The organism is Bhargavaea sp. GQ12 (assembly GCF_059758705.1).
This window is the reverse complement of sequence record NZ_JCAXEU010000002.1, coordinates 230,686-285,646: the sequence shown is the minus strand read 5'-3', so window position 1 is coordinate 285,646 and position 54,961 is coordinate 230,686. Positions and strand designations below refer to the sequence as shown.

Annotated in this window: 58 protein-coding genes and 2 riboswitches (2 of these 60 running past the window's edge); of the genes, 35 read left to right on the top strand and 23 right to left on the bottom strand. The window is 55.5% G+C overall.

Features of this window, described 5'->3' with window-relative positions; genetic code table 11:
• The 4 genes from AC6CHQ_RS03170 to AC6CHQ_RS03155 all read left to right on the top strand — a co-directional run.
• Positions 1 to 675 carry the 3' portion of a sulfite exporter TauE/SafE family protein gene (locus tag AC6CHQ_RS03170; protein WP_251239838.1) on the top strand. 129 nt of this gene lie to the left of the window's left edge, so the window shows 675 of its 804 coding nt (coding positions 130–804); the start codon falls outside the window, past its left edge; it ends in the stop codon at positions 673 to 675.
• A 65-nt stretch (positions 676 to 740) separates the two neighbouring features.
• A complete protein-coding gene (locus AC6CHQ_RS03165; RefSeq protein WP_251239839.1) occupies positions 741 to 1,130 on the top strand; it encodes a DsrE/DsrF/DrsH-like family protein in 390 nt (129 codons plus the stop codon).
• A gap of 47 nt (positions 1,131 to 1,177) precedes the next feature.
• A complete protein-coding gene (locus AC6CHQ_RS03160) occupies positions 1,178 to 1,738 on the top strand; it encodes a sulfurtransferase TusA family protein (RefSeq protein WP_498080874.1) in 561 nt (186 codons plus the stop codon).
• Positions 1,739 to 1,916: 178 nt separating this feature from the next.
• A complete protein-coding gene (locus AC6CHQ_RS03155; RefSeq protein WP_498080873.1) occupies positions 1,917 to 2,651 on the top strand; it encodes a MerR family transcriptional regulator in 735 nt (244 codons plus the stop codon).
• A 62-nt stretch (positions 2,652 to 2,713) separates the two neighbouring features.
• Here AC6CHQ_RS03155 and AC6CHQ_RS03150 read toward each other — a convergent pair whose 3' ends face one another.
• Entirely contained in the window at positions 2,714 to 3,418 is a 705-nt protein-coding gene (locus AC6CHQ_RS03150) for a hypothetical protein (protein WP_498080872.1), read from the bottom strand.
• Positions 3,419 to 3,514: 96 nt separating this feature from the next.
• On the opposite strand from AC6CHQ_RS03150, the gene AC6CHQ_RS03145 reads away from it, so the two are divergent.
• The 7 genes from AC6CHQ_RS03145 (at position 3,515) to AC6CHQ_RS03115 (ending at position 9,027) form a co-directional block, all read left to right on the top strand.
• On the top strand, positions 3,515 to 4,072 hold the full coding sequence (locus tag AC6CHQ_RS03145) for an ATP-binding protein (protein WP_498080871.1): 558 nt from the start codon (positions 3,515 to 3,517) through the stop codon (positions 4,070 to 4,072).
• Entirely contained in the window at positions 4,069 to 4,542 is a 474-nt protein-coding gene (locus AC6CHQ_RS03140; RefSeq protein ID WP_498080899.1) for a YaiI/YqxD family protein, read from the top strand. The genes AC6CHQ_RS03145 and AC6CHQ_RS03140 overlap by 4 nt, the downstream gene beginning before the upstream one ends.
• Positions 4,543 to 5,541 (top strand): sodium:calcium antiporter, encoded by a 999-nt coding sequence (locus AC6CHQ_RS03135; RefSeq protein ID WP_498080870.1) that lies wholly within the window; start codon positions 4,543 to 4,545, stop codon positions 5,539 to 5,541.
• Between the two features lie 133 nt (positions 5,542 to 5,674).
• Entirely contained in the window at positions 5,675 to 6,091 is a 417-nt protein-coding gene (locus tag AC6CHQ_RS03130; protein ID WP_092050554.1) for a hypothetical protein, read from the top strand.
• 139 nt (positions 6,092 to 6,230) lie between these two features.
• A complete protein-coding gene (locus AC6CHQ_RS03125; RefSeq protein ID WP_498080869.1) occupies positions 6,231 to 7,037 on the top strand; it encodes an ABC transporter permease in 807 nt (268 codons plus the stop codon).
• A 4-nt stretch (positions 7,038 to 7,041) separates the two neighbouring features.
• A complete protein-coding gene (locus AC6CHQ_RS03120; protein ID WP_498080868.1) occupies positions 7,042 to 7,821 on the top strand; it encodes an ABC transporter ATP-binding protein in 780 nt (259 codons plus the stop codon).
• Positions 7,822 to 7,932: 111 nt separating this feature from the next.
• Positions 7,933 to 9,027, top strand: coding sequence for an ABC transporter substrate-binding protein (locus tag AC6CHQ_RS03115; RefSeq protein ID WP_498080867.1), 1,095 nt, complete (start codon positions 7,933 to 7,935; stop codon positions 9,025 to 9,027).
• Between the two features lie 178 nt (positions 9,028 to 9,205).
• Here AC6CHQ_RS03115 and AC6CHQ_RS03110 read toward each other — a convergent pair whose 3' ends face one another.
• On the bottom strand, positions 9,206 to 9,313 hold the full coding sequence (locus AC6CHQ_RS03110; protein ID WP_221761803.1) for a putative holin-like toxin: 108 nt from the start codon (positions 9,311 to 9,313) through the stop codon (positions 9,206 to 9,208).
• 231 nt (positions 9,314 to 9,544) lie between these two features.
• On the opposite strand from AC6CHQ_RS03110, the gene AC6CHQ_RS03105 reads away from it, so the two are divergent.
• The 3 genes from AC6CHQ_RS03105 (at position 9,545) to AC6CHQ_RS03095 (ending at position 11,982) form a co-directional block, all read left to right on the top strand.
• On the top strand, positions 9,545 to 10,102 hold the full coding sequence (locus AC6CHQ_RS03105; RefSeq protein ID WP_498080866.1) for a YusW family protein: 558 nt from the start codon (positions 9,545 to 9,547) through the stop codon (positions 10,100 to 10,102).
• 231 nt (positions 10,103 to 10,333) lie between these two features.
• Positions 10,334 to 11,578: a peptidase MA family metallohydrolase gene (locus AC6CHQ_RS03100; RefSeq protein ID WP_498080865.1), complete on the top strand. Its 1,245-nt coding sequence runs from the start codon at positions 10,334 to 10,336 to the stop codon at positions 11,576 to 11,578.
• Positions 11,578 to 11,982 (top strand): NUDIX hydrolase, encoded by a 405-nt coding sequence (locus tag AC6CHQ_RS03095; RefSeq protein ID WP_251239848.1) that lies wholly within the window; start codon positions 11,578 to 11,580, stop codon positions 11,980 to 11,982. Before AC6CHQ_RS03100 ends, AC6CHQ_RS03095 begins: the two co-directional genes overlap by 1 nt.
• Before the next feature lie 46 nt (positions 11,983 to 12,028).
• On the opposite strand, the gene AC6CHQ_RS03090 is transcribed toward AC6CHQ_RS03095, so the two are convergent.
• The 4 genes from AC6CHQ_RS03090 to AC6CHQ_RS03075 form a co-directional block, all read right to left on the bottom strand.
• Positions 12,029 to 12,994: a DMT family transporter gene (locus tag AC6CHQ_RS03090; protein WP_251239849.1), complete on the bottom strand. Its 966-nt coding sequence runs from the start codon at positions 12,992 to 12,994 to the stop codon at positions 12,029 to 12,031.
• A 13-nt stretch (positions 12,995 to 13,007) separates the two neighbouring features.
• On the bottom strand, positions 13,008 to 14,234 hold the full coding sequence (gene pepT, locus AC6CHQ_RS03085) for a peptidase T (protein WP_251239850.1): 1,227 nt from the start codon (positions 14,232 to 14,234) through the stop codon (positions 13,008 to 13,010).
• Positions 14,235 to 14,365: 131 nt separating this feature from the next.
• Positions 14,366 to 15,031 (bottom strand): lysoplasmalogenase, encoded by a 666-nt coding sequence (locus AC6CHQ_RS03080; protein WP_498080864.1) that lies wholly within the window; start codon positions 15,029 to 15,031, stop codon positions 14,366 to 14,368.
• Positions 15,032 to 15,074: 43 nt separating this feature from the next.
• A complete protein-coding gene (locus AC6CHQ_RS03075) occupies positions 15,075 to 15,956 on the bottom strand; it encodes a LysR substrate-binding domain-containing protein (protein WP_498080863.1) in 882 nt (293 codons plus the stop codon).
• 106 nt (positions 15,957 to 16,062) lie between these two features.
• Between AC6CHQ_RS03075 and AC6CHQ_RS03070 the strand changes: the two genes are divergently transcribed.
• The gene (locus tag AC6CHQ_RS03070; protein WP_498080862.1) at positions 16,063 to 17,061 is read left to right on the top strand and encodes a YeiH family protein; all 999 of its coding nucleotides are present in this window, start codon (positions 16,063 to 16,065) and stop codon (positions 17,059 to 17,061) included.
• Between the two features lie 59 nt (positions 17,062 to 17,120).
• Here the strand turns inward: AC6CHQ_RS03070 and AC6CHQ_RS03065 are convergent, their stop codons facing one another.
• The gene (locus AC6CHQ_RS03065; protein WP_092050531.1) at positions 17,121 to 17,345 is read right to left on the bottom strand and encodes a DUF2187 family protein; all 225 of its coding nucleotides are present in this window, start codon (positions 17,343 to 17,345) and stop codon (positions 17,121 to 17,123) included.
• A gap of 369 nt (positions 17,346 to 17,714) precedes the next feature.
• On the opposite strand from AC6CHQ_RS03065, the gene AC6CHQ_RS03060 reads away from it, so the two are divergent.
• The 3 genes from AC6CHQ_RS03060 to AC6CHQ_RS03050 are packed head-to-tail and all read left to right on the top strand — an operon-like array spanning position 17,715 to position 20,697.
• Entirely contained in the window at positions 17,715 to 17,993 is a 279-nt protein-coding gene (locus AC6CHQ_RS03060; protein WP_251239854.1) for a YhdT family protein, read from the top strand.
• Positions 17,990 to 19,465 (top strand): sodium/pantothenate symporter, encoded by a 1,476-nt coding sequence (gene panF, locus AC6CHQ_RS03055; RefSeq protein WP_251239855.1) that lies wholly within the window; start codon positions 17,990 to 17,992, stop codon positions 19,463 to 19,465. Before AC6CHQ_RS03060 ends, panF begins: the two co-directional genes overlap by 4 nt.
• A complete protein-coding gene (locus AC6CHQ_RS03050; RefSeq protein ID WP_251239856.1) occupies positions 19,462 to 20,697 on the top strand; it encodes a M20 family metallopeptidase in 1,236 nt (411 codons plus the stop codon). The genes panF and AC6CHQ_RS03050 overlap by 4 nt, the downstream gene beginning before the upstream one ends.
• A 239-nt stretch (positions 20,698 to 20,936) precedes the next feature.
• Here AC6CHQ_RS03050 and AC6CHQ_RS03045 read toward each other — a convergent pair whose 3' ends face one another.
• Positions 20,937 to 22,364 carry an amino acid permease gene (locus tag AC6CHQ_RS03045; protein ID WP_498080861.1) on the bottom strand — a complete coding sequence of 476 codons (1,428 nt, stop codon included), beginning with the start codon at positions 22,362 to 22,364 and terminating at the stop codon, positions 20,937 to 20,939.
• A 191-nt stretch (positions 22,365 to 22,555) separates the two neighbouring features.
• Positions 22,556 to 24,196, bottom strand: a complete 1,641-nt coding sequence (locus AC6CHQ_RS03040; RefSeq protein WP_498080860.1) for a PucR family transcriptional regulator — start codon at positions 24,194 to 24,196, stop codon at positions 22,556 to 22,558.
• Between the two features lie 146 nt (positions 24,197 to 24,342).
• On the opposite strand from AC6CHQ_RS03040, the gene AC6CHQ_RS03035 reads away from it, so the two are divergent.
• The 3 genes from AC6CHQ_RS03035 (at position 24,343) to ald (ending at position 28,912) form a co-directional block, all read left to right on the top strand.
• Positions 24,343 to 25,806, top strand: coding sequence for a CoA-acylating methylmalonate-semialdehyde dehydrogenase (locus AC6CHQ_RS03035; protein ID WP_251239864.1), 1,464 nt, complete (start codon positions 24,343 to 24,345; stop codon positions 25,804 to 25,806).
• Positions 25,807 to 26,351: 545 nt separating this feature from the next.
• Positions 26,352 to 27,710 (top strand): aspartate aminotransferase family protein, encoded by a 1,359-nt coding sequence (locus AC6CHQ_RS03030; RefSeq protein ID WP_424237063.1) that lies wholly within the window; start codon positions 26,352 to 26,354, stop codon positions 27,708 to 27,710.
• A 68-nt stretch (positions 27,711 to 27,778) separates the two neighbouring features.
• Entirely contained in the window at positions 27,779 to 28,912 is a 1,134-nt protein-coding gene (ald, locus tag AC6CHQ_RS03025; RefSeq protein ID WP_424237062.1) for an alanine dehydrogenase, read from the top strand.
• 284 nt (positions 28,913 to 29,196) lie between these two features.
• Here ald and AC6CHQ_RS03020 read toward each other — a convergent pair whose 3' ends face one another.
• Together AC6CHQ_RS03020 and AC6CHQ_RS03015 are read right to left on the bottom strand one after the other, a co-directional pair.
• Entirely contained in the window at positions 29,197 to 29,847 is a 651-nt protein-coding gene (locus tag AC6CHQ_RS03020; protein ID WP_498080859.1) for a glycerol-3-phosphate acyltransferase, read from the bottom strand.
• Positions 29,848 to 29,920: 73 nt separating this feature from the next.
• A complete protein-coding gene (locus AC6CHQ_RS03015; RefSeq protein ID WP_498080858.1) occupies positions 29,921 to 30,700 on the bottom strand; it encodes a YwqG family protein in 780 nt (259 codons plus the stop codon).
• Positions 30,701 to 30,842: 142 nt separating this feature from the next.
• Positions 30,843 to 30,955, top strand: a riboswitch (SAM riboswitch).
• A gap of 127 nt (positions 30,956 to 31,082) precedes the next feature.
• Between AC6CHQ_RS03015 and AC6CHQ_RS03010 the strand changes: the two genes are divergently transcribed.
• Together AC6CHQ_RS03010 and AC6CHQ_RS03005 are read left to right on the top strand one after the other, a co-directional pair.
• Entirely contained in the window at positions 31,083 to 32,372 is a 1,290-nt protein-coding gene (locus AC6CHQ_RS03010; RefSeq protein WP_251239869.1) for an O-acetylhomoserine aminocarboxypropyltransferase/cysteine synthase family protein, read from the top strand.
• 108 nt (positions 32,373 to 32,480) lie between these two features.
• Positions 32,481 to 33,476, top strand: coding sequence for a homoserine dehydrogenase (locus AC6CHQ_RS03005; protein WP_498080857.1), 996 nt, complete (start codon positions 32,481 to 32,483; stop codon positions 33,474 to 33,476).
• Between the two features lie 192 nt (positions 33,477 to 33,668).
• Here AC6CHQ_RS03005 and cysK read toward each other — a convergent pair whose 3' ends face one another.
• On the bottom strand, positions 33,669 to 34,592 hold the full coding sequence (gene cysK / locus AC6CHQ_RS03000; protein WP_498080856.1) for a cysteine synthase A: 924 nt from the start codon (positions 34,590 to 34,592) through the stop codon (positions 33,669 to 33,671).
• 193 nt (positions 34,593 to 34,785) lie between these two features.
• Between cysK and AC6CHQ_RS02995 the strand changes: the two genes are divergently transcribed.
• The 3 genes from AC6CHQ_RS02995 to AC6CHQ_RS02985 all read left to right on the top strand — a co-directional run bounded on the left by AC6CHQ_RS02995 (position 34,786) and on the right by AC6CHQ_RS02985 (position 37,379).
• Positions 34,786 to 35,568, top strand: a complete 783-nt coding sequence (locus tag AC6CHQ_RS02995) for an ABC transporter ATP-binding protein (RefSeq protein WP_251239872.1) — start codon at positions 34,786 to 34,788, stop codon at positions 35,566 to 35,568.
• Positions 35,552 to 36,313: an ABC transporter permease gene (locus AC6CHQ_RS02990; RefSeq protein ID WP_498080855.1), complete on the top strand. Its 762-nt coding sequence runs from the start codon at positions 35,552 to 35,554 to the stop codon at positions 36,311 to 36,313. The genes AC6CHQ_RS02995 and AC6CHQ_RS02990 overlap by 17 nt, the downstream gene beginning before the upstream one ends.
• A 64-nt stretch (positions 36,314 to 36,377) precedes the next feature.
• Complete coding sequence (locus AC6CHQ_RS02985) at positions 36,378 to 37,379, top strand: ABC transporter substrate-binding protein (protein WP_498080854.1); 1,002 nt, start codon at positions 36,378 to 36,380, stop codon at positions 37,377 to 37,379.
• 44 nt (positions 37,380 to 37,423) lie between these two features.
• Here AC6CHQ_RS02985 and AC6CHQ_RS02980 read toward each other — a convergent pair whose 3' ends face one another.
• Together AC6CHQ_RS02980 and AC6CHQ_RS02975 are read right to left on the bottom strand one after the other, a co-directional pair.
• The gene (locus tag AC6CHQ_RS02980; RefSeq protein ID WP_498080853.1) at positions 37,424 to 37,618 is read right to left on the bottom strand and encodes a PspC domain-containing protein; all 195 of its coding nucleotides are present in this window, start codon (positions 37,616 to 37,618) and stop codon (positions 37,424 to 37,426) included.
• Positions 37,619 to 37,715: 97 nt separating this feature from the next.
• Positions 37,716 to 38,207: a QueT transporter family protein gene (locus AC6CHQ_RS02975; protein ID WP_498080852.1), complete on the bottom strand. Its 492-nt coding sequence runs from the start codon at positions 38,205 to 38,207 to the stop codon at positions 37,716 to 37,718.
• 8 nt (positions 38,208 to 38,215) lie between these two features.
• Positions 38,216 to 38,261, bottom strand: a riboswitch (PreQ1 riboswitch).
• 173 nt (positions 38,262 to 38,434) lie between these two features.
• Here AC6CHQ_RS02975 and AC6CHQ_RS02970 point away from each other — a divergent pair.
• Both AC6CHQ_RS02970 and AC6CHQ_RS02965 read left to right on the top strand, forming a co-directional pair.
• Positions 38,435 to 39,022, top strand: coding sequence for a copper resistance CopC family protein (locus tag AC6CHQ_RS02970; protein WP_498080851.1), 588 nt, complete (start codon positions 38,435 to 38,437; stop codon positions 39,020 to 39,022).
• On the top strand, positions 39,019 to 40,080 hold the full coding sequence (locus tag AC6CHQ_RS02965) for a CopD family protein (protein WP_251239878.1): 1,062 nt from the start codon (positions 39,019 to 39,021) through the stop codon (positions 40,078 to 40,080). Before AC6CHQ_RS02970 ends, AC6CHQ_RS02965 begins: the two co-directional genes overlap by 4 nt.
• A 93-nt stretch (positions 40,081 to 40,173) precedes the next feature.
• Here AC6CHQ_RS02965 and AC6CHQ_RS02960 read toward each other — a convergent pair.
• The 3 genes from AC6CHQ_RS02960 to AC6CHQ_RS02950 form a co-directional block, all read right to left on the bottom strand.
• Positions 40,174 to 41,729, bottom strand: a protein-coding gene (locus AC6CHQ_RS02960) for an IS3 family transposase (RefSeq protein ID WP_498080850.1) whose coding sequence is annotated in 2 segments (ribosomal slippage) — positions 40,174 to 41,099 and positions 41,099 to 41,729 — 1,557 coding nt in all. Because the reading frame shifts where the segments join, the coding sequence is not laid out codon by codon here.
• A gap of 128 nt (positions 41,730 to 41,857) precedes the next feature.
• A complete protein-coding gene (locus AC6CHQ_RS02955; protein ID WP_092050466.1) occupies positions 41,858 to 43,357 on the bottom strand; it encodes a BCCT family transporter in 1,500 nt (499 codons plus the stop codon).
• Positions 43,358 to 43,515: 158 nt separating this feature from the next.
• Positions 43,516 to 45,030 (bottom strand): BCCT family transporter, encoded by a 1,515-nt coding sequence (locus tag AC6CHQ_RS02950; RefSeq protein WP_092050464.1) that lies wholly within the window; start codon positions 45,028 to 45,030, stop codon positions 43,516 to 43,518.
• 159 nt (positions 45,031 to 45,189) lie between these two features.
• Here AC6CHQ_RS02950 and AC6CHQ_RS02945 point away from each other — a divergent pair, with 159 nt between their 5' ends.
• Entirely contained in the window at positions 45,190 to 46,101 is a 912-nt protein-coding gene (locus AC6CHQ_RS02945) for a DMT family transporter (protein WP_251239879.1), read from the top strand.
• Positions 46,102 to 46,141: 40 nt separating this feature from the next.
• Here AC6CHQ_RS02945 and AC6CHQ_RS02940 read toward each other — a convergent pair whose 3' ends face one another.
• Entirely contained in the window at positions 46,142 to 46,303 is a 162-nt protein-coding gene (locus AC6CHQ_RS02940) for a hypothetical protein (RefSeq protein WP_251239880.1), read from the bottom strand.
• A gap of 169 nt (positions 46,304 to 46,472) precedes the next feature.
• On the opposite strand from AC6CHQ_RS02940, the gene AC6CHQ_RS02935 reads away from it, so the two are divergent.
• From AC6CHQ_RS02935 to AC6CHQ_RS02925, 3 genes are read left to right on the top strand one after another with little or no spacing between them, the layout of a single operon-like run.
• The gene (locus AC6CHQ_RS02935) at positions 46,473 to 47,165 is read left to right on the top strand and encodes a response regulator transcription factor (RefSeq protein ID WP_092050459.1); all 693 of its coding nucleotides are present in this window, start codon (positions 46,473 to 46,475) and stop codon (positions 47,163 to 47,165) included.
• On the top strand, positions 47,143 to 47,316 hold the full coding sequence (locus tag AC6CHQ_RS02930) for a hypothetical protein (protein ID WP_177168270.1): 174 nt from the start codon (positions 47,143 to 47,145) through the stop codon (positions 47,314 to 47,316). Before AC6CHQ_RS02935 ends, AC6CHQ_RS02930 begins: the two co-directional genes overlap by 23 nt.
• Positions 47,316 to 49,559: a sensor histidine kinase gene (locus AC6CHQ_RS02925; protein WP_251239881.1), complete on the top strand. Its 2,244-nt coding sequence runs from the start codon at positions 47,316 to 47,318 to the stop codon at positions 49,557 to 49,559. The genes AC6CHQ_RS02930 and AC6CHQ_RS02925 overlap by 1 nt, the downstream gene beginning before the upstream one ends.
• A gap of 179 nt (positions 49,560 to 49,738) precedes the next feature.
• Here AC6CHQ_RS02925 and AC6CHQ_RS02920 read toward each other — a convergent pair whose 3' ends face one another.
• From AC6CHQ_RS02920 to AC6CHQ_RS02910, 3 genes are all read right to left on the bottom strand, one after another.
• On the bottom strand, positions 49,739 to 50,533 hold the full coding sequence (locus AC6CHQ_RS02920) for an alpha/beta fold hydrolase (protein WP_498080849.1): 795 nt from the start codon (positions 50,531 to 50,533) through the stop codon (positions 49,739 to 49,741).
• A gap of 250 nt (positions 50,534 to 50,783) precedes the next feature.
• Positions 50,784 to 51,296: a hypothetical protein gene (locus AC6CHQ_RS02915; RefSeq protein WP_251239884.1), complete on the bottom strand. Its 513-nt coding sequence runs from the start codon at positions 51,294 to 51,296 to the stop codon at positions 50,784 to 50,786.
• Complete coding sequence (locus tag AC6CHQ_RS02910) at positions 51,293 to 51,694, bottom strand: hypothetical protein (protein ID WP_251239885.1); 402 nt, start codon at positions 51,692 to 51,694, stop codon at positions 51,293 to 51,295. The genes AC6CHQ_RS02915 and AC6CHQ_RS02910 overlap by 4 nt, the downstream gene beginning before the upstream one ends.
• A gap of 123 nt (positions 51,695 to 51,817) precedes the next feature.
• On the opposite strand from AC6CHQ_RS02910, the gene AC6CHQ_RS02905 reads away from it, so the two are divergent.
• The 3 genes from AC6CHQ_RS02905 to AC6CHQ_RS02895 all read left to right on the top strand — a co-directional run bounded on the left by AC6CHQ_RS02905 (position 51,818) and on the right by AC6CHQ_RS02895 (position 54,012).
• Positions 51,818 to 52,855, top strand: a complete 1,038-nt coding sequence (locus tag AC6CHQ_RS02905) for a potassium channel family protein (protein ID WP_498080848.1) — start codon at positions 51,818 to 51,820, stop codon at positions 52,853 to 52,855.
• A 354-nt stretch (positions 52,856 to 53,209) separates the two neighbouring features.
• Positions 53,210 to 53,446: a hypothetical protein gene (locus tag AC6CHQ_RS02900; protein ID WP_092050441.1), complete on the top strand. Its 237-nt coding sequence runs from the start codon at positions 53,210 to 53,212 to the stop codon at positions 53,444 to 53,446.
• A 104-nt stretch (positions 53,447 to 53,550) separates the two neighbouring features.
• Positions 53,551 to 54,012 (top strand): DinB family protein, encoded by a 462-nt coding sequence (locus AC6CHQ_RS02895; protein WP_498080847.1) that lies wholly within the window; start codon positions 53,551 to 53,553, stop codon positions 54,010 to 54,012.
• Positions 54,013 to 54,191: 179 nt separating this feature from the next.
• Here the strand turns inward: AC6CHQ_RS02895 and AC6CHQ_RS02890 are convergent, their stop codons facing one another.
• Both AC6CHQ_RS02890 and AC6CHQ_RS02885 read right to left on the bottom strand, forming a co-directional pair.
• Positions 54,192 to 54,386 (bottom strand): hypothetical protein, encoded by a 195-nt coding sequence (locus tag AC6CHQ_RS02890; RefSeq protein WP_498080846.1) that lies wholly within the window; start codon positions 54,384 to 54,386, stop codon positions 54,192 to 54,194.
• Positions 54,387 to 54,426: 40 nt separating this feature from the next.
• A protein-coding gene (locus AC6CHQ_RS02885; protein ID WP_251239887.1) for a response regulator crosses the window boundary here: on the bottom strand, positions 54,427 to 54,961 show its 3' portion. Its footprint extends 95 nt past the window's final position; the window shows 535 of its 630 coding nt (coding positions 96–630); the start codon falls outside the window, past its right edge; the stop codon is at positions 54,427 to 54,429.

Sequence of the window (54,961 nt, the reverse complement as noted above, 5' to 3'; positions counted from 1 at the left end):
CCGCCGATGCTCGGCTTTGCGGCTTTCACGGCCCATGAAGTCGCCGGCATCAGCGCGGTACAGGTCATCTTCGCGACCATCGGCGGGGTCTGGGCCTACCGAAGCAGCGGCTATCTGAACAAAAAGCTGATCATTGTCATGGGCGCGGCCATTCTGGCCGGCAGCTTCATCGGAGGATTCGGTTCTTCGGGCCTGAGCGAGACGACTGTAAATGTCGTCTACGGAATCTTGGCGGCCATTGCCGCCGTCATGATGTTCATCCCGAAAAAGGAAGTGCCGGACATGCCGGAGGAAGACGTGCCGTTTTCGGTCCCGCTTGCGGCAGTGCTCGCGTTTATTGTGGGCATCGGCGCCGGCATCGTCGGCGCGGCCGGTTCCTTCCTGCTTGTGCCGATCATGCTGACGGTGCTGAACATCCCGACACGGATGACCATCGCAACATCCCTGGCGATTACGTTCATCTCATCGATCGGCTCGACCGCCGGCAAGGTGTTCACCGGACAGGTCCTGCTTTGGCCAGCCGTCATCATGATTGTGGCCAGCCTGATTGCCGCACCGCTCGGTGCAAAGGCCGGCCAAAAAATGAACACGAAGGTCCTCAAATGGATCCTTGCGATTCTCATTGCAGCGACCGCCATCAATATCTGGCGCGACCTGTTCTTGCAACTGCTGTAAACCAATATTTTTTTTGCATATCAATATACCCATACGGGTAACTGTATATTAGGAGGAACTCACAAATGAAAGTAGCCATCATCGCAGCAAACGGCGGCATGTTCGACGCCTATAAAGTATTCAATATCGCAACCGCGGCAGCGGCAACGGACGGGGAAGTCGAGATCTTCTTCACGTTCGAAGGACTGAACCTGATCCACAAGGAAGGCATGAAGCAGCTGCCTATGCCGGAAGGCAAGGAGCACTTCGCGGACGGATTCGCGAATGCGAATGTCCCGTCGATCGAAGAACTCGTCGGCATGGCGCAGGAACTCGGCGTCAAATTCATTGCATGCCAGATGACGATGGACGTCATGGGCCTCAAGAAAGAGGATTTCACGGACGGCACGGAAGTCGGCGGTGCGGTGACGTTCCTCGGGTACGCGAAAGACGCGGATATTACACTGACGTTCTGATTTCGGGATAAAAAAGATTGAGTCAATGCTCAGGAGGGAATGCAAAAATGGAAAACGTGACGAAGACATTGGACGCAAAAGGGCTCGCGTGCCCGATGCCGGTCGTCCGGACGAAAAAAGCGATTGAAGAGCTGTCGGCCGGAGACGTACTGGAAGTGGTGGTGACCGACCGCGGATCGATTGCGGACATTCCCATGTGGGCAAAGAACACGGGTCACGAATACCTGGAACTCGTCGAAGAAGGCGACTTACTGAAGCACTATGTCCGCAAAGGCGGAGAACAAGCATGGGACAAGGAGGAATCCCCATTGAAAACCATTACGAATGAAGAGTACCTGGGCATCGCTGATAAAGGCCAGGTCACACTGATCGACGTCCGCGAACCGGATGAGTTCGCGGCAGGCCATGCGCCGGGTGCGAAAAACATCCCGCTCGGACAGGTTGAACAGCGCTCGGATGAAATCCCGGCAGAGGGGGATGTCTACATCATGTGCCGCTCCGGCGGCCGTGCGGGCATGGCGTGCGACACGCTCGAAACACTCGGAAGAAAGAACCTGATCCGTGTGGCACCGGGCATGGGCGACTGGGACGGTCCGGTCGAGTCATAACAGAATCATCAGGACGGCAACGGAATGGCTCCGTTGCCGTTTTTTTGATAGTGCGGCAGCCTTGCTGTTTTGTCAGGCTAACATTAGACTGATTTACCCCTAACATGAGCCGGATTCCATGATACAATGGGGAATAGAGAAAGCTAACATAAGCAATCGACCGGAAAGAGGAGGAGCAATGGTTAAATACATAGGGGACGTCACCAAGGAATTCGGCATCGAATCACATACGCTGCGCAACTGGGAAGACCGGGGCCTCATCGGAGATGTGGAGCAGGACTTTGTCCACGGCCGCATGTACACGGATGAACAGATCGAGCGCATCAGAACGATCCAGGAAGTCATCACGGCCCAGCGCGAAAAAGGCATGAAGCGGACGGATTACCGGGAAGTGGAGGATATCCTTCTCGACCGTTTCGGCGGCATGATCGTGGAGCGCCAGGAAAATATCCCGGCCACTCCGGAAACCTTCATCAATCTGCTGAAGAAGCTGGAAAAGCAGGAACAGGCCAATGAGCAGCTAAAGGAACTGCTCATGACGATGGCGAAAAGCCAAGTGGAAGGAAATGACCGGATCCACCAGGCGCTTGTCGAGAACACAACCAAGCAGGAAGAAGAGATGAAGGAGATCCGGGAAGTCCGGGAAATGATCATCGGGCTGAACAAGGATCTTCCTGCGCGCACAAGCGAAGCGCTGCGCAAGGGCCTCCCGGAAGCTCCGGCGATCTCCAAGGAACAGGCGGATACCGTCATCAAGGAGAACCAGTCTCTGAAGCAGGAAGTGCAGCTGATGAAGAAGGTGCTGGACGAAGTGCTTCTGCAGATCGAGGAAGACCGGGAAAAGCAGGCAAGCTTTCAGGCCGCTCCGGCAGAAGAACAGAAAAAGGGATTCTTCGCAAGAATATTCGGATAAAAAAATGGAGCCGCGGGGAGGGCATGAATCCCTTCGCGGCTCCTTTTATTTGGTCTGGAAAGCTACCGCTTCAGCGGGCAATACCCGCATTGCATGAGTCCAGGGACGTCCTTGGAGTGGCAGCACGTCGTGCGGACGGTCGTATTGAGAAGGAGTGAAGGACGCGAACCCCGGAGATACTTGGCGAAGAGGGAACCCTGTGCCAGCCCCTCCCATGTCCGGTCATCTTTCAAAATCTCCATGACGGCCTCCGCTTCTTCTGCAGTCCACGGATCTGACAGTAGCACATGCAGGTGATACAGCAGAAAGCCGAATAAATTCTCCCAGTGTGTGAGGGACGAAGCGGACGCAACCGTCCGGAGTGCATCCGACACTTCTTTGGTATAGGTCCTCAGGATTTTCCGGATGGTTTCTGTCCGATCTGCCTCGTTTGCCATGACATAGCCGCCGGCCGTAAGGAACGTGCTGACGGAGAGCTTGCCGTATTCTTCGATGGCACCGAACCGGATGGCGTCGTCCGGCCCTTCCCAGACCTCTTCGTAAACGATCAGTGTATACAGCTGCATCGCCGTAAACATGCCAAGCCGCCGGCTGAAGTAGGAGGCGGCGACCGCCGGATTGTCCGCTCCGCTTACCGCACGGACCAGGCGGAGTGCACTTTCCGGGTCGGATTTCTGTGATTTTAGGGTAAATAGAGGGTGCGCGGGTTCACCCGTATAAATGCTGTAACTATTCAGTTGGCGCTTTTGTTCATGGGTCAGATTCATCATATTGCCATTATACCGCACAGGGCCGGGGTTCCGGAATGCGCCCGGCATGTTGGTGTGCTATCTTGAAACTATTCGGAAAGGGGGTGGGCCGGCATGCGATTGGCCATCATGACCGTAGGGAAGACACATAGCGGAAAGACAACATTCGGCAACCGGCTTGCCGAAGCGCTTCCCGGATCCGCGGTGATCGATCAGGATCTGCAGGCGGAATTCCTCAACCGGCATTATCCCGAACTGCTTCCGGAAAAAGGGCCGAACACGATCAAGAATGCTCTCACACAGACGCTTGTTGATCATGCTGTTCGGCAAACCGGCCTGCACCTCATCATCTCCAACTCGAACCTGGGTCAGGACGCCCGGCTGAAGTGGCTAGACTATTACAGGCAACACGGCTTCACGACGGTTCTCGTCTTTTTCAATATTCCGGAAGACCATCTGAGGATCCGCATCAGGGAAAGCGGCCGGAGCACGAAAATCTTCCGGGTCAGCCTCACTTTCGATGAACTGCTCGACCGGCAGAAGGCCGCTTTTCCGGTTGCCGCCCCTTTGGAAGGGGAAGCAGACCATCTGTTTACGGTACGGTTGCCGGATGACACAGAGTCCGTCATCCGTGAAATTACCGGACTCGCCGACGAAACGGAGGAAAGCTGATGAAGATCCTTGTTGACGCGGACGGCTGCCCGGTTGTTGCCGAAACGATCGGTACGGCAAGAAGGCACGGAATACCGGTTACGCTGCTTTGCGATACCGCCCACGAGATGCACCGGGACGGCGCAGAGACGGTCATCGTTTCCAAGGGTGCCGATGCGGTCGATTTCCTTCTTGTAAACCGGGTGAGCCCGGGGGACATCGTCGTGACCCAGGACTATGGCCTGGCCGCAATGGTGCTCGCAAAGGGCGGCCGGCCGATTGACCAGAACGGCCGGCTCTACACGGAAGACAATATAGACGGCCTGCTTATGAGCCGCTACGTTTCCAAGAAAGTGCGCGATGCCGGCGGCCGCATGAAAGGACCGAAAAAACGCAGGCCGGAGGCGAATCTCCGATTTGAGCGTAATTTGGACGCACTGCTCTCCGGTTTCAGGGGAGAAGCAGTGCCGGAGGAAAGGAACGAGGAATAAATGGCTTTTGTCTGGTTTGCATTGGCCGCCGCTATCACGGTGTTCGCGGCCATTAAGCTATCCAATTATGCAGATGTGCTCAGCACGAAAACGTCAATGGGCGGTCTCCTTGTCGGGACGCTCCTCCTTGCCGGGGCTACATCGCTTCCGGAAGTGACGACGAGCGTGTCCGCGGTGCTGATCGGCAATCCCGATATAGCCATCGGGAACGTTGTCGGGTCAAACATGTTCAATCTGTTCATCTTTGCCTGTTTTGACCTGGCCTACCGCAGACATCGTCTTCTGGAACTGGCGGGCCGTAACCACCTCTATACGGCAGGCACCGGCTTTGTCCTGATGGCTGTGACTTATCTGTCACTCCTGTTCCGCCCGGAGTGGGGTGTTTTCGGTGTCGGACTGGACTCGATTGTACTGGTCGTACTGTATGCAATCGGCATGGTGATTGTCGGACGGGTATCCAAAAGCGGATCGCCGGCCCCGGCTGTCCCGGTTTCCGACACGGCTGTCACTTCCGATGAAGACGACGGCATCACCGTCCGCCGCGCTGTGATCGGCTTTTCCCTCGCGGCATTGCTGATCATGGGGGCCGGAACGGTCCTGTCGATCATGGGTGACAGGATCGCTGTAATTACCGGCCTCGGTTCCAGTTTCGTCGGCAGTTTCCTGATTGCCGCGACCACCTCGCTCCCCGAAGCGGTATCAGTCTATGTCGCGCTTCGTGCGAAAAACGTCAATCTGGCGCTGGGGTCGATCCTTGGGAGCAACATGTTCAATATGCTCATCATTTTCATATCCGACCTTTTCTACAGGGATGGGCAGGTACTCTTCATGGCGGATCCGTCCCACCAGATTACCGCGCTTGTCGTCATGGCACTTTCCGCCATTCTCCTTCTTGCCATCGCAAGAAAAAAGACCGCATCCCATGCCGCTTATATCGTCCCGTCCGTCCTTATTGTCATCGGCTATTTTGTTGCCTCTTATCTGATGTTCCAAGGATAAGTGGAAGAATAATCCGGGTATAGAGTCTTAAAGACCATCCCGGCGGCCATGATAGGGTTAGTGACGCGGATGTTGATCCGCGCCCACACATTCATCCGCAGGGAGATGCGAATCTTCTTGGAGAGAGACGGAGATGAGTGAAATGGCCGGTATATTCGACGAATACATGATCATGATCTATTGCCTGGTGGTTTTGTGGATCAATCTCGGCTATCTTCATGACCAGCCTGAAGAAGCGAGGGGAATCGCGGAGCTTTCGCCCGCCGAGGACCTTGCGATCAAACAGGACAGCCTGCCGATGCTGACCCTCTCGCTGGCATTTAATTTCAGCCGCAGATGGCTGTTTTATATGCTGGCATCGATCGTGACCGGAAATCTGCTTGTCAAGGCCCTGTCGGTGACCCTATTTGCCGTCAGCCTGCACAACAGCATGCCGCGGCAGAAGACGTCGGTATGGAAAAGGAAGCGGAAGCGGAACCTCGGCATGTTTTTGGCGATCGCCGACGCCTTTTTCATTACTGGATTCCTGATCTGGATGATCTGGACCTGACAGTCCGCTCCGGCAAAGCTGCACGCCGGCTCAACGGCCGGACAACCCATTGCCCGCCTCACCTACGAGGCGGGCTTTTTGGTGCCCAGACATCCGTCCGGGCGGGCTCATATCCTGTACGGGAAGGGGGTGAAGGCGTATGCCATCTGAACATAACCCGGTCGCGGTCGAACGGGCCGAATGGAAAAAACGGCAGATGAAGGAACGGATGAAGCAGCTTCTCACCGTCTCCTCCCCGATCTTCATGCTGCTTTTGTGGGAATTGCTGTCCCGGACAGCTGTCCTCGATCCCAGGTTCTTTCCGCCGCCGACAGCGATCCTTGAAACATTCTGGAACTTGGCGGTGAGCGGGGAACTGCTCACGCATATCGGGATTTCGCTCTACCGGATATTCGGCGGCTTCTTGCTCGGGGTCATTCCCGGCGTGGTCATCGGTCTTCTTATGGGGCTTTACTCGCCGATCCGGCATTTTGTCCAGCCGATCGTCATGGCACTTATGCCGATCCCGACGCTGGCGCTGTTGCCGATCATCATCATCCTGTTCGGCATCGGCGACCTGTCAAAAGTCGTGACCATCGCGGGGAGTGTGTTTTTCCCGGTTGTCATCAATACGGCTGCCGGTGTCATGAACATCGACCCGATCCACATGGACCTCGCGAAAAACTACGGAGCCGATTCTAAAGACTACTTTCTGAAGATCGCCTTTCCCGGCGCGCTCCCGGTCATGCTGGAAGGGATCCAGATGGGGCAGGCAATCGCGCTGCTGACGATTGTGGCGGCGGAAATGATGGGATCGGTATCAGGCATCGGTTTCCTGATCTGGACTTCCTACAAGGCGTTCCTCCTGCAGGAGATGTATGTCGGACTTATCCTGATCTCATTTTTCGGCTATCTGTTCTCGCTCCTGCTGCGCGGGCTCCAGCGGAGAATTCTGAGGTGGAGGTGACAGGATGAATGATGACGTCAAGATCCGGATCCGCAACCTGACGAAAGTGTTTTACCAGAAAGGTGAAAGCACCACAGCGCTGGACAATGTGACACTCGACATAATGGACGGGGAATTTGTTTGCCTGGTCGGACCGAGCGGCTGCGGCAAGACGACCCTTCTCCGGATTCTTGCGGACCTCGAACAGCCGAGCGCAGGCGAATATGAGATCGCTCGTGAAAAAGAGGACCGGCCGCTCCAGTCGATGGTATTCCAGGAGCGGGGGGTCATCCCGTGGCTCACTGTCCGGGACAATGTCGCGTTCGGGCTGGAGATGCGGAAGCTCCCGAAAAAGGTTGTGAAGGAACGGACCGACTATTACCTGGAGAAAACCGGACTTATGGCATTTGCGGACCGGTTCCCGAAGGAGCTGTCCGGCGGGATGAAGCAGCGGGTCGGCATCGCCCGCGCATTTGCGAACGACCCGGAGATTCTCCTCATGGATGAACCCTTTGCCGCGCTTGATGAGCAGAACAAGTTCATCCTGCAGGAAGAGCTGCTGCAGATCTGGGCGGAGACGAGAAAGACGGTACTGTTCATCACGCACAGCATTGACGAGGCGCTTCTATTATCCGACCGGATTCTTCTGATGAGCGCGCAGCCCGGAAGGATTTCCGAGGAGATCCGGGTCGCCGCGCCGAGGCCCCGGACGATGGAGGCCATCCGGGCGGATCCGGACGTCGCAGAACAGTTCGTCCGGGTGCTGAAGCATCTTCAGGACGAGGTGCAGCGGTCGAGGGGATGACAATGGAAAAGTTTATGCGGGTCATGAAGACGGCGGTATGCAGTCTCGTGCCATGCAGACCTCTGGCCGCCACAAGGCTTAAGGGAAAAGATTGGGAGATGGGGGATCAGTATGGGAAAGCATAAACTGAAGGCGGGCTTTGCCGCAGCAGCGGCGGCGATCCTGCTTTTGGCGGGCTGCACACAGAAGGAGTCAGCCCCGCCTGAGAAGCCTGCAGATCTTCCGGAAGGAGAGCATCCGTCCGGGGACCTGGCGCCGCTTGAAAAGCGCGTGACGGTCACGATCGCTGAAGACGGTGCCGCATCGGGCGCCGGGTTCTATATCGCGAAGGAAAAAGGTTATTTCGAGGACTACAACATCGACGTGGAATTTGCCCAGTTCGCCAACAGTGACGAGATGCTGCCTGCGGTCGCAGCAGGCGAGGTGGACATCGCGGGCGGCGTTTCGACCGCTTCGTTCTTCAACGCAATCGCACAGGGCATCGACGTCCGGATCATCGCCGACAAAGGCCATAACGTCCCGGGCAAGTCGTACTTCACATTCGTCAGGGGCGTGGACAGCGGCATCGAGGAATACGCCGACATCAAGGGCAAAAAGATCGCCGTCTCGTCGCGCAACTCGATCGACAGCTACTTCTTTGACAAGCTGATCGAGCATGCCGGCTTCACGGAGGAGGAAGTGGAGTTCGTCCTGATTGCGGACTTCGGCAGCATGCTCGGAGCGGTCGACAACGGAACGGTCGACATGGCGCTCAGCATCGAGCCGCTCATCGCCCAGGGCATTGTGCAGGGCATGCACGAGCGCTTCCGGGACGCGACCGAGTTCGCACCGGAAACCCAGGTGGCGATGGTGCTCGGCTCGCCGCAGTTCATGACACAGGAAAGGGACATCTCGCTCCGTTTCATGCTCGCCTACCTGAAGGGCCTGCGTGACTACAACGACGCGTTCCAGAAGGATGAAGGCAAAGATGAGATCATCGACATCATGGTGAAGCATACCGCGCTGAAGGATCCGGAAATGTGGGAGCAGGTGCAGGTGACCGGCCTTGACCCGGACGGCAAGATGTTTGTCGACAACATCCGCGAGCAATATGAACACTATAAGGCAGCCGGCGCCATCTCGGGCGAGATCGACTTTGACAAGGCGATCGATACCTCGATCACGGAAGAGGCGCTTGAGATCATCGGGCCGTATGACGGCGACTGAGCGCGCGTATCAGAAACCGGGGTTTTCTTGAGCCGGCCGGCGCGATAAGGTATAATGGCATGAGAAAGAGGAACTAGAAAAGGACCGGATGCGCAAACATCCGGCCCCTGTGCAGCCTGTGCCCGGACGGGTCAGGCGGATACAATATGGCCGTCCCGACCTTTGCCGAGGGGGACGGCTATTCTTTTTTGCTGATGGCGACGATCAGTGTCACGACAAGCGTCAGCAGACCGACGATGGCACCGGCCACCTGAATGATCAGTCCTGCCGCTTCGGCGACGGTCAAAGGCATCACCCCCTCCCCCGGGGAATGCCGTCCGGACAAGTCTGCTCACCCATTATACCACAAGTGCGAACGTGTGTTCTATCTACGTTCCGATTTTCTGCAGTAGGGACAATTTACCCTCGGAAACAGTGCGATTGATTTCCTGTTACTAACTATTTCATCCAATAACCTAAGTGTATCAGGTCCTTCCAAAGGGAATGCCATCAGCAAGAGACCGAAGGAGGGATCAGGATGAAGGCGAAATTCGCATTCCCGATCGTCATCGCGGGATCGCTGGCACTGGCGGCTTGCGGCTCGGAAGGACCGGAGGAAGCTGTAACGGAGGAAGAAGCGGCGGCAGCGGAAACCGTGACAGCAGAGAATGGTGACGCTGGGGAAGGGGCGGCGGCCGGCACGGACAGTGAGTCACCTGTTAAATCTCAGGCTTCGGACGGCAGCGGCCAGGCCGACATGAGGAAGAAGATGCAGGCAATGGACTATACGGAGTTTGAACTGGAAGTCGAATATGACAATGATGAAGAGTACGAGGCCCAGCTTGAGCTGAAATCGGATGACTCGGTTGTAGCCGGCTATGAAGACGATATGAACAGCATTAAAAAACAGGGCATCGAAGCTTTCAATGATCTTTATCCGCTTGTCGAACAGTTGGAGCTCAAGCCATCTTCCAACCAGGAGGAAGAGATCCAGAAGGTGCTCTCGACATTCAGCCTTCCGGATGACTTCACCGACTTTTCCTTGGAGCTTAGGTTTAGCGACGGAACGAAGCATGAATTTAAAGTGGAGCAATGAATAAGGAACGTTCGCCACAGTAATTAAGTGAGCGGACGTTTTTTGTGTTTGTAAGAGGTGGAATCTTCAATTTCTTATCGCGGAAAAGAGCAGGTGATGCTAATATTAGATTAAAGGTAAATTTTGGGGGTCCTATGATTTTACTTGCGGTGATCAGCAGTCTCGCTCTAATTGCGGCAGGGATAATCGTCCTTTATAAGATTAGGAAGGCATGGTTATCGGTGCCTCTGTTTGTTTTCACAGTACTGGCCGGTGCTGCAATATTGGGTTTTGGCAGCCATCGGATCGATCGAATGGCCGGAGCGGACCGGCCGGGTGCTGGAGTCGGGGCAGTACACGATTTTATATCGTGAGGATGAGGGACAATTGGCTGATGAGGTGCTCTCTGCACTGCATGAAATGGAGCCCGTGGTCTCCGAACTGTTGGGCGAAGCTCCGGAAGCACGGCTGACTGTCCGTTTCTCGAATTTACTGCATGGGGAAGTGGCTGATCAGTCAGTGGGTGTCTATAACTGGAAAACCTCCACGGCCACGCTGCTCTCCGGCATTTCCGACTGGAGACCCACTCTGCTCCATGAATATGTCCACTATCGTTCGCATCAGTATCAGGCCCTTAAAGGTACGCCACCCGGGACAATCCCGCAATGGTTTGAGGAAGGCCTGGCGATGTATGTTCAGCATCCTGTGCCGCCTGCCGACGCAAGTGATGTGGAGATTTCACATGACCTGAGGGAAATCGGCAGCTATCAGGACTTTCTGGGCGCTCTTGAGCACACCGATATTTATGCACAGAGTTATTTTGCAGTAGCTCATCTGATCGAGTGGTACGGCACAGAGTCCGTTTTGGTTCTTCTCAATTCTACTTCGCAGGACCAGTTTTATGCCCGTCTGGAAAAGCTAACCGGCAAAAGTAGTGCTGATTTCAGTGGTTCGCTGATGGACGCTTATATGAATGATGAGGAACGAAAGTACGAGATGGCTATGCGCTTCCAGGATCACCTGTTCAAGGATGACTTTGAAGGGGCCGAACAGATGCTGGCTGACTGGTCAGCTGCTGAAGGCAGCCGGGCAGCCAAAGAGGTGGAAGAGTATCAGCGCACTCTTTTACTGCATGCCGGGAAATGGGAGGAACTGATGTACAGCCTCGAGCAAAAAAAGGCTGCCCGTCCGTATGACATGAGTGCCTTCAATTATGCTCTGCTGGCCGAGCTAAATCTGTTGTTTCATCCGGAACGGGCGTCAGGTTTGGTTAAAGAAGCACTGGCCAACCTGCCAGAAGACGCCACGTCTTCTCACATGATTCGCCAATGGGAAGAACCGTATGAACAGATTGCCGATCATAACCCGCGTGAGGGCTATCGGATGCTCATCGAGAACGATCTTTTTTTCAATCAGGAGATAAAGGAAGCACTTTTCATGAAATGGCAGGATGAATACCCGGTTGAAACTTGGTGGGAGAGGAGCGGAGAGCAGTAATGTGGCAGGGAGCGGCGGCGGTTTGTCTTGATGAAGAAGGGCGGCTCCTGATGGTGCTTCAGGGAACACATGAAGAGGAGAAGAAGTGGGCTGTGCCATCAGGAGGGAAGGAAGCGGGGGAGACGTTTGAATCCTGTTGCCTCCGTGAGCTGAAAGAAGAAACCGGATACTTGGGAACTATTGTCCGGCCGCTATTTGTGAAGTCAGATGGGGCGGTTGAGGTACGGTATTTCGAAGTGGTGGTCATTGGCGGCTGCATGGAGATCTGTGATCCGGACGGTCTGATTCATGAAATCGCCTGGAAAGCGGCTGCTGAGATTGATGATCTGGTGCTTTCCTTTCCGGAAGACCGGCCGTTTCTGCTGTCTCTGTTCGGAGAAGCGGCATCTTCTCAAACTGTATGAAAAAGGACCGCTCCGAATTTATCGGAGCGGTCCTTTGGCGTTTGTACTATGAAGCTTGAGCGATATTTTTCCGCTTCGCAAGCAGGGTCTGAAAGCTGTGCAGCGACATGCCGGCGATGATGACGGCGATGCCGCCGAGGGCGACCGGGCCGGGGAGCGGAAGCGACAGCAGGATCATCTCTCCGGCAAGGGCAAAGACGATCTCGAGCGACTGGGTCGCTTCGACCGCTGCGAGCCTCCCCTGATCGTGCCGGGCAAGGTCGGTGGCCATGAAAAACAGTGTGGTCGCAATGACTCCGGACGAGACCGCAACGATGAACGACTGGACGACCTGTCCCCAGGACGGCCACCCGACTGACGCAACGGCAATTCCGGCAAGCAGAATCCAGAACGGAAGTGAGGCCAGCGTCATCGCCAGCACCCGCTGGAACGTGTCAAGCCGCCCGCCGAGCGTCTCCATCATCTTCCGGTTCCCGAGCGGATAAGCAAACGCCGCGATGACAATCGGCAGAATCCCGAGCAGGATCGTCCGGCCCCCGACCGTGCCGGCATGCGGCAGCTGGATGAGTACGACCCCAAGCAGGATGGTGCAGGAGATACCGAGTGAGATGAATGGAATCCGGTGGCGTGACGTTTTTTCTCCGTCAGCCGTTTTCACCGTGAATAAAAACAGCGGAGCCAGCAGCACACCCGCGACAATTGTCAGCTGCCAGGTACCCGCGACCAGCCAGCCCGGGCTGAACGCCGCCGCGAATGTGAGCGGCGCGTAGAACAGCACAAATGCAAAAAAGCTCCAGAGGATGAACGGACCGGGGATGCGTTTTATTTCGGTGAATGAGGTGCTCAAGCCTCTGCGCACCACAACGATCAGAAGCAAAAATGGAACCATGAAGAAGAACCGGAGAGAGGCACTCCACATCCAGCTGCCGCCGTCCAGCTCCATCGAGCGGTTCAGGACGAACGTCACTGCAAAAAATAACGAGGCGAGGATGCCAAGCGTGATCTCCTTCATGATGCGGCCCCCCTTATGCGCGCTCTTCGTACAGCTTCACCATCTCGATAATGACATACGACGCTTTTTCCATGTTGTCGGCGGAGATGAATTCATACTTGCCATGGAAGTTCTCGCCGCCTGTGAAGATGTTTGGCGTCGGCAGGCCCATGTAGGACAGCTGCGAGCCGTCCGTGCCGCCGCGGATCGGGATGATGTTCGGTTCGATATCGAGGTTTTTGAAAGCGTCGGATGCGATATCGACAATATGCATGACCGGCTCGATTTTTTCCGCCATGTTGTAGTACTGGTCGTTCAGCTCAAGTTCGACCGTGCCATCGCCGTACTGATTGTTCAGCTTGGCGGCTGTTTCTTCAAGCAGTTGCTTTTTCGCTTCGAACTTCTCGCGGCTATGGTCACGGATGATGTAGGAGAGTGTGGTCTTCTCGACCGATCCGTCCACGTACATGAGGTGGATGAAGCCTTCGTATTCATCGGTTTTCTGTGGGATTTCATCCGCCGGCATCGCTGCCTGGAACTCATGGGCGATGAGGATCGAGTTGACCATTTTGTCCTTCGCGGAGCCCGGGTGGATGTTCGTGCCGTTGAACGTCACTTTCGCTGCAGCCGCATTAAAGCTCTCGTACTGGAGCTCACCGAGCGGGCCGCCGTCCATCGTATAGGCGTAGTCGGCTCCGAACGCTTCCACGTCGAACTTGTGCGGGCCGCGTCCGATTTCCTCATCCGGCGAGAAGGCCACGCGGAGCTTGCCGTGTTTGATGTCCGGATTTTGCGCGAGGTATTCCATTGCGGTCATGATCTCCGCGATGCCGGCCTTGTTGTCGGCGCCGAGAAGCGTGGTGCCGTCTGTTGTGATGAGCGTGTGGCCTTTGTAGTTGTCCAGCTGCGGGAACACGGATTTGGCCATGACGGTAGTTTCGTTCAGTTTGATGTCGGATCCGTCGTAGTTGTCGAGGCGCTGCGGGTTGACGTTCTTGCCCGTGTAGTCCGTCGCCGTATCGACATGGGCGAGGAATCCGATCACCGGAAGGTCCTTGTCGGTGTTCGCCGGGAGCGTACCGAACAGGTAGCCGTTTTCGTCCAGCGTAATCTCGGTCAGGCCAATTTCCGACATTTCCTTCTCGAGCAGGCGAAGCAGGTCCCATTGGCCTTCTGTAGAAGGTGTCGTGGTGCTGGCCTCATTGGATTGTGTGTCGATCTTCGCATAGCGCACGAGTCGCTCGATCAGCTTTTCTTTCATTGCACGTTCCCCCTTGGTGTAGGATGAATTCCGAATAGTACCATTTTAGCACTTCTTACTTGGGAGAGGGAGCGTGCGGGAAAAGATCATGATGCCCCGGTGAGATTACACATTCGGCTTCCGGGATGACATTAGGCTAGCGCACGTTCATGATCCTGAGCGGCCAGTTTCTTGGCAGGACGCCGGGCGATGCTTGCGGCAATCAGGAATTGCGCGGCATAGTAGGGCACCATGACGAGCGCGTCACGGCCGGCGAGCGGGATGGTGAAGCGGTCGATTGCGAGCACCGAATCGGAGAAGATGAACAGCAGGGCGCCTGCGATGGCGTATGCGTTCCCGGTTCTGATCGCCGTCCAGCCCATCGTCAAAATGACAACGATATAGGCGATAACTGCCAGGCCGAGCAGGTCTCCGCCCAGAAGAAGCGGCCCCGCGACGATGCCGGCCATGACCAGGCCATAGAGGACCAGTGCGCTGCCCGCGGCCTTTGGCATCTGCCGCACGGCGGCACGCCGGAACGCGGCGATGTAAAACAGATGACCGATAAGGAACGTGACGAGCCCGGCGATAAACCAGTAGATGACACCGTCCGCAACCATGCAGACGGCCAGGCCGGTGGTGGCTACCCATTTGTAGCCGGCCGGCATCCGGTCGGGCTGCTTGACGGCGAAAAGGATTATGAGTGCCATCGGGATCAGCTTCATCAGGATTTTGAAACCGACAGGCTCCGGCGGGATAAAGAAGATATAGACGATACCGATTACGGCGATCAGCAGGGGAAGCAGGTAACGGTTCATGGATGGCCTCCTTTGATATCTGTCCGATTCGCCGGACACCCCTTTATTTCCTCCCGGCGACCGTCTTCAGAAACGCGGATACCGCTGCGTGGCCAGCCATCGCCGGAGCATGCAGAATGGAGAACGTCCGCTTTTGGGGCGGGAGGTGGGCGTCCAGCTGCACGAGCTGTCCGGTCTCGATGCCGTCCTTGGCGGCATGGACGGAAATCGCAGCGATGCCGAGTCCCGCGACGACCGCCTGGATGACACCGCCGTTCGATCCGATGATCATGCGTGCCGGTTTTACATGTCCGAGGGAGCGGAGAAGGTGGTCGGTGTGCTCCCGCGTCCCGGACCCTTCCTCGCGGGTGATCCAGCGTGCCTGCTGGAGCTCTTCAGGAGAGACGTCTGCCATGCGGGCAAGCGGATGGCAGGTGCCGCAGACGACAATCAGTTCGTCCTCCATGAACGGAACGGCGGTGAGACCGTCGAGCCGGACGGTGCCCTCGATGCAGCCGATATCGCACCGGAACTCGCGCACTTTGGCCTCGACCTCCTCGGTATTGCTGATGGAGATGGTGACTTCAAGCTTTGGATGGGCGGCGAGCAGATTTTCCAGCAGGCGGGGAAGGACGTATTCGCCGATTGTGTAGCTGGCAGCGACCGTCAGCGTGCCGGTGAGCTCGCCGCTCTGCCGCATCATGTCTTCCTTTGTTTCCTCGGCAAGCGCCAGCAATTGTCTGGCTTTTTCATAAAGCAGCCGTCCTGCCGGCGTGATGCTGAACTGCTTTCTTGACCGGATAAAAAGCGGCGTGCCGAATTCTTCTTCCAGCTGCCGAATGTGCAGGCTTACTGTCGGCTGGGCAAGATTCAGGGCCTCTCCGGCTTTCGTGAAATTCTTGCGCTCTGCCACTTCCGTGAAAGTCTTCAGTTGTTCCAGAAGCATATCCATACCCCTTCCATTACTTTTTCTGATTGATTCTATTATAAAGATTCATTTTAATGATTGACGCCTGAAGCCTATAATGGACGTAAGGAAAGGGGCACCATTGATGAATAAAGGATTCTGGACGGGAATCGGCCTGACGCTCCTGCTTGCGGTCATCGCGGAGCTTGCGGCCGGACTCCCTTATATTTCGCTGATCGGGCCGCTTGTGTTTGCGATCCTGCTCGGCATGCTCTGGAATACATTTCTCCCCGTGAGGGACGAATGGGGTTCCGGACTTAAATTTGCGTCGAAAAAATTGCTCCGGGCGGGTATTATCCTGCTTGGGATGCGGCTGCACCTCGGAGATCTTGCGGAGGCCGGCTGGACCGCTTTCGGGCTCGCGGCAATCAGTGTGGCTGTTGGAATCGGCGCGGTCTGGGGTGCGGCAAAGCTCCTGAAGTCCGATCCGTCGATCGGTTTCCTCACCGCTGCCGGCACAGGCATCTGCGGAGCGGCCGCGATTGGCGCGGTTTCTTCTCAGGTCAAGTCCAAGCCGGAGGAGACCGCGGTGAGCGTAGCGATCATTTCAATCGTGGGGACGCTGTTCACATTCGCCTATGCGCTCCTGCACCCGGCCATGGGCCTGACGGAAAAGCAGTACGGCCTGTTTGCCGGAGGCTCGCTGCATGAGATTGCAAACGTCGTCGCTGCCGGGGACGCGGCGGGCGCAGAAGCGCTCGACTATGCACTCGTCGTCAAGCTGACCCGTGTCGTCCTTCTCGTCTTTGTCGCCGCGGGCATCGGCATTTATGCCGCCCGCAAGATGCGGAAGGAAGGGAAACAGGGAAGCCGTCTGACGTTCCGCGAGCTTCCCATTCCGTGGTTTATCGTCGGCTTCCTCGCCGTCAGCACGATTAATACGACAGGAATCGTACCGGAAGCCGTCGCCTCGCGAATTGTCGACCTCGCCTATCTCCTGCTGGCAATGGCGATGGCGGGCATCGGCCTCGGTGTAAGCTTCCAGGCGTTCCGGAAAGCCGGATTCAGGCCGTTCGCCGCCTGTCTGATCGGTTCAGTCGTACTGGCGGGAGTTGTCTACGCCTATGTAGCTATGTTCGGCTGAAACAAAAACAGCGCGCCGCTTGCCCGTTACGGGCAGCGGCGCGCTGTTTTTCTGTAAGCTTACTCAAAGACGTGATAGTTCTTGTGCGACACGACGGTGCGGTCGGACGGCACACCAATCGCTTCGGCGTCATCTTTCGTGATCTGCACGATGACCGAGTTTTCGAGGATTTTTTCGATCTTCCCGATCACCTCATGGTCATTGCGGACGAAAGAAATTACCTCGCCCACTTTACGTGCCGCGACAAACGGCGACTGCTCCTTCTGCTTGGCAGGAAAAGCCATCCTCATTCACCCCTTTGAAATTCTCGATAAAAAAGAAAAAGCCCGGGTCTGATCCCAAGCGCGTGTGCGGGGGCGGCGAGATTGCCGACCCTCCAGACAGGTTGTCCACTATCATTATAGCATACTTTGTATAATTTTGCTGTTTCCTGCTACAAAGCAATATTTTCCGGTTGCCGACTCCCATCTGGACACAATGTTAAATGAAGGTCGGGATTTTTCGACACATAGTCAGGAGAATCAGAATATTCAATTCTATAGTATTTAAGGGAAGCAGAAGTTTCTTGTTAATGGGGAGGAGAATTCAGTAGAATCAACATACAAGGTCCAATCCGGCTGGGGACAAAGAGGATTGGGGGAAGGGGGAGCAGCATGGAGAAAAAAGATAGGACAGACTGGCGATTTAAAGTCGCCAACCGTGAGGCACTGATCGGCTGCGGACTTGCGCTGCTTAATTTCGTATGGTGGTTCGGATTCGCCTACGGGATGGGGTCGAGGCCGGTGGAGGAGTATTCATACATATTGGGCATGCCGGACTGGTTCTTCTACAGTTGCGTGGTCGGATTCCTCCTGATCACGGCACTAGTCATTTTCGTCGTAAAAGTGTTCTTTAAAGAAGTTCCGTTTGAGGAAGAGGAGGAATTGCGATGAATTGGGAAGTCATCATTCCGCTCCTCGTTTTCCTGGTTATCATTTTCTTCATCGGAATCTGGTCCAGCCGGAAGGGAGCCAAGGTTTCAGGCGGGGACTTCCTGCAGGATTACTTCCTGGGCGGCCGTGAACTCGGCGGCTTTGTCCTCGCGATGACGATGGTAGCGACCTATGGCAGTGCATCAAGTTTCCTTGGCGGGCCGGGCACAGCCTACACGATGGGCTTCGGCTGGGTGCTGTTGGCCATGTCGCAAGTGGTTACGGGTTATTTTGTCCTGATGATTCTGGGGAAGAAATTCGCAATTATGGCGCGCAGGTATCAGGCGCTCACACTCGTCGATTTCCTGAAAGCTCGCTATAACAGCGGGCCGGTCGTCATCCTTTCCGCGGCTGCCATCATCATCTTCCTGTTCTCGGCCATGGCGGCCCAGTGGATCGGCGGGGCACGCCTGGTCGAGTCGCTGACAGGGATGAGCTACCATACAGCGCTCTTCATCTTTGCGGTATCGGTACTTGTCTACGTGACCATCGGCGGGTTCCGCGCGGTCGCTGTGACAGATGCGGTGCAGGGGGCTGTCATGGTCGTCGGCACGTTCATCCTGCTTGCGGGAGTTATCCTTGCCGGCGGCGGTGTCACGAACATCATCAATGATCTCGTTTCGGAAAATCCAAATCTGGTCACACCGTTCGGGGCAGACGGAAATCTCGGTAAAGCATACGTATCTTCATTCTGGATCCTGGTCGGTGTCGGTGTTGTTGGACTTCCTCAGATTGCAGTCCGCTCCATGTCCTACAAAAGCTCCAAGTCCTTGCACCGCGCGCTGATCATCGGTACGGTCGTCACCGGAGTGATCATGCTGAACATGCACCTGATCGGTGTGTTTGCACGGCCTATCCTTCCGGGCATCGATGTAGGAGATAAGGTCATTCCGCTGATCTCGATGGAAGTGCTGCCGGCCTGGCTGGCAGGGATCGTGCTTGCCGCTCCGATGGCGGCCATCATGTCCACGGTCGACTCACTTTTGATTCTCGTCTCCTCGACTGTCGTAAAGGACGTCTACCTCAACTACATCAAGCCTGACGCCAGCATCAAGGCGATCAAGCGGGCCAGCTTCGGTGTGACCGCCGTTCTCGGTATCATTGTCTACATCCTGGCGCTTGACCCGCCCGATCTGCTCATCTTCCTGAACCTGTTCGCATTCGGCGGTCTTGAAGCGGCGTTTATCTGGCCGATTGTTCTGGGGCTTTACTGGAAATATGCCAACAAGTACGGGGCCATCGCGTCGATGATCACAGGCATCGGCAGTTACATCGCGATCCACTTTTATAACGAAGCCAACGGCAATCTGTTCGGCGTGCACACGGTCACGCTGCCGGTTCTCCTGTCACTTGTCGCCTTTATCGTCTTCAGCCTGATCATGAAGCAGGAAGCCTATAACTATGAGCGCATCAGAAAAGGGGAGATTGCATGACGACCGATATGAAAAGCGTAACTTACCTGAGGGACCGCGAGGCGGTCATCCGCCTGACACAAGAGCTCGTCCGGATCGAAAGCGTCTACCGTGGCGAAGGCATTCCTGGCGGAAATGAAGAAAAGGTCGCGAACTACGTGGCGGATGTACTCCGCGGTTATGCCATCGAGACATACGTCGAAGAAGTTGTTCCCGGAAGGCCCAACGTCATTGGGATCGTGGACTCCGGCAAGCCGGGTCCGACACTGCTGTTTGAAGGGCACACCGATGTCGTGACGGAAGGAAACCGGGAAGCTTGGACATATGACCCGTTCGGAGCGGAAATCATCGACGGTCGCATGTACGGACGGGGCACGAATGACACGAAGGGCAACCTGGCCTGCATGATTACCGCAGTCCACTCGCTTCTCCAGGACGGAGAGGAGTTCCGCGGAAAGATCATCCTTTGCATTCCGTGCGACGAGGAAGGCATGATGATCGGCATCAAGGACTTTATTGAAAAGGGCTGGGCGGACGGTGTGGACGGCGCCATCATCTGTGAGCCGGAGGAAAACAACGTCTGCATCGCCCAACGCGGCGCGATGCGCATCCAGGTCGACATGTACGGCAAGATGGCCCACGGTGCAATTTCCTGGAGCGGCATCAACCCAAACTGGCGGATGGCCCGCCTGATCGTCGAACTCGAAAAGCTGGAGAAAGAGGAGCAGGAACGCCTTGGAGAGGACCCGTACCTGAAATGGCCGTCGATCACTCCGACCATCCTTCAGGCACCGGTCAAGGGAGATGCGCAGATCAACGTCATCCCGGACCACTGCCGGACGACGCTCGATATCCGGACCGTGCCGGCGCAGGATCACGAAGAGCTCCGTGGTAAAATCGATGCCATTATCGGAAAGCTGAAGGCGGAAGACCCTGACTTTAACTGCGAACTGACCATTCTCGATGACCGTCCGGCAACAGAGACATCCAAGGATGAGCCGGTCGTCCGGGCAATCTATGACGCGGTGCAGCATGTGACGGGTAAAGAACCGGTCTACAACGGTGTGCCGGGCGCGACTGACGGCACTTTCCTCCACGTTCACGGTGTCCCGATCGTGACGATCGGCGCCGGTGACCGGGACATCCCGCATCAGATCGACGAGTACGTCGATATCGAGGAACTTGCCGAGACGACTGCGATCTACCGGGAGGCGGCACTGCGGTTCCTGAACAGGGAAAAGACGGAGTCGTGAATACCCGACAGGCAGCGGCGGCATCCAGATGCAGGTTGGCGGCCACTTGGGGTATCAATAGGGAAGCGGAGCGGCCGGACTGGATTCCGGCCGTTTTTTTGATGAATCCCTACCAAGGGGTACCCGGGTCAACATCAACAGGGACACGAATCCCTACCAATTAGCGACGAGTTTCCCCCCTAATTCTAAAACCCCCTGCGGACATTGATCCGCAGGGGGTTCGTTGATGATCTTCAGTTTTATTTTGGCGATCGCTGCACATGAGCCGGAGCCTGTCCGAGCCCTGTTGCCTCCTGCTTCCTGCGATAGAACACGAAGTAGATGCCGACAACACCCAGCGCGACGAGTGTGGTCAGGATGACCTGGATCTGCATCGAAGGGATAAAGAACATTGCCAGGTAGATGCCTGCAACTGCTATGATCGTCGCATACGTCAGGTAAGGGAACAGCCACATCTTGACAGGCAGGTGGCCGCGTTCCTGCTCGAGCCGCTTCCGCATGCGCAATTGCGAGATGCTGATGATCAGGTAGACGAGAAGGGCGACCGCACCGGATGAGTTGATCAGGAAAAGGAACACCTTATCCGGCGAGATGAAGTTCAGGATACACGCAACATAAGAGAATACGGTGCTGAACAGAATTGCCCGCGTTGGTACGCCTTTTTTGCTGAGCTTCAGGAAGAATTTCGGTGCATCTCCCTTTTTGGCCATCCCGAACAGCATCCGGGAGTTTGCATAGAGAGCCGAGTTCAGGCAGCTGAGCACCGCGGTCAGGACGACGAAGTTCATGATCTGGGCGGCCGCAGGAATGCCGATATGGTCAAGCACGGCGACGAACGGGCTGACAAGGATGTTCGCTGAGTTCCATGGCAAGAGAGTGACGACAACTGCGATCGAACCGATATAGAAGATAAGGATCCGCCAGACGACACTGTTGGTCGCCGTACGGACCGACTTGACCGGGTTTTCCGATTCACCGGCAGCGATGGCGACGATTTCGGTCCCCATGAACGAGAAGATGACAACGGTAATTCCGAGCATGATCGCGCCGAAGCCGGATGGCATAAATCCGCCTTCCCCGAGGAGATTGACTGTACCCGGAGCCCCGATTCCCGGGTACCATCCGAACAGGACAGCAACGCCAAGGACGAGGAACAGCGTGATGGCGACGACTTTGATGAGGGAGAACCAGTATTCGAATTCACCGAACGCCTTGACGGAGAACAGGTTCGTCGCAGTCAGGGCGACTGTCAGGATCAGGCTCATCAGCCAGATCGGGAAGTCCGGAATCCAGTATTGGATGATGGCCGCGCCGGCAAGCGCCTCGATGGCGATAACGACGACCCAGAAAAACCAGTAAAGCCAGCCGATCGTGAATCCTGCCCACGGTCCGATGGCTTCATTCGCGTAGGTCGAGAACGAGCCGCTCGTCGGATATGCGGCAGCCATCTCACCGAGCATCCTCATGACGAGGACAACAATGAGGCCGGCAAATGCATAGGAAAGGATGGCGCCCGGGCCGACGGAGTTGATGACCGCCCCGCTCCCGATAAAGAGTCCCGCACCGATCACCCCGGCGATGGAGATCATCGTAATGTGGCGGGTTTTCAGGTCTGATTTCATGCCCGACTGCGGGGCGCCGGGTTCTGTCTGGTTCTGTAAGGTCATTTAAAATTCCCCTTTCTAAATAAAGCGCTTACAGGAAGCGCTTTCAAATATTGCTTGAAGATACTGACTTCTCTTTATCATAGTAAAGCTGGAGTGCTGAAGGAATAGACAAGACGTCAAACACTTAGGCGGAGCAGGTGACGAAATGTAAAAATGCGCGCCAGGAAGCCCGGCGCACATATCATCCTCACTCAATGAACCGCCAGCGGCTTCTCCGTTTCGTTCCGTTCCAGCATCCGGTATGCCTGTATCGCCACTTCAAGCGCGAGCCGGTTGGCCGGGTCCATGAAGTTGTTGCCGAGCAGCGCCTCGAGCTTGCCGATCCGGTGATAGAGGGTCTGGCGGACGATGAACAGGCGCTCCGACGCCTCTTTCTTGACGCCGCCGCATTCCAGATAGACGACCAGCGTCTCGAACAGGCGGCTGTCATGGCGGGCGTCATGCTCAAGCAAAGCTCCCAGGTAGTCGTCCACATAGGTCTCGAGTTCTCCGCTCCGCTTCAGCAACAGCAGCAGGCGGTGGATGCCGAGTCCTTCATAGAACTCCGATTCCGTGATGCCTTCATCCTGGAGGCGGATGACGTCCTCACTCTCGCGGTAGGCCTTGCGGATGTCCGAGATGTCCTGGTACGTCTTTCCGATGCCGAAGCGGCTCCCTTCGAACTGCTGGGGCTGCAAATTCCGGAAGTCCCGGATCAATGGCTGGAACCGGCTGGCCGAACGGCTCTGCTGCTCCTCTGAGATAAAGAAGGCGATCACGACCATCTCGTTTTCACCGGACGTGATCGCGGGGAAAAAGCCGTGCCGCTGGAACAGGCTGCGGATCAGCAGTGCCCGCTGGACAAGCTCTTCTTCAAGAAGGTCCTGTGACGGGAAAGGCGGGTTTTCCGGCATGCGTATGCTGAATACCCGGTAGTACATATTCCTGCCTCGCGCCGGAAGAACGGTTCTGACCGTGTCCGGATCCGCCCGCCGGCCGGTGATGAGGTCGCGGACAACCTTGTCCTCCAGGTTCTGCTTCCGTTCCTCGACCGTCCGGTTGCGCAGGAGCACCTGTGAGATGGCAAGGCCCGCGCGGTCCAGGATCAGGAAGTAGAAATCATCCTGTAGCAGTTCGTCCATGCCGAGGAAAAGGCGGCCCCATACTTGTCCTGGGCCCCGTACGGGAACAGAGGCGTAGCGCCCGGCGGATGTATCCACGTAGCGCCCGCACGCTTCCAGTCCGCCTTCTGAATCTACCAGTGCCCGGAGTGCGGCCTCGCTATCCTTCGCTTCCGAAGGATAAAAGTAAGGGGCCGGCCGGTCGGCGATAAAGATTGCCTCGCGCCGGAAGTATTCATGAAGTTCCTGAAGGATCTTCAGAATTCCGTTGGACGTGAGCGACAGTTCGATAAATCGTCCCGAGAGACGGTCCAGCTCGGAAATCATTTTATGATGCCGGTTGATCAGGGCTGTGTGGAGGTCCTGAGTGATATCAACAAAGCGGATCACTTCATGGAACACGATGATCGGGAAGCCGCGCCTGTCCGCCAGGTCGATGACTTCAGGGGCGACCTCCCGGGAAGGGTCCCCCAGTTCGATGCACAGTGCGGATGCGCCCAGCTCATCCAGCCGGCGGATATAGTCCAGTTGTGTATCCAGATCGAGTGTCATGCTGATGCCGGTCGTCAGGATTAGCTCGCCGCCGTTGATGAGCGCCTCAAATTCGCGGACTTCAAGAATGTGGGACCAGCGGATCTTCCGGGAAAGGCCGGATGCCCCCGCGGCCAGTTTGGCTCTACGGAATGACTCGCGCTGCAAAATGTCCCCGACAGTCAGTTCGATGTCTTTCATGATCAGCCTTCCTTCCGTCAAATCTGTTCACCGGTCTATTTGACACATTGTCAAATGACAAACATTCTGATAGTTTGTACAGTAGATTATGAAGTGAACAGTTCGACCCGTCAATATGGTGATTTACCTATAAGGAGGAGTTATCCATGGAAACAGCAACCGTAAAAACGCAAACGCTTTCAAACTACATTGGTGGACAATGGGTCAAATCGACTACCGAGAAATATGAGGAAGTTCCGAACCCGGCAACGGGGGAGATCATCGCCGAAGTCCCGATTTCCACAAAGGAAGATCTCGACAAGGCTGTAGCCGTGGCGAAAGAGGCATTCAAGACCTGGAAGAAGACGCCGGTGCCGCAGCGTGCACGGGTTATGTTCAAGTTCCAGCAACTGCTTGTCGAGAACTGGGATGAGCTCGCACGCCTCGTCACGATCGAAAACGGCAAAAGCTTCACGGAAGCGCACGGCGAAGTGCTGCGCGGCATCGAGTGTGTCGAGTTCGCAGCGGGCGCGCCGTCCCTCATGATGGGCCAGCAGCTTCCTGACATTTCGAAGAACATGGAATCCGGCATGTACCGCTATCCGATCGGTGTCATCGGCGGCATCACGCCGTTCAACTTCCCGATGATGGTGCCGGCATGGATGTTCCCGCTCGCGATCGTCGCGGGGAACACCTTCATCCTCAAGCCGTCCGAACGCACACCGCTTTTGGCAAACCGCCTGGCGGATCTTCTGAAGGAAGCGGGCCTTCCGGACGGTGTGTTCAACATCGTCCACGGGGCACACGACATCGTCAACGGCCTTCTCGAGCACAAAGACGTTCCGGCGATTTCCTTTGTCGGCTCCCAGCCGGTCGCGGAATATGTCTACAAGACAGGCACGGCTCACGGCAAGCGCGTCCAGGCACTGGCAGGCGCGAAAAACCACTCGATCGTCATGCCTGACGCTGACCTCGACAACGCTGTCAAGAACATCACGGGCGCGGCATTCGGCTCGGCCGGCGAACGCTGCATGGCAGCTGCGGTTGTGGTTGCTGTCGGTGACGTCGCGGATAAGCTTGTCGACCGCCTCAAACAGGCTGCGGACGACATCACGATCGGCAACGGACTTGAAGACGATGTATTCCTCGGCCCGGTCATCCGTCCGGCCCACAAGGACCGGACAATCGGCTACATCGAATCCGGTGTGGAAGAAGGCGCGAAACTCGTCCGTGATGGCCGCAACGACAAATCCCGCTCGGAAGGCGGCTACTTCGTCGGACCGACGATCTTTGATGACGTCACTCAGGAAATGAAAATCTGGAAAGACGAGATCTTCGCACCGGTCCTGTCGGTTGTCCGCGTTGAAACACTCACGGAAGCAATTGAGTTCGCGAACGCGTCGGACTTTGCAAACGGCGCCTGCCTGTACACCGACAGCGCATCGGCAATCCGCGAATTCCGCGACGACATCGATGCCGGCATGCTCGGTGTCAACCTCGGCGTCCCGGCCCCGATGGCCTTCTTCCCGTTCTCGGGCTACAAGAAGTCCTTCTACGGAGACCTCCACGCCAACGGCAAAGACGGCATCGAGTTCTATACAAGGAAGAAAATGCTCACTCAGCGTCACTGATAGAAAAGCGGAACGGGCCTGTTCAGACCCGACAGGCATAAGACGGAATGCGGAGCGGGTCCTGACCCGCAAAGCAGGCCGGCTTATGACCCCGAGGGTCTGGCCCGTGCAGCTGGACAATAGAAAAGCGTAGTGCGGCTGGTCAGCCGCGAAAGGCATATGGGGGACTGCGCAGTGAAGCCTGCTTCACGGAGCGGGACCACTTATGACCCGAGAGGCTGCCGCACAGAGCTGGACAATAGAAAAGCGTAGCGGGCCTGTTCAGACCCGACAGGCATAAGACGGAATGCGGAGCGGGTCCTGACCCGCAAAGCAGGCCGGCTTATGACCCCGAGGGTCTGGCCCGTGCAGCTGGACAATAGAAAAGCGGAACGGGCCTGTTCAGACCCGCAAGACGAATAAGGTTCAACGAAACACCAACGGGGGTTAATGAAAGACCGATGGGGGATAACGAAAGACCAAGCAGCGTCCACGAAACACCAACAAGCAGCCGCCCCCGAGGCGGCTGACTTTTAAAACGAATTCATCCGAAAGGGGATAGCACGATGACCGTTGTAAAAACGGAAGCCCAAACGCTCGTCGAGAAGGACCGGCAGAACGTCTGGCATCATATCTCTCCGTATGTGGAGAAAAGCCCGCCGATGATCTGGGCAAAAGGGGAAGGCGCCTGGGTGACGGATCATGAGGGGAACCGCTACCTGGACGGCATGTCCGGTCTCTGGTGCGTCAATGTTGGCTACGGACGCGAGGAGCTGGCGCAAGCGGCCTACGAGCAGATGAAGGAATTGTGCTACGTGCCGATGACGCAGAGCCATGAGCCGGCGATCGAGCTCGCAGCCAAGCTGAACGAATGGCTCGAGGACGACTACATGATCTTTTATTCCAACAGCGGGTCCGATGCGAACGAAGTGGCGTTCAAGATCGCCCGACAGTACCACCAGCAACAGGGGAATGCCTCGCGCTACAAGTTCATCAGCCGTTACCGCGCCTACCACGGCAGCTCGATGGGTGCACTTGCCGCAACCGGGCAGTCGCTCCGCAAGTACAAGTATGAGCCGCTTGCGCCAGGCTTCCTGCACGTGGCTCCGCCGGATAACTACCGCCGTCCGGAAGGCATGAGTGTAGAGGACTACAACATCATGCGTGCGGAAGAGCTCGAGCAGAAAATTGTCTGGGAACAGGAAGAAACGGTTGCAGGGGTCATCATGGAACCGCTCATCACAGGCGGCGGCATCCTCATCCCGCATCCGGTCTACCTGGAGAAGGTACAGGAGATCTGCAATAAGCACGGCGTCCTCCTGATCATCGATGAGGTCATCTGCGGATTCGGCCGCACCGGCAAGAAGTTCGGCCACCAGAACTTCGGCGTGAAGCCGGATATCGTGACCATGGCAAAAGGCCTCACAAGCGCCTACCTGCCGCTGTCGGTCACCGCGGTGCGCAAAGATATTTATGAGACCTTCAAAGACAGCGCGGATAACAGCCATTTCCGCCATGTGAACACATTCGGCGGCAACCCGGCAGCATGCGCGGTGGCGCTGAAGAACCTCGAGATCATCGAGCGGGAAGGCCTCGTTGAGCGCGCGGACCGCCACGGCGAGCGTCTCCGTACAGAACTGGCACATCTTGAAGAGCACCCATACGTCGGAGAAGTCCGGGGGATCGGCTTCCTTCTCGGTATCGAGCTGGTCGAGGATAAGAAGACCCGCGAACCGGCAAGTGCAGCGCGCATCGGCAAGATCATCGCCGACTGCAAGGCGAACGGTCTGATCGTCGGTAAAAACGGTGACACGGTTGCGGGACACAACAATATCTTGACCCTGTCCCCGCCGCTTGCCTGCACGGATCAGGATGTCGACTTTATTATTTCGGTCATCAAGAAGGTTTTTGAAGAGAATCGTTGAAATAAATTGAGTTGGGGATTAATTAACCGGGAGGCAGCCGCCTCCCTTTATGATGGAGGGAAATGGAAATGAGAATTGGAGTACCTAAAGAGATCAAGAACAATGAAAACCGCGTTGCGATGACACCTGCAGGAGTAGCGACACTGGCTACTGCCGGCCATGAAGTGATCATCGAGAAGGGGGCGGGACTCGGTTCCGGCTTTACCGATGAGGAGTATGCCAACGAAGGCGCGGTGATCGTAGAAACTGCAGCAGATGCGTGGGCAGCCGAAATGGTGATGAAGGTCAAGGAGCCCCTGCCGGAAGAGTACGGCTATTTCCGTGAAGACCTGATCCTGTTCACATATCTGCACCTGGCTGCGGAACCGGAACTTGCTGCAGCGCTTCTCGAGAAAAACGTTACCGCCATTGCCTATGAAACGGTCCAGTTGCCGAACCGCTCGCTGCCTCTTCTTTCTCCGATGAGCGAAGTGGCAGGCCGCATGGCGACACAGATCGGTGCTCAGTTCCTGGAGCGCATCCACGGCGGGAAGGGCATTCTCCTGTCCGGCGTACCTGGCGTCCAGCGCGCAAAGGTCACCGTCATCGGCGGGGGCATGGCAGGCGCGAACGCTGCCCGCGTGGCAGTCGGAATGGGAGCGAAAGTTACCGTTATCGACCTGAGCCCTGAGCGTCTCCGCCAGCTGGATGACCAGTTCGGCAACGACATCCAGACACTCATGTCGAATCCATTCAACATCGCTGAAGCAGTGAAGGACGCAGACCTCGTCGTCGGTGCCGTGCTGATCCCTGGTGCCAAAGCGCCAAAGCTTGTGACAGAAGAGATGATCAAGTCGATGCAGCCGGGCTCCGTACTAGTCGATATCGCAATCGACCAAGGTGGGATCTTCGAAACATCCGACCGCATCACAACACATGATGCTCCGACTTACGAAAAGCATGGAGTAGTTCACTATGCCGTCGCGAATATGCCTGGCGCAGTACCGCGCACATCCACGATGGCGCTCACGAACGTCACTGTTCCGTATGCTCTCCAGATCGCCAACAAAGGCTGGAAGCAGGCGGCACTCGATAACGAACCACTCCGCAAAGGCTTCAACACACATGCCGGCCGTGTGACTTACAAAACAGTTGCAGAAGACCTCGGCTACACGCACGCTGATCTTCTCGACCTGATCGAGCCGGTTGCACAGCATAACTGAACATGAAGAGGGGGGCCTGTCTTGGACAGGTCCCCCTTTTGGTATGAGTGCTAATATTACTGGTGATGAACTGAAATTTCCTCTTGGGCGGCTGTGATCGCTAACAGCCGCAGATGTTGATTTCGTCATTCATGCGTCCGGTCTCGTCATTCATCTAACCAATTTCGTCATTCACCCTGATAATCTCGTCATTCGGGTCCTGAAAGCGGACGAATGACGAAACTGAGTCCACGAATGACGAAACCGCGGGAAGCAACAGGTTCTTGCGACGGAGCGGAATTCTCTCAGGCCGTCTTCTTTTTCCCAAACACCGACGACACCCGTTTTTCCTCGCCGGCCCGCATCCTGCGGAAGTTCTCGAGATGCTTCCATATTGCCATCACGAATAGTCCGGCAGCAATCAGGTCAGGTCCGATTCCCGCAGCAAAAACGACGGCAGTCACAGTGAAGGTGACATACAGCATGAGGACGCCGAAGACGAGAAAGTCGGTTGCGAGAGAGACGAGGATCAGCAGCGCAAGCCCGATAAGACCGATTTTCCAGTCAAAGCCGAGGAGCACACCGATGACCGTGGCCGTCCCTTTACCGCCATTAAAGCGCATATGGAATGGGAAGTTATGCCCGAGGATCGTCGCGGCCGCCACCGCGAAAACAAGCAGTGCGCTTGCTTCAGGACCGAGTCCGGCCGAGGTGGCGATGCCCCTGGTGAGGAGCACAGCCGCGATGCCTTTCCCGATGTCGATGGCGGCGACGAGTGCGCCATATTTTTTGCCGAGGACGATGGCCGCATTTGATGCACCGGCGTTTTTGACGCCAGTTTCTTTCAGATTTACACCGGACAGCCGTCCGGCAATGGTGGATCCGTGGATGTTGCCGATCAGGTAGCCGGCAATCACCGCAACGGCGATCCATAACCAGCCCATGGATTCGGGCATGTTTTCAGCCTCCAATCTTGGCGGATACCTTATATTAAGGTTCATTCATCCTAATATAAGGCGGATTCAGCCATCAGCCGCTCTGCATGATCATATGCGAACGGTCAAATCGCTTTTCAGCAAGGTCTTCTTGCCGGATGCAGAAGTACAGCATGCCGAGGTCGCCCCAGACGGCATCCAGGTCGTCATCGCTATCCATCTGGAAAAGAAGGACGTAGTCATCCGCCGCTTTCGCGGCTTCGTCCCAGTCTGCAATTCCGTCGCCATAGTGGGCGATTTCAGCGAACACCGGGTTCTGCACGGCAAACGGATGACCGAGCATCTGGTGGTGGGCATCTTCTTCCAGCAACTCGAAGATCGCCTCGCCGGCCTCGTCATCGAAGTCCATCCCGATGATTGCATCGGCATCCAGCGTTTCCACGGCGTGGAAGACGGCAGCGAATTCCGGAAGCATCCGCTCTTCCGGCACATCACACCGTTCAAGTCTGGTCGGATCTTCATGATAAAGGACCTTCCAACCGCTCCGGTCAGACTCATCGCCGCCCCACGGCTGTTCCTCGGTGTCATAGAAGAAAGACAGGATGCCTGTGTCGGGAAGCGGGTGAACATCTCCGGCAAGCGCTGCGTCCGACAGGTTGATCTGCGCAATCAGCGTGAGCGGCTTGCCGTCTTTGGACGGGATCTCTACATCAGGCGGAAGGTCCGGCGCGCCTCCGAACTTCGATGCACCGGGCGCCAGCGTCCCGGCGGCGTCTTCTTTATTTAGTCGGAAGCCCGGCTTCGCCAGTTCGGAGAATGGCGCGATGTATTCGGCTAGTCCATTTGCTTCCAGCTTATCTCTCCAGGTTTTCATAGAATTCCTCCTCGGATCGGCAGTCTCCTAAGTTAACGGATGAGAAGGCAGAAACGTTTCATGTTTTTTCTGAAAAATACACTTGACTTTGCCCGCTGCACAGTCCTATACTGTTTACCAGATGGAAAACAAAATCAGAATACTCTTATCAAGAGCGGCGGAGGGAATAGGCCCTGCGAAGCCCGGCAACCGGCAGACCATGTCTGCAAAGGTGCTAATTCCTACAGATCCGGGAGCGGATCTGACAGATAAGGGGAGGCATGCGGCGTGTTCGCATCGGCCCTCTTCCTATCAGAGAAGAGGGTTTTTCATTTTCCGAAAAGACAAAACCTCCTCTCCTATCGTGTTTCCATCGAAACCATACCTTTAGGAGGAAATCAATATGACAAACTTTAAACCAGAAACGATTCTCGTGCACGGAGGCCAGGAGCCGGATCCGACAACAGGCGCGATCGCCGTACCGGTCTACCGCACGACAGCTTACGCATTCCGTGACACAGAGCACGCGCAGAACCTGTTCGCCCTAAAAGAGTCCGGCAACATCTACTCCCGCATCATGAACCCGACAGTAGACGCGTTCGAAAAGCGCATCGCGGAACTGGAAGGCGGCACGGCTGCCGTTGCACTTTCTTCCGGGATGGCGGCAATCGCGTTCTCGATCCTGAACGTTGCACAGGCCGGTGACGAAATCGTTTCCGCGGCAAACCTTTACGGCGGAACATACAACCTGTTCGCGGTGACACTTCCGCGCTATGGCATCAACGTGAAGTTCGTCGACTCGACAGACCCTGAAAACTTCCGAGCGGCGATCAACGACAAGACAAAGGCGATCTTTGGCGAAATCATCGGCAACCCGAGCCTGAATGTCCTTGATGTGGAAGCTGTTGCGAACATCGCGCATGAAAACGGCCTGCCGCTCATCATTGACTCCACATTCGCTTCGCCTTATGGCTCGAACCCGATTGAGCATGGTGCGGATGTTGTCGTTCACTCCGCAACAAAATGGATCGGCGGACACGGCCGCGGCGTCGGTGGCGTAGCTGTTGACGCGGGCAAATTCGACTGGACACAGGGACGCCACCCTGGCTATACAGAGCCGGATGAGACTTACCACGGCCTCCGCTACGGCATCGACACGGCGCAGGCCGCATTCGCAACACGCCTCCGTGTGCAGCTGCTCCGCGACTTTGGCCCGACACTCAGCCCGGATAATGCGTTCCTCTTCCTTCAGGGACTTGAGACGTTGCACCTCCGCATCCAGCGGCACAACGAAAACGCTCAGAAAGTTGCGGAATGGCTGAAGGATCACCCATCTGTCGAGTGGGTCCAGTACAACGGCCTCGAAGAGCACCCGTCGTACGAACTCTCCAAAAAGTACCTGAAGAGCGGCGCCGGATCGGTCGTCATCTTCGGCATCAAAGGCGGACGCGAAGCGGGCCGCAAGCTGATCGACAACGTGAAGCTGTTCTCGCATGTCGCGAACGTCGGCGACGCACGCTCGCTCATCATCCACCCGGCATCTACAACGCACCAGCAGCTGTCGGCGGAAGACCTGAAGAAAACAGGCACAACTGAAGAACTTGTCCGCCTCTCCGTCGGTCTCGAGAACGTCGAAGACATCATCGCCGACCTGAAACAGGCGATTGAAGCAGCGGCGCCAGTCAAAGCTTAAATTAATATATAATGTTTAAACTATTTTAAATTTTCCCGCCCCGGGGGTTTCCTTATGGGGCGGAACTTGTTATATTGGAAGGAATCTTTATGTCGGAGGTGTTCGCCCATGGCTCCAGTGAAAGCGGCCATCCTTGGATTCGGTACGGTCGGCCAAGGCATTTATACAATCGTGAATGAACGGAAACAACAACTTGAGAAAACGATCGGTTCCCCGATCGAAATTGCTGCCATCCTCGTCCGCGACTTGGATAAAACCCGCCCTGAGACCCCGGGAGTCCTCATTACCGACCGGTTTGAGGAGATCCTGGCCATCCCGGATCTGAAGGTCGTTTTCGAAGCGATCGTCGGCGAAGAGCCGGCACGCACCTATCTGGAGCAGGCGATCGCCGCCGGCTGTCATGTCGTAACTGCGAATAAAGTGATGTACGCCAAAGCTGCTCCTGCACTTGAACGGCAAGCCAGGGAACAGGGGACCGGCATCGGATATGAGGCAACCGTCGCAGGCGGCGTTCCGGTGATCAAAACGATCGATAACCTGAACCTTTCCAACGAAGTGACCGGCATCCAGGGCATTCTGAACGGAACTTCGAACTTTATTCTGACGAAGATGCGCAAGGAATCGTGTACCTTCGAGGAAGTTCTGAAGGAAGCGCAGGAACTCGGCTATGCCGAAGCGGACCCGACCAATGACGTGTCCGGGTTCGATGCCTTCTGCAAGTTGATGATCCTGAGCGGCCTGTCGTTCGGTGAGCAGCCGGACTGGGAGAACGTGCCGATGGAAGGCATCGATGCGCTTTCTCTTGACGAAGTGATCGACGCAGACCGCCAGGGCCTCCGCTACCGCCATATCGCGGATGTCCGCCGCGGGGAAGACGGTTCCATCCAGGCATCCGTCGGCCCGGTGCTGATCGGCCCGGACCATCCGCTGTACGGCATCGACGGCGTCGACAACGCCGTCGCCATCGAAACGGCCTACGCCGGAACGCTCACCGTCATCGGCCCTGGGGCAGGCATGCTGCCGACCGCGAGCGTGATGGTCGAGGACGCAGCGGTGCTGCTGCGGAAACACGCCACCTTTCGCGAACTCGTAACCCGTTCATGAAAAAAGCGATGCCTCGCCTTGAGCGGGGCATCGCTTTTGTGTTGCGGGGAACTGAGTTTGAAGAATAGCCCTCCGAGTTTGAAGAATAACCGCCCGAGTTTGAAGAATAGCCCCCTAAGCTTGAAGAATACGAGCGGCGGCTGCGCGCCGGCCACAAAAAAGGAGATCCCCGGTAAATTCGGGGATCTCCTTTTATTCAGGAAACAGGTCAGACGACAGGTACCGCTCGCCCGTGTCCGGCGCGAGACAGAGGACGTTGGCGCCTTTCGGCAGCTTCTTGGCGATCTGGACGGCGAAGTGGGCGGATGCCGCCGCGGAGGCACCGACGAAGATGCCTTCTTCCGCGGCCAAGCGCCGAGCCATCACCTGGGCGTCGCCGTCTTCGATGAGGAGGATCTCGTCGTAAACGTCGCGGTTAAGGATGGCCGGGACAAATCCCGGGCCGGTACCCGGGATTTTATGCGGGCCGGGTTCTCCGCCGGACAGGACGGGTGACCCCTTCGGCTCGACGACATAGATTTTCAGGTCCGGGATCTGTTTTTTCAGCTCTTCACCGGTGCCGGTCACGGTGCCGCCGGTGCCCGCCGTCAGGACGAAGGCATCGAGCTTCCCGTCAAATGCGTCCAGGATTTCTACGGCGGTCGTGCCGCGGTGGGCATCCGAGTTTGCCGGATTCTCGAACTGCATCGGGATGAATGCGTCCGGAATGTCCGCAGCCAGTTCTTCCGCCTTGGCGATGGCGCCGTTCATGCGTTCGGCTGCAGGCGTCGAATACACTTCCGCGCCGTATGCCTTCAGGATTTTCACCCGTTCCGCGGTCGCGTTGTCTGGCATCGTCATGATGCACCGGTAGCCTTTGGCCGCGCATACCATGGCGAGGCCGATCCCTGTGTTGCCGGACGTCGGCTCAATGACTGTGCTTTTTCCCGGGATCAGCTTGCCTTCAGCTTCGGCCCGCTCGATCATATTCAATGCTGCGCGGTCCTTTACACTGCCGCCAGGATTAAATGATTCCAGCTTGATATATACATTCGCACCGTCCGCTTCGGGAATTTTATTGAGCCGGACGGCGGGGGTGTTGCCGATCAGGTCCAAAATGGACTGGACGATTTTCATGGCAGATTCCGCCTTTCTTACATACGATGGAGTTAATTCCTATTTACAAAGTATAGTTTAAATAAATAATGCAGGCAACTCGTCTGATTTCCAAGATGCATCCATTGACATCTTGACGTTTTGAGGTATGATTATGCTTAAAACTTAGTAATTCGATATGGATTATAATTTTAGATTAGAAGGAAGTGCAATGATGTTCCTTAAGATAGATGGAATACAAAAAAGCTTCGGAAAGGACGGCCGGCGCGAACAAGTGCTTAAAGACATCAGCGTCGATGTCCGGGAAGGCGAGTTCGTATCACTGCTTGGACCATCAGGCTGCGGCAAGTCGACGCTGCTGAACATCGTTGCCGGACTGAACCGTCCGGATTCGGGTGTACTCCAGCTGGACGGCCGCGACATCGTGAAGCCGGGCAAGGAGCGGGGCATGGTATTCCAGCAGGCGGCGCTGTTTCCCTGGCTGACTGTTGAGGAGAATGTAATGTTCCCTCTGAAGGGCATGCCTAAAGAAGAAGCGCGTGAAACCGCCAAGAAATACCTCCGTCTCGTGCAATTGAGCCAGTATGCGGGCCATCATCCGCATGAGCTGTCGGGCGGCATGCAGCAGCGGGTGTCAATCGCGCGTGCGCTGGCTATGGATCCTGCTGTGCTCCTCATGGATGAACCGTTCGGCGCGCTGGATGAGCAGACCCGGATGCGGCTCCAGGGCGTGCTCGAAGAAATCTGGATCGAAACGAAAAAGACGATTATTTTCGTCACGCACAGCATCCAGGAAGCCGTCCGGCTTTCAGACCGCATTATCGTCATGGGCACCCATCCCGGCCGCGTCCTGCAGGACATCGAAGTCAAACTGGAGCGCCCGAGGGAAGGCCATCTGAAAGAGATGGCAGCCTATGAGGAATCGATTCTCGGACTGCTGAAGACGGAAAACGACAAAGTCGAAGAAGAGGAACAAAGCCATGCGGTTGGTTATTAAGCGTCTCGTCTTCTTCGTCTCCCTGTTTCTGGTCTGGGAACTCGCTGTCCGGCTGTTCCAGGTTCCGGCGGTCCTCCTGCCGGCACCGACCGATGTCTTTGGCGCACTCGGTGAAATGATTGCGGACGGCACGCTGTTCCGTGATCTCGGGGCAAGCTTCACGAGGCTGCTTGTCGGCCTCGCGATTGCCCTCCTGATCGGTCTGCTGCTCGGCATTCTGCTCGCGAAGTCGAAGACGGCCGACGAAACGCTCGGCTCACTTATCCTCGCGCTGCAGAGTATCCCGAGCATCGTCTGGCTGCCGCTTGCGATCATGTGGTTCGGCCTGAACGAAAAGTCGGTCATCTTCATCATCGTACTCGGTGCGGCGATCGTTATGACGATCAACGTGCGTACCGGCATCCAGAACGTCTCTCCGATTTATCTGAAGGCTGCGCAGACGATGGGCGCGTCCGGACCGGATCTGTTTTTCCGGGTCATGCTGCCGGCGTCGGTACCGTATTTCGTCACAGGCACCCGTCTTGCCTGGGCATTCGGCTGGCGCGCACTCATGGCCGGCGAACTTCTCAGCACCGGTCCGGGACTTGGCTACACATTAAAATACGCTTCCGACTTCGGCCGGATGGACATGGTGCTCGGCATCATGATTGTCATCGGCGTCATCGGTGTCACGGTCGACCTGCTGCTGTTCCAGCGCTTTGAACAGCAGGTCAGGGTGAAGTGGGGGCTTGAACCGTCCGCGTGACGGAGTTTATGCGTTAAGGAATTTCAATAATTAATGAATAACCGGGCCAGGACCCGGAAAGGGGATGTTGGATTTGAAGAAATGGTGGCTTGGAGCATTTATGCTCGGCATCATCACGTTGCTCGCGGCGTGCGGGGGCGGAGACAATGCAGGAGGCGGAGACAAGGAGAAGATGATCATCGGCTACTTCCCGAACATTGACCACGCGCCTGCAATGGTCGCAAGGGAAAACGGCTATTACGAAGAAAAGCTCGGCGATGACGTTGAGCTCGATTACATCACGTTCCCTGACGGCGGCACATTCATGGCTGCACTCAAGTCGGGTGAAATCGATGCCGGCCTCGTCGGTCCCGGCCCTGTCCTGAACAATTTCTCTAACGGAGCGGAAGTGAAAGTGCTCGCGGGCGCATCTTCCGGCGGCACGGTCGTCGTCGCCAGCGAGAAAAGCGGCGTCGAATCGGTCGAAGACATGGCAGGCAAGACATTCATCACACCGGGTATCGGATGCACGCATGATGTTCAGTTTGAAACGTACCTTCAGCAGCTTGGCAACGATGAGCTTGCATCGTCCCGGATCGGCGGCTCGCTTAATCACGTGACCGGCAACCCGGCGTCCTACCAGGCGATGTTCGAATCCGGCAAGGTCGATCTTGCAGCGGTTCCTGAGCCATGGGCTTCGATCCTCGTCGACAACGGCGCGAAAGTCATCATCAGCACGGAAGACATTGCATACGGGGAAAGCCTCCCGAATACGGTCCTCGTTGCCAACAACAAACTGACGGAAGAAAAGCCGGAACTTGCGGCGAAATTGCTTGAAGCGCACAATGAATCGGTTGCGTATATCAACGACAACCCGGAAAAAGCACAGAAAATCGCGATCGACTCCATCAAAGACCTGACAAACCAGGAGATGGATGCGAAAATCGTTGAACAGGCGATGAGCCGCATTACGTACACGACGGACGTCAACGAAGCAGTCCTCAAGGAATTCGGTAACTCTTCCTATGAACTCGAGTTCCTGAAGGAAGCACCTGAATTCGACGGTCTTGTCGCGGATAAGGAATAACCAAAAAAGCGATGCCCCGGCGGCATCGCTTTTTTCATCCCTGATCAGTCCAGCTGTTTGTCCGTCGGCATCACGATGGCGGCAATCAAATAAATCAGCCAGGTGATCCCGGAAGTGAAAAATCCGGATAGGACGGTGACGATGCGGAGGATGCTCACATCGATTCCGAACCGTTCGCTGAGACCGCCAAGAACACCCGACAGCTGTTTTTCACGTGTGGATCGGTAGTATCTTTTCATCGGATCACTCCCCTTCTGACTACTATACGATTAAGTACGCGGACAGTTCCCTAAACATAAAATAAAGCCCCGGCTTACCACCGGGGCTTTAAATGGATCAGTCTACAATCATTCGGCTGAAGTCGAGCCGTTTGTTCAACGCATTCATGACCGGTACACCGACAATCATGACGACAAATTCGCTGATGGCCAGTGTGGCGTAGGTGAACCAGAACGGAAAGCCGAGTGCCAGCTTCAGTTCAATCGCGATGATGAACATCGTGAACGTGAAGACGAGCGTGTTCGCGACCATGCCTTTCACGCGGCCTTTGACGAACTTGCAGAGGACGACTGTAATCGCAAGCGAGAACAGGGAATGCGCCACGCCAAACGTCAGGTCATACCAGCCGAGCGTCGATAATAGCAGGTTCGAGATGAACACGCCGAGGACAATTCCGATCAGGTATTTCTTGTTGAATACGACGAGGTGGTTGAACATCTCGGATACACGGAACTGGATATTCGTGAAGCCGAACGGCGCGATGAGCGCCGTGACGGCGAGGTATAATGCGGCAATGACGGCATTGACAGCCATCGTTTTGACTTTCATCTATTTTCTCTCCCCTAGTTTTGTTTTCGCGGGATGGTTACGAACCGCGCGGGAAAAAAGCCCGAAGTTCAATCTTATTACAGGTTTTTCATCAGGTCAACGGGAAAGAGTGGAAGTGGTATGGAGCGGTGGCGGGTGGTTTCTGCTTGTCGGATCCGGCAGTCTGTTTTAGAGTGAAGTTAGATAATCACGAGAAAAACATCAATCAACTGAAAGCAGGGGAAAGCATGAGAAAACTGTTGCTCACTATTCTTTTTGTAATGATTTTGCCGTCCGGGGCTTTGGCGCACTCCCATATGGAGACATCGGTGCCGGAAGACGGGGCGACGGTGACGGAACCGCTTGAAGAGATCGTCCTGACATTCAGTGCCGGCATCGAGGAAGGCAGCAAGCTGATTCTGACGGGAGGAGAAGGCGAAGCGGAATTCCGGGAGATGGTGGTAGAGGGGGACCGGCTGACGGGCATTCTGTCCGCTCCGCTGCCGGACGGGGAATGGACACTCGGATGGGAGGTCATCAGTGAAGACGGCCATCCGATCAGCGGCGAGCTCTCCTTCACCGTTGCGGCGGGCATCACTGCGGAGGAAGAGCAGCCTGCAGACGGCAACGTGCAGGAACCGGCCGGACAGGAGGAAAGCAACGGGGAAGAAGACGCCTCTGTGGAAGAAGAAACCGCAGTTTCAGAAGAAACAGCTGATGACGTCACGGAGACTGCAGACGAAGAAAGCGGCAACGGGATGATGACAGGCGTTCTTATTGCAGTCGTGCTGATCCTGATTGCGGTCATCTTCTTCTCACTCCGTAAGAAACGATGATTGCTTATACCGCGCTGTCAGATTTCCTGCTTTATCTGGTGATGGCCTTTTTGACGGGTGCGATTGCCCTTGAGTTCGTGCCGGACGGACGGAAGCCGGAAATCCGTATCACCGGACGGCAGAAGATGGTCGCTGCCGCCTTTATACCGGTGCTGGCCGCAGCACCGGTCGTCCAGCTGGCCATAATGCTGGCACCGGCAGGGGAGCGCCTGTCCGCCTTCCTGGATATCGCTGCACGATTCCGGGCCGGACACACCTTTTTGGCGATTGTGGTTCTGGCCGTTCTGCTGATCGCGGCCATCGGCTTCAGGGCCAATGCCTCCATACAGGCCGTTCTGATGGCTCTGGCATTTATCGCCATTGCATACGGCAGCCATTCAGCGAGCACCCACGGACAGCCCGGATTGACCGGCCACGCGGTGCATCTGGCAGTGCTATCCGTCTGGGCCGGTATTTTGCTCATCATCGCCTGGCGGCCGTCTGAAACGATGAACTGGCGGGCGTTTATCCGTTGGTTCACGCCATTTTCCGTTGTACTGATGGCCATTATCATCGGTACGGGGATTTTCCTTATGCTGTTTGTCGTCAGGGCTGACGACTATGCTTCTTCATGGATGCTGCCCTATGGCCAGATGCTCCTCCTGAAGCATCTGAGCATCTTGCCGCTGCTTGCTGCGGCATTGGTGAACGGTTTCCTTTTACGGTCGGAAAGGCCGGTGATGCATTGGCTGAAAACAGAAAGCCTGCTCCTCGGCTTTGTCCTGCTGTTCACCGCCTTCATGAGCAAGCTGGCTCCGCCCCATGACGTGAACTCGACGTTTGCCAGGGAAGGTGCAGCCCCGCTGGCCGAATGGCTTTCCGGTCCGGCGGGATCCTCAATCCGTGCCCGGTTGGATCCGAATCCGGAAGGTCTTCTGATTCTGGTCATCGCCACGCTCCTTCTGCTATTGCTTTTGATCGGCGGCCGGCGGGAGCTTCCGAAGTGGCTGGTCGCCGCAGCGGGAATTGGATTTATTGCAGCTGCATATGCGGGTCTGATGATGGTTACTGCATTCTGAAATCGCCGTCCGATTCTGGACTAAAACAGCGGAACGCCCACTCCATCTGAACTGCACCCGGTCAAGCAGACAGAGTAAATAAGTAAAATTGATTTAAGCGGCTTCAGTCCTATATTCAATCGGACTGAGGCCGTTTAGTCGTTCCTGAAAACGTTCGTGGTTATAAAAATGGATATAGGCTTCAACGGCTTCCTTAAGCTCATCAAACGATTGATAGGTACTTAAATAATATTCTTCGCATTTTAAGGCTCCCCAAAAAGACTCCATCGGCGAATTGTCGATGCACCGGCCTACCCTGGACATGCTTTGCGTGATGCCAGCCTTTTCTAATTTGATCTTGAATTGCCTACTGGTGTATTGGAATCCTCGGTCACTGTGGAGAATTGGCTGGGCACCAGGCTCTGCCCGCAGGGCTTGATCCAATGTCTCGAATACCAATGCATTGTTGTTGGAACGGCCCAGGACATAAGAAACGATGGAACCGTCATGGAGGTCTCGGATTGCACTCAAGTATGCCTTGGATTCAACACCGTACTTGAACTCCGTGACGTCCGTAACCCATTTCTGATTCGGCTTGTCCGCGAGGAATTCCCGGTTCAGGAGGTTCTCTGCCACGTGCTGCGCAGTTGATGGCAAATAGCGTTTCTTTTTCCGGCGGATGACCGATTGGATTCCTGCCAGTCTCATCAGGCGATATACCCGCTTGAGATTGAATTTGCGGCCATGTTTACGTTCAAGGACCATCTTCATTCGGCGGTAACCGTAGATCCCTTTGCGCTCCTTGTGAATCTCCCGGATGTCTGTAAGAAGTTCCTGATTCAATTCTTCTTCTTCCGTGGGAACTCGGTTCAGCCATTGATAGTAGGACGATCGGCCAACTCCAGCGAGTTCACACAATAATTCAATCGGATGACCATCTGACTCATGGACTTCGCGTATGGCCAGATAACGGTTTTCCTGCCGGACTCCGCTTAGAAACGCCTCCTTTCGATTTCGTCCAACTTTTTTAAGAGTGCATTTTGAGCTCGAAGACGCTCATTCTCCTTCTCGATCCGCTTGATCTCCAACTTCAGACGCTGCTCGCTGGTCAGCTCTTCGTCTGCCTTTTTGCGTCCGCGTCCGTCTTTAAGAGCTTCTTCTTGGCCTTCTTCGTATTTCTTCACCCATTGGTAGACCTGATTATAGGAGACCCTGTAAGTCTCCGCTGTTCCCTGATAGTCCTTGCCGGATGCGATACACTGCTGGGCAATCTCAATCCGCTCTTCCCAGGTTGTCTTCCTTCCCTTGGTCATGGGATCCCTCCGTTCCTTAAGTCCCTTGGGGACTTCTCCATGACCATTATACTTTTTTAGCCAATCCCTCAAAACAGAACGGTCGCTAATCCCGTATTTGATGACAATTTCACTAGGGGTCAGTCGACCGCTTAAGTAATCGTTGATTGCCGAGAGCTTCAGTTCCTTCGAATAAGAACTCCACTTCGATCGGGGCTTAAGACCAGCTTCTCCAAACGCTTCATATTGGATTAGCCACTGTTTTATTGTGCTTTCTGACAATCCAAACTGCCGGCAGAGTCGTGCTTTCGAGATTCCACTTTCACAAGCCTGGATGACCTTCATCTTTTCATCAAATGAATATCCTTTGTAAGCCATAGGAAAAGCTCCCCCCAAAGTAAACAGAGTTTTGTTTTTTACTCTGTCTGCTTTGAGGGGAGCATATCAATCCGGGGAGCGGGCGTTCCGTTTTTTCTTCTTTGATTGCAGGCTGTGTGGTGCTGAATTTATTTTCCTTTTGCGAGCTTTTCCATCCTTCTGCGTTCTTCCTTCAGGGCCTTCAAGATCCCGATGGTCATGAGGATCATGACGAAGGAGAAAGGAAGGGCGGCGATGATGATGGTGTTCTGGATCGCCTGAAGGCCGCCGACATACAGCAAGAGGATCGCAATGGCCGACTGGGCAATTCCCCAGACGAACTTCACCTGATTTGGCGGTGTCAGTGAGCCTTTGGTCGACTGCATCCCGAGGACGAAGGTGGCCGAGTCTGCCGAGGTGATGAAGAACGAAGCGATAAGAAGAATCGCAATGACCGACAACACGATGGACAGTGGAAGCTGGTCAAACATGTTGAACAGGACCAGTTCCGACGACAACGCGCTCAAGTCTGTGCCAGAGTCATGGACAGAGGCCGCCGTCGAGCCGAAAGCTGCAAACCAGAATGAAACAAATAACGTCGGGATGATAATGACGCCAAGCAGAAATTCCCGGATAGTCCGTCCGCGGGATATGCGTGCGATGAACATGCCGACGAATGGAGCCCAGGAAACCCACCATGCCCAGTAGAAGATGGTCCAGCCATCGACGAAGCTGCGGTTATCTTCGGCAAGCGGTGCGGTCCGGAAGCTCATTTCCAGCATATTCACAAGATAAAGTCCGAATGTTTCCGTGAAGATGTTGAAAATCATAAGTGTAGGACCGACCACAACAACGATGATCAGCAGAATAACTGCCAGCACCATGTTCGTGTTCGACAGGTACTTGATCCCCTTGCTGAGTCCCGACCAGGCGGAAATGATGAATAGAATGGTCACGGCCACGATGATGGCGAATTGGGAAGTGAATCCGATCTCGATCCCGAATAGGTGATTCAGCCCTGCGTTAATTTGGACAGCACCGAAGCCGAGGGAAGTCGCAACACCGAATGCAGTTGCAAAAACAGCGAGCACATCGACGACAACTCCCCATGGGCCGTTCATCTTATCACCGAAAATCGGCTTCAATGTTGACGAAATTAACCCGGGTTCGTCTTTACGGAACTGGAAGAAGGCGAGTGCCAGTGCGGTAATGCCGTACATGGCCCAGATCGGCGCGCCCCAATGCAGGTACGAATAGGTCAGGCCTTCCTTCAGGGCCGCGCCTGTACCCGGCTCTTCCGTCGGGGGATTGACCACATAATGGGAGATCGGTTCGGACGCGCCGTAGAAGACGAGTCCGATGCCCATTCCGGCAGAAAACAGCATGGCCACCCATGTGGCTGTTGAAAAGTCAGGACGGTCGGTGTCCTTTCCGAGCCGGATTCTGCCGTAAGGGCTTACTGCGACAATAATTGCGAGAATAAGGAACGCGGCAAACAGCAACAGATAATACCAGCCAAATGCCGTGGAGACAAAGGACTGGATGTTGGTTGTAACCTGTTCATACGTTTTGGGCGCGATGACGCCGAAGACAACAGTCAGTGCGATAATGGCGACAGTTATATAAAATACATTTGAGACTTTCTTCATGATTCCCCCTATGAATAATATGGCCTGACAATCAGCTTACCACCATACCAGACTTTCGAAACAAAGGCAAAACGATTTATCTGAAATTTTTTTATTCGTACACCTCAGAAAAGCTGCCCGCTTCCCCTTTTTGTCGGAAAGCGGGCATGTTTTTGCCGTCATTTATTACGGATCTGCTTTCCTTTTGCAAGGTCTTCCATACGGCGTCGTTCCTGTTTAAGTGCCTTGTAGGTACTGTACACCATCAGAATCAGGATGACCGAAAACGGCAGGGCTGCAATGATGATCGTGTTCTGGATGGCCTGAAGTCCGCCGACATATAAAAGAAGGGCGGCAATTCCGGACTGCGCCACGCCCCACATCAGCTTGACCTGGTTTGGCGGGGTCAGGGATCCGTTCGTTGACTGGATGCCGAGGACGAAGGTCGCCGAATCCGCGGACGTGATAAAGAACGATGAAATCAGCAAGATGGCGATGAGGGACAAGATGATCGACATCGGGAGCTGGTCGAAGACATTAAATAGTACAAGTTCTGTTGCGAGCCCGCTCAGATCGGTTCCCGAATTGTGGACGCTGGCTGCCGTTGTTCCGAAGGAGGCAAACCAGAAAATCGAAAACAGTGTCGGGACAAAGATGATGGCCAGCAGAAATTCCCGGATCGTCCGGCCCCTCGAGACACGGGCGATGAACATGCCGACAAACGGTGACCAGGAGATCCACCATGCCCAATAGAAGATCGTCCAGCCTTCAACAAAGTCCCGGTTGTCCCCTGATAGAGGAGCGGAGCGGAAACTCAGCTGGATCAGGTTCTGGAAATGGGTACCGAGTGTTTCCGTGAACAGGTTCAGGATCATCAGTGTCGGGCCAACAATGACTACGAAAATCAGCAGAAGCACGGCGAGCACCATATTCGTGTTGGACAGGTACTTGATCCCTTTGCTGAGGCCTGACCAGGCGGAGATCATGAACAGGACGGTCACGACCGAGATGATCGCGAACTGCGCAGGAAAGCCGACTTCTACGCCGAATAGATGATTCAAGCCCCCGTTAATTTGTACAGCACCGAAGCCGAGTGACGAAGCGACCCCGAATGCGGTAGCGAAAACGGCGAGCACGTCGACAGCGATTCCCCAAGGGCCATTCATCTTGTCGCCGAAAATCGGCTTCATTGTTGCAGAAATTAAACCGGGTTCATTTTTGCGGAACTGGAAAAAGGCAAGCGCGAGAGCAGTAAGGCCATACATGGCCCAAGGAAGAATACCCCAATGCAGATAGGTCGACACCAGGCTGTCCTTAAGGGCGGCTTCCGTGCCGGGTTCTTCTGTAGGCGGATTTACAGCGAAATGAGTCAGCGGTTCGGCTGCCCCGTAGAAGACGAGCCCGATTCCCATGCCGGCGGAAAATAGCATGGCCAGCCAGGTCGGTGTTGAGAAATCAGGACGGTCGGTGTCTTTCCCGAGCCGGATCCGTCCGTACGGACTCAGCGCGAAAAACAGCGAGACGAGTACCAATGCGGCCATGAGAAGCAGATAATACCAGCCGAAATTGGTAAGTATAAAGGCCTGGATGTTGCCTGTGGCCGTTTCATACTGTTCCGGCATCACAACGCCGAACAGGACCGCCATGGCAATCAAAGCGAGAGTGATATAAAAAACTTTCGTGACTTTTTTCATGGTTCCCCCTTATCAAAACGATTTATTATGAACACAGTTACCCACCCTAACAAAATAAGAAACCGATTGCAAATGGGCAACAGGCAAAAAGGCTGGTTCGTACGGCCGTTCGGTTGTGATATAGTCATATCAGAATAATGGGATAAAGGAGGGGTCGACTTGAATTTGCTGCCGTTTATCAGTGTGCTGATTGGCGCGATTTTGTGGGGGACAACAGGCACGGCTCAGTCCTATCTTCCCGAAAGCGTCCATCCGCTGACTGTTGGAGCGCTCCGGCTTGCCGGCGGCGGCCTGATCCTCCTATTTTTCGCAATCGCGATGCGCCGGGTGAACTTCGGGGAGTGGCCATGGCGGGCGACGCTGGTCGCAGCTGTCGCGATGGCGCTTTTCCAGCCCTTTTTCTTCGGTTCAGTCCGTCTGACGGGTGTCGCGGTCGGCACAGTGACAGGTATCGGCAGCGCGCCGGTGTTTGCGGGACTGATTGAATGGATCATCCTGAGGCGCCGGCCGTCCAGAAGATGGGCGATGGCCACTGTGCTTGCGGTTGCAGGATGTGCACTTCTGCTTTTGACAGGCGATGACGTTTCCGTCAATCCGTCAGGTGTCCTGCTGGCATTGGGTGCCGGGCTGACATTTGCCGTCTATTCCATGACCAGCAAGATCGTACTGGAATTTGCGAATCCCGCCGCGGCCGTCGGTGTCGTCTTCACGATCAGCGCAATGCTGCTGTCACCATTCCTCTTCATTTATCCGCTGGATGGCCTTCGCTCCCAGGAAGGAATCTCAGTCATTATTTACATTGCGGTTGCCGCGACTGCGGTCGCCTATCTTCTCTATTCCTCAGGTTTAAAGGAGCTGCCGGCCGCAACCGCCGTCACCCTTGCACTTGCCGAACCGCTTACCGCAGCGATCCTTGGCGTCGCGATAGTCGGCGAAGAACTGAACTTCTTTGCATGGATGGGTGTCGGCCTGCTGCTTGCGGGGCTGATCGTCCTTACATTCGGCAAGCGCGGTCCGGATGAGGAGCAAACACCGTATTTCCGCAAGCAGATTAGCAAAGAAAAGGAATAGTTCTTGTAAAAAGGGCAGCCGTCCCGGACGGCCGCCCTTTTCAACTTTCTTCTTTTTTAGTGTTGCGGGGCTTCTGTTTTTTCGCGGCTTCATTTTGCCCGATGACACCCAGGTCATCGATGCTGATGTCATAGCCGTAACCGTATTCCTCACGGTTTTTCGTGCTGCCGGGCTTATTATGCTCTTTCTTATTTTTGCTCATGTTGCACCTCCACTTCCAGAATGCCCGGGAAGGGAATGTTTCATTCATCGGTGCAACCGGGTGAGGACCTGCTCCGCTTTTCTTCCTTAAGAAAATCTTCATTTTTCCCCTTTATTTTTCTTCAGTTTTCCGCGGTACAATAAAATCAACATGAAAGGGGCGGCTCTTTATGGAACGGTTTAAGGTGCTGGTCGTCGACGATGACAAGGAGATCCGGGACGGCATCGAAATTTATCTGAAAAACGAAGGCTACGATGTGCTCAAGGCTGGCGATGGATCGGAAGCGCTCCGGCTTCTGGAGGAAAATGAAGTGCATCTGATCATCCTCGATATCATGATGCCTGAAATGGACGGCATCCAGGCGACGTTCCGCATCAGGGACTCGAGGAACATCCCGATCATCATGCTGAGTGCAAAGTCCGAAGAGACGGACAAGATCCATGGGCTTTCGGTCGGGGCGGACGACTATGTGACCAAGCCGTTCCACCCGATGGAACTGATGGCGCGCGTGAAGTCGCAGCTCAGGCGTTATGTCCGTCTGGGCACGTATACAGACACGGGCGGCGAAACCCGTGTCGGCGGGCTGACGCTGAATCCGGAGTCCAAGGAATTACTGGTGGACGGCGAACCGGCAAAGCTGACACCGATCGAATATCGGATTACCGAATTGCTTATGCAAAATGCCGGACGGGTGTTTTCAATCAATGACATCTATGAGCGGGTGTGGAACGAACAGGCGTACAACGCCGACAATATCGTCGCCGTCCATATCCGGAAAATCCGCGAGAAGATCGAGGCAGACCCGAAAAATCCGAGATACCTGAAGGTGGTGTGGGGCATTGGCTATAAAATCGAAAAGTGACATCTGGCTATCCGTCATTGCTTTGGTGCTTGCGGCTGCAAGCCTCATCTACTGCTCGGGATTTATCGCGGACTTTTTCGACAGCCGTGGCGTGGACGCGGCGGAGACGATCGCCCGGCTCCGTAATGTTCTGAAAGGAAGTGTACTCTGATGCCCAAGGGTAAGTGGACACAGGCCGTCTGGCTGGCGCTTGCCGCATTCGCCCTTTTTTCCGTGATGGTGCTGATCGAGGCGGGGCCGCGGATCATCGGGAAGTCGTACACCGAAACAGACGGCTTCCGTAGCAGCATGGACTTCTTCTACAACCAGATCGGGCCGTACGTCCTGAATCCGGTCGAGCCGGAAGAGGCCAAGAAAAGCATCGGGGTCACGGAAGAGGAGATGGATGAACACCGGTACCGTTTCGGAAACCTCGAAGATCAGCTGGCATCGATCAGAGATCAGTATGAAGGCAGGATCGGTGCGGCGGAGAGTGCGGACGAAAAAGAGGCGCTTGCCGCGGAGCGGGACGAAAAGCTTGAGGACATCCGGCAGAACTTCCTGGATGACAAACATGTCGCGGAAAAGGTCCGTGCCGAAAAAGGCCGGGTCATCGATGAGTATATGAAGACGCTCCGGGAGAACCGGCCGTCGTTCGAGAACCATGTACGCCATGTCTACTACGAGCTGACCGATACGGCAACCGGCGAAACTTATACGAGCGGTAATATCCGTGAGGAAGCGGCTTACAAGCGAACCTTCAACGAGAAAGACGGCTATCTGCGGGCATCACAGATTACGAGGGATCTGGACTACACGGGTGAGGCAAGCAGCCTGATTCCGAATGAAGTGAAAACCTTCGAGGGAACGGTGATTGTCCCGCAGTCTGTGCTGAACGAAGCGGCGCACCGGGGGACCAGGGATGAGGTTTATCTGAATGATGACCAGCTTGCCTGGGGGTATACCGTGTTCAAAGCGGAACAGCGTGCGTATGTGGGGGTCTGGCTGGCGGGCCTTCTAGCTCTTGCGCTCCTGTTTACCGTGTTCCGGCTCCAGCCTTCAGTCTGGAAAGGGAACGCGCTGTCGCAGAAGTTGGAACGTTTCCCGATTGATGTCGTGACGGCGGCAGCAGCAGTTGCATCGCTGATCGCGCTCGCATTCGCTGAATATATGAAAGAAACCTTCATGAATTTTGTTCATCATACAGGCAGTTTCCTATACTCGGAACTGGCCGCCAACGCGATGTTCTTCGTGCTGGCGCTTGGTGTGGCAGTTTTTCTGATCCTTCATGTTGTCCGGCGGTTTTCGGACAGCGAACGGATCGGGCAGGATCTGGAGCGTGCCTACATCAGGAAAGCCGCGGATGATCTGCGGGCGTTCTTCCTGAACAGAAAACTCGGCACGCAGGTGATGTTCATGCTCGTTGTGATTTTCCTTGCAGGCCTTGGATTCGGGGGTGTAGTTCTCTTTGGGTTCAGAGATGGCGTAGAGAGTGTGGTGCTTGGGGCTATCTGGCTGTTCCTTTTCTTTACGGTTGCCCTGCCGGTGCTGTTGTTCATGATCCGGCGGACCGGTTATCTGAACCGGATCATTGATGCGACCGGCCGGATGGCGGCTGGCCGCCTGGCCGAAGAGGTTCCGGTAAAAGGAACAAGTCTGTTCGCAAAGCACGCTTCGGACCTGAACCGGCTCCGGCAAGGCGTCCGGCTCTCCATGTCCGAACAGGCAAGAAGCGAGCGGCTCAAAACAGAGCTGATCACGAATGTCAGCCACGACCTGCGCACGCCGCTGACGTCGATCATCACCTACACCGATCTGTTGAAGAAGCCGGATCTGACGGCCGAGGAACGCGCGGAGTATGTGGATGTCCTCGACCGCAAATCCCAGCGGCTGAAGACGCTCATTGACGACCTGTTCGATGTCTCCAAGATGGCGAGCGGCAATGTGGAGCTGAACCGCCAACGGGTCGACCTCGTGGAACTCGTCCGGCAGGCAATCGCCGAGCACGGCGAGGAAATCGCCGCGTCCCCGCTCGACTTCCGGATCAACATCGCGGAAGGCCCGCTGCCGGCTTCGGTCGATGGCCAGAAATGGTGGCGTGTCATCGACAACCTGATCCAGAACGCGCTCAAGTATGCGATGCCGGGCACACGGGTGTATGTCACGCTGGACGAGGCGGAAGAAGTGACCCCGGAAGTCCGATTTACGATTAAGAACGTTTCCCGGTACGAACTTGGCGACAATGCGGATGAACTGTTCGAGCGCTTCAAGCGCGGCGACGCCTCCCGCCATACCGAGGGTTCGGGTCTCGGCCTCGCCATCGCGCAGTCGATTGTCGACCTGCATGAAGGCCGGATGACGATCGAGATGGACGGGGACCTGTTCAAAGTGACGGTTGCCGTTCCGAGAGCGTGAGGGATGAATGACGAAATCGACGCTGCGAATGACGAGATTGAAACGCTGAATGACGAGATTGCGCAGCCGAATGACGAGATTAGCGCCGTGAATGACGAAATCAAGCGGCGGATAGTGGATTCAGAAGACGCACGACAAGGAAAAGCGCTCCTGCAGGTGGCTCTGCAGGAGCGCTTTTCCTATTTCTCGGTGCTTCTAATAAACCTTCTGAGCAGCTTGTTAAACTTGTCATGTTCTTCAAAGAACAGACCATGACCGCTGTAGTGAAACGGAACAAGCTGTGAATTCTTTATTTGCTGATTAAGGTGCTGGGCTTGTGCAAAAGGGATCACCTTGTCGTGAACACCATGAACAATCAAGGTTGGAACGTGGATCTTTGGCAAATCGGAATCAAGCTTTTCATCTCGCAATGTAGTGATGATCGCTGCCGTTGACCAGCCTGCGGCCTGAAAGCCCAATTGGAGAAACCACTCAGAAAATGGAGGGGTAATGTATTGGAAGAAAAAGTTCTCTGTCACTTCCCGCATCATCTTGGGACGGTCATTTAGCGCCTGAGTCAGGAACCTGGCTGCAGTCTCAGTGGAAAACCCTGTAGGAGCGGCAGCATCAATCAGGACAAGGTTGGATACACCGTAACCATGATGGCGGGACATATACCGAATCGCAATGGCTCCGCCTGTGGAGTGACCCGCAAGAGTGAACTGATCCAATTGAAGTGCATCCACCACTGCACGGATATCATCCGCCAGCCGGTCAAAACTGTATCCGCTTATTGGTTGATCTGACTTTCCGAATCCTCTCCAGTCAATTCCGATACAGCGATAACCCTTATGGGGAAGAACGTTAAATTGATATTCAAACTGTTTATGGCTTAAAGGCCAACCATGCAGGAAGACGATCGTCTTACTGCCCTCAGGATTTATATCTTCTACATATAATTTCACACCCGGTTCAACAGTGACATAGTAGCCCACACCGATTCCCCCTAATAAAGCATTCCAAATAAGATATTCATTTGAGTGAATGAGGTGACTGCCTATTCCTCAGAGCGCATATCAGCATGTTTTCTTGGGCAAGCCGTGTTTTTCTTTAAATACAAAGATTTGATTGAAGGATGTACGGTCAGGAAAGAACACGCTCATCATCTGCAGGGATGAAAGATGGATGGGCAAACTCTCGCCCTTATAAAAGGAGCTTTCGGCATCGGGCCGGAAGCTCTTTTTCTTATAGGATGGCCTGCAGCAGGGCAGGAAAATCACCCGGCAGTTCCTTCATGTAGACGATGAACATGAAGAAGAGCCAGACAAGTGCAGGAACCGCAAGGCTCTTAAGGGCAGCGGGCCATCCGGGTTTCGGTTTTTTCCTGAGCAGCCGGTCCGCTATGAACCCGAGAAGGGCCGCCGCCACGCCGTAGCCGAGAGCTACCAATCCGAATGCGGCATGCAGTACGCCGGAAATCACCGGCTCAGCCCAAGGCTTCCGGAATCCGCGCGAAAGGCGCGCCGCAAGAAAGTCTGCAAGCAGTGATGCCGGCACGCCGACCAAAAGAATGACCGGGAAGCTGTACATCAGGTAGATAGGGACGGTCAGCGTGAAGGCATTCAGGAAGCCGCCGGGTGTTGCCGGGAATTCCCCGAACGGATCTGGTGTGAGGAGGCCGAGGAGGACGGCGAACACAGCGCCTGCCAGGGAAGCGGCGATGATTTTTCTGCGGAACAGCCCGCCTGCGTCCGTCAATCCGCTTCCTCGATGATCAGGCCGTCGTCACTGAACACCGCGTGTGCCCAATCCTTGCCCTCTTCCAGTTCCACAGGCTTCGTCTGCCTGGCGCCGACCCCGGTCCCGTCCGTGCTGACTGACAGTGCGAATGCAGTCGTTTCTTTCCATTCCCCGGGCTGGACATCGAACCAGATGACTTCACCATCCTTAAACTGGCTGCCGTCTGCGTTGACCACATTTTCACCCGGCACCTTCTCGCCGTTTTCATAGCGGATCAGCTGAACGTGACGGTACTGGCCACCGGTCTGCATTTCCACTGATAGACCGCTGCCGTGGTCCGCTGCCGTTTTCGGCGCGCCGCAGCCGGAAAGCATTAACATCATGGCAGCTAAAGCGGCCGGCACGAGTTTTTTCATCAGCTATCCCTCCCAAGTCTGTGTTTTCCAATAATAGGACGGACGGTCCGCCCGAGGGTTGCGGTTATCGGCACGTCTCCCGGGGTAAGAGAAAAAGACCAGACCCCGGAAAGAAGGATGATTATGTTCAGGAAAAAATGGCTCGACATTCCGACCGGCTACCGGCGGCTGCTATTTCTCAGTTTGTTGGTCGTCCTCTTGGTCGGGGTCGGGATTGTCGGGTTCATGCATTACGAGAGCCTGTCATTTTTCGATTCACTATGGATGACGATTATTTCTGTCATGACGATCGGCTATGGGGACATGTATCCCGTGACCGATGAAGGCCGGCGTTTTGCGTTGCTGGTTGTGCCGTTCGGCGCAGGAGTTGTCACGTACGGGCTCGGTACCGCGGCATCATATCTGATCGAAAAACAGCTGTCTGAGAAAGTGTGGGATAAGCAGATGGATCATGAAATTGATAAGCTGGAAGACCACATCATCGTGTGCGGGTTCGGCCGCGTCGCCCAGCAGGTATACCGTGAACTGCGTAATATGGAAGAGGAACTTAAGGTTTTGTACATACATGACAACGAAGACGAGCTTCTCGAGGTGGTGGACCAGGGAACGCTCCGTCTGATCGGTGATCCGACGGACCGGGACATTCTTGAAAAGGCGCGCACGGACAAGGCCCGCGGGCTGATCGCTGCTCTCGACAGCGACGCGGATAATGTCTTTATCACGCTGACGGCAAAAGGGATGAGCGAGGATATCGAGGTCGCGGCCCGCGCCGAGAAAGAAGGTTCCGAGGAAGTGCTGAAGCGTGCGGGGGCCACCCGTGTCATCAACCCGTCAAGCATCGGCGGCCGTGAGCTTGCGCTGTCCGTCGTGAGCCCGTCCGGCATTGATTTTATCAATGACCTCATGATGGCAGAAAAAAAGGAGTTCGTCGTAGGCGAGGTCGTTTTGGGAGAAAAGTGTCCGCTTACCGGAAAGTCAGTGGAATCATCGAATCTGCGCCGGGAGTTCGGCATCACGCTGCTCGCCATCGGACGGGAAGAAGGCGTCCTCAGCAACCCTGACCCCGATGAGGAGTTCAGGACGGGGGACAAGCTGATCGTCGCCGGCAACCAGGAAAGCATTGCTTCGCTCGACGGGAAAGTGAACGGGGTTATTGACTGATGTGTCTCATGTCATCAGGGTCCTTTTGTTCATTTCCGGGGCTGCAGGTTTAAAGGGTTGTGTGGAAAAGGAATAGTCTAACACGATTCCCCGTCTCCCTGAGGCCGGTTTGTTGAGTTTCCGTAAATTTGAAGTTTTAGGCAGGAATTTAAATGGAAAGCACGAAAAGGATAATAACAAGTCAGGTGATTGCTGCAGACAGGGGAGACTGGGAACGCTCCGGCTCGCCGCCCGTCAATTTCCGGGCCCGGCCGGGGCATCCGGCGTGTCGCCGGTAAGGGCGGACATCGGTCCGCCTAATCATCCATGGACTGACGGCTTGCAGCCGGGTCAGCCGTGAAAGGAGCGGAAACCATGACTAGACATGAAAACTATCCGAACGCGCGCGACTATGATCCGCAGCGCGGGGATCGCAACGAAGGCGAACTGCCGCTGGCCGACCCTTCCGAATCCAACTCGACTGACGTCTTCCGTGAAAACGAAAATGAAGACGTCGGCAAAGGAGAGCCATCCGCATTCGAGGGTGACGAAGGCCTCGATAAAGGCTACAACGACACCGCGCCGAATGAACGGTATCCGGGAAAAGAATAAATCAAAACCGCTGACCCGTCACGGTCAGCGGTTTTGTGTGTTTTAGTTCAAAAAATCCGGCGATTCGTCCACAATGGAGACAGTACCTTGAAGGAGGAATTCCAATGGCAACAATAAAACAGATGAAATTCGCGCGCGGTTATACGCTAGGACAGCTGTCACAGCTGGAAGGGGCGGACTGGGACAAGCTTCACCCGGGCTTCAGCAACAACGTCCGCTGGAACGCGGGCCACATCTTCGTCTCACTCGAGAACTTCACGAAGATGATCAATCCGGACTTTGAGATCGTCCATCCGGAATGGGTCGGCCTGTTCAACACAGGGACCAGCCCGGAAGGATGGGGCGAAGGCGTCCCGTCTAACGAAGAGATTCTGAGCGCGCTAAAGGGACAGACAGACCGCATCGCAGCAGCGCTTGACGGCCAGCTTGAGGGCCAGCTCGGCCACCCGCTTGAGATTGCCGGACACAATATGGACACAGGGGAAAAACTCCTGCAGTTTTCCGTCTGGCACGAAGGCGTACACGGCGGCATCCTGAACGCCATGGTACATTTGTCGAAAGCATAATTGAATACGAAAAAAAGCCGCTTCCGGCAGGGGAGCGGCTTTTGTTATGCAGCGGGGGGAGAGTTTCGGGACATACGTGGAGGGTACCGAGACATTCATGAAGAGTTTCGAGACATTCGTGCAGCGAATCGCGACACTCAGCGTGACAATCGCGACACTCAAACTGCGAATCCCGACACTCACTCTCCGCGGCCGCCGCCTCTCCGCCGCATCCACAAAATCACGAGCGCGCCGGCGATGCCGATCATGGCGATGATGATGACCATCATCCAACGGAACGGAAGGGCGGGGAGGACGATATTGAGAAACAGGATGGCGGCGATCAGCAAGATGACCGCCACCGGGATGAATGCGGAATTCTGGTTGTTGTTCAATCACATGCACCTGCTTTTCCGCGGCAAACCGCGGATTTTCTTATTCTGCGAGTCCGTTCTGGTAGGCGTAGACCGCGGCCTGTGTGCGGTCGTCGACGCCGAGCTTTGAGAGGATGTTCGAGACATGCGTCTTGACGGTCTTGAGGGCGATAAAGAGTTCGTCGGAGATGTCCTGGTTTGTCCTGCCCTTCGCAATCAGCAGGAGAATCTCCATCTCCCGCGCGGTCAGCTCGTCATGCGGCGCGCGCTCCGTACCGCGCATGCGCTGCATCATCTTTGTCGTCACCTCGGGCTCGAGCACCGTCCGGCCGCCGAGTGTGTCTCGGATGGCGTCAGCAATACGCGACGCCTTCGACGTCTTCAGGATGTAGCTGGACGCGCCGGCCTCAAGTGCCGGGTAGACCTTGTCGTCGTCGAGAAAGCTCGTGACCACCATGATCTTCGCCTCCGGCCACTCCTTCATGATGGCGGCCGTCGCCTCCGCGCCGTTCATCTCCGGCATGACCATGTCCATCAGAATGATATCCGGCCGCAACTGGAGCGCGAGGTCGACCGCCTCGCGCCCGTTCGAGGCC

What these genes read in the sequence shown, in the direction of transcription:
- AC6CHQ_RS02975 (WP_498080852.1), bottom strand. Translation starts at nt 38,207, where the DNA reads ATGAAAGTCAAAACGATGGCTGTCAATGCCGTCATTGCCGCATTATAC.
- AC6CHQ_RS03035 (WP_251239864.1), top strand. Translation starts at nt 24,343, where the DNA reads ATGGAAACAGCAACCGTAAAAACGCAAACGCTTTCAAACTACATTGGT.
- AC6CHQ_RS02965 (WP_251239878.1), top strand. Translation starts at nt 39,019, where the DNA reads ATGATTGCTTATACCGCGCTGTCAGATTTCCTGCTTTATCTGGTGATG.
- AC6CHQ_RS03060 (WP_251239854.1), top strand. Translation starts at nt 17,715, where the DNA reads ATGGAGAAAAAAGATAGGACAGACTGGCGATTTAAAGTCGCCAACCGT.
- AC6CHQ_RS02950 (WP_092050464.1), bottom strand. Translation starts at nt 45,030, where the DNA reads ATGAAAAAAGTCACGAAAGTTTTTTATATCACTCTCGCTTTGATTGCC.
- AC6CHQ_RS03040 (WP_498080860.1), bottom strand. Translation starts at nt 24,196, where the DNA reads ATGAAAGACATCGAACTGACTGTCGGGGACATTTTGCAGCGCGAGTCA.
- AC6CHQ_RS03030 (WP_424237063.1), top strand. Translation starts at nt 26,352, where the DNA reads ATGACCGTTGTAAAAACGGAAGCCCAAACGCTCGTCGAGAAGGACCGG.
- AC6CHQ_RS03150 (WP_498080872.1), bottom strand. Translation starts at nt 3,418, where the DNA reads ATGAATCTGACCCATGAACAAAAGCGCCAACTGAATAGTTACAGCATT.
- AC6CHQ_RS03015 (WP_498080858.1), bottom strand. Translation starts at nt 30,700, where the DNA reads ATGAAAACCTGGAGAGATAAGCTGGAAGCAAATGGACTAGCCGAATAC.
- AC6CHQ_RS02955 (WP_092050466.1), bottom strand. Translation starts at nt 43,357, where the DNA reads ATGAAGAAAGTCTCAAATGTATTTTATATAACTGTCGCCATTATCGCA.
- panF (WP_251239855.1), top strand. Translation starts at nt 17,990, where the DNA reads ATGAATTGGGAAGTCATCATTCCGCTCCTCGTTTTCCTGGTTATCATT.
- AC6CHQ_RS02900 (WP_092050441.1), top strand. Translation starts at nt 53,210, where the DNA reads ATGACTAGACATGAAAACTATCCGAACGCGCGCGACTATGATCCGCAG.
- AC6CHQ_RS03160 (WP_498080874.1), top strand. Translation starts at nt 1,178, where the DNA reads ATGGAAAACGTGACGAAGACATTGGACGCAAAAGGGCTCGCGTGCCCG.
- AC6CHQ_RS02985 (WP_498080854.1), top strand. Translation starts at nt 36,378, where the DNA reads ATGTTGGATTTGAAGAAATGGTGGCTTGGAGCATTTATGCTCGGCATC.
- AC6CHQ_RS03095 (WP_251239848.1), top strand. Translation starts at nt 11,578, where the DNA reads ATGTGGCAGGGAGCGGCGGCGGTTTGTCTTGATGAAGAAGGGCGGCTC.
- AC6CHQ_RS03125 (WP_498080869.1), top strand. Translation starts at nt 6,231, where the DNA reads ATGCCATCTGAACATAACCCGGTCGCGGTCGAACGGGCCGAATGGAAA.
- AC6CHQ_RS03130 (WP_092050554.1), top strand. Translation starts at nt 5,675, where the DNA reads ATGAGTGAAATGGCCGGTATATTCGACGAATACATGATCATGATCTAT.
- AC6CHQ_RS02970 (WP_498080851.1), top strand. Translation starts at nt 38,435, where the DNA reads ATGAGAAAACTGTTGCTCACTATTCTTTTTGTAATGATTTTGCCGTCC.
- AC6CHQ_RS02910 (WP_251239885.1), bottom strand. Translation starts at nt 51,694, where the DNA reads ATGAAAAAACTCGTGCCGGCCGCTTTAGCTGCCATGATGTTAATGCTT.
- AC6CHQ_RS03145 (WP_498080871.1), top strand. Translation starts at nt 3,515, where the DNA reads ATGCGATTGGCCATCATGACCGTAGGGAAGACACATAGCGGAAAGACA.
- AC6CHQ_RS02925 (WP_251239881.1), top strand. Translation starts at nt 47,316, where the DNA reads ATGCCCAAGGGTAAGTGGACACAGGCCGTCTGGCTGGCGCTTGCCGCA.
- AC6CHQ_RS03070 (WP_498080862.1), top strand. Translation starts at nt 16,063, where the DNA reads ATGAATAAAGGATTCTGGACGGGAATCGGCCTGACGCTCCTGCTTGCG.
- AC6CHQ_RS03065 (WP_092050531.1), bottom strand. Translation starts at nt 17,345, where the DNA reads ATGGCTTTTCCTGCCAAGCAGAAGGAGCAGTCGCCGTTTGTCGCGGCA.
- AC6CHQ_RS02940 (WP_251239880.1), bottom strand. Translation starts at nt 46,303, where the DNA reads ATGAGCAAAAATAAGAAAGAGCATAATAAGCCCGGCAGCACGAAAAAC.
- AC6CHQ_RS03155 (WP_498080873.1), top strand. Translation starts at nt 1,917, where the DNA reads ATGGTTAAATACATAGGGGACGTCACCAAGGAATTCGGCATCGAATCA.
- AC6CHQ_RS03075 (WP_498080863.1), bottom strand. Translation starts at nt 15,956, where the DNA reads ATGCTTCTGGAACAACTGAAGACTTTCACGGAAGTGGCAGAGCGCAAG.
- AC6CHQ_RS03115 (WP_498080867.1), top strand. Translation starts at nt 7,933, where the DNA reads ATGGGAAAGCATAAACTGAAGGCGGGCTTTGCCGCAGCAGCGGCGGCG.
- AC6CHQ_RS03165 (WP_251239839.1), top strand. Translation starts at nt 741, where the DNA reads ATGAAAGTAGCCATCATCGCAGCAAACGGCGGCATGTTCGACGCCTAT.
- AC6CHQ_RS03045 (WP_498080861.1), bottom strand. Translation starts at nt 22,364, where the DNA reads ATGACCTTACAGAACCAGACAGAACCCGGCGCCCCGCAGTCGGGCATG.
- AC6CHQ_RS03090 (WP_251239849.1), bottom strand. Translation starts at nt 12,994, where the DNA reads ATGAAGGAGATCACGCTTGGCATCCTCGCCTCGTTATTTTTTGCAGTG.
- AC6CHQ_RS02995 (WP_251239872.1), top strand. Translation starts at nt 34,786, where the DNA reads ATGTTCCTTAAGATAGATGGAATACAAAAAAGCTTCGGAAAGGACGGC.
- AC6CHQ_RS03080 (WP_498080864.1), bottom strand. Translation starts at nt 15,031, where the DNA reads ATGAACCGTTACCTGCTTCCCCTGCTGATCGCCGTAATCGGTATCGTC.
- AC6CHQ_RS03050 (WP_251239856.1), top strand. Translation starts at nt 19,462, where the DNA reads ATGACGACCGATATGAAAAGCGTAACTTACCTGAGGGACCGCGAGGCG.
- AC6CHQ_RS02905 (WP_498080848.1), top strand. Translation starts at nt 51,818, where the DNA reads ATGTTCAGGAAAAAATGGCTCGACATTCCGACCGGCTACCGGCGGCTG.
- AC6CHQ_RS03020 (WP_498080859.1), bottom strand. Translation starts at nt 29,847, where the DNA reads ATGCCCGAATCCATGGGCTGGTTATGGATCGCCGTTGCGGTGATTGCC.
- cysK (WP_498080856.1), bottom strand. Translation starts at nt 34,592, where the DNA reads ATGAAAATCGTCCAGTCCATTTTGGACCTGATCGGCAACACCCCCGCC.
- AC6CHQ_RS03120 (WP_498080868.1), top strand. Translation starts at nt 7,042, where the DNA reads ATGAATGATGACGTCAAGATCCGGATCCGCAACCTGACGAAAGTGTTT.
- pepT (WP_251239850.1), bottom strand. Translation starts at nt 14,234, where the DNA reads ATGAAAGAAAAGCTGATCGAGCGACTCGTGCGCTATGCGAAGATCGAC.
- ald (WP_424237062.1), top strand. Translation starts at nt 27,779, where the DNA reads ATGAGAATTGGAGTACCTAAAGAGATCAAGAACAATGAAAACCGCGTT.
- AC6CHQ_RS03010 (WP_251239869.1), top strand. Translation starts at nt 31,083, where the DNA reads ATGACAAACTTTAAACCAGAAACGATTCTCGTGCACGGAGGCCAGGAG.
- AC6CHQ_RS03005 (WP_498080857.1), top strand. Translation starts at nt 32,481, where the DNA reads ATGGCTCCAGTGAAAGCGGCCATCCTTGGATTCGGTACGGTCGGCCAA.
- AC6CHQ_RS03105 (WP_498080866.1), top strand. Translation starts at nt 9,545, where the DNA reads ATGAAGGCGAAATTCGCATTCCCGATCGTCATCGCGGGATCGCTGGCA.
- AC6CHQ_RS02935 (WP_092050459.1), top strand. Translation starts at nt 46,473, where the DNA reads ATGGAACGGTTTAAGGTGCTGGTCGTCGACGATGACAAGGAGATCCGG.
- AC6CHQ_RS02895 (WP_498080847.1), top strand. Translation starts at nt 53,551, where the DNA reads ATGGCAACAATAAAACAGATGAAATTCGCGCGCGGTTATACGCTAGGA.
- AC6CHQ_RS02990 (WP_498080855.1), top strand. Translation starts at nt 35,552, where the DNA reads ATGCGGTTGGTTATTAAGCGTCTCGTCTTCTTCGTCTCCCTGTTTCTG.
- AC6CHQ_RS02980 (WP_498080853.1), bottom strand. Translation starts at nt 37,618, where the DNA reads ATGAAAAGATACTACCGATCCACACGTGAAAAACAGCTGTCGGGTGTT.
- AC6CHQ_RS03135 (WP_498080870.1), top strand. Translation starts at nt 4,543, where the DNA reads ATGGCTTTTGTCTGGTTTGCATTGGCCGCCGCTATCACGGTGTTCGCG.